Annotated in this window: 40 protein-coding genes, 1 tRNA gene and 2 pseudogenes (2 of these 43 cut by a window edge); 17 read left to right on the top strand and 26 right to left on the bottom strand. The window is 57.1% G+C overall.

The features are described from left to right. Window positions 1-13, bottom strand: partial view of a sugar transferase gene (locus GFD18_RS05085; protein ID WP_163228258.1) — the 5' portion only. Its footprint begins 1,472 nt before the window's first position; 13 of the gene's 1,485 nt are visible here — the first part of the coding sequence; its start codon is at window positions 11-13; its stop codon lies beyond the left edge, outside the window. Between the two features lie 508 nt (window positions 14-521). Here GFD18_RS05085 and GFD18_RS11430 point away from each other — a divergent pair. The 6 genes and pseudogenes from GFD18_RS11430 to GFD18_RS05060 all read left to right on the top strand — a co-directional run. Beyond that, window positions 522-1,616 (top strand): annotated as a pseudogene (locus GFD18_RS11430) (ABC-F family ATP-binding cassette domain-containing protein); the annotation flags it as partial. Between the two features lie 45 nt (window positions 1,617-1,661). After that, window positions 1,662-2,672, top strand: a pseudogene (locus GFD18_RS11425) (ATP-binding cassette domain-containing protein); the annotation flags it as partial. A gap of 444 nt (window positions 2,673-3,116) precedes the next feature. Further along, complete coding sequence (gene ffh, locus GFD18_RS05075) at window positions 3,117-4,757, top strand: signal recognition particle protein (RefSeq protein WP_163198446.1); 1,641 nt, start codon at window positions 3,117-3,119, stop codon at window positions 4,755-4,757. A 206-nt stretch (window positions 4,758-4,963) separates the two neighbouring features. Further along, on the top strand, window positions 4,964-6,178 hold the full coding sequence (locus tag GFD18_RS05070; protein WP_163198448.1) for an endonuclease/exonuclease/phosphatase family protein: 1,215 nt from the start codon (window positions 4,964-4,966) through the stop codon (window positions 6,176-6,178). Window positions 6,179-6,211: 33 nt separating this feature from the next. After that, a complete protein-coding gene (locus GFD18_RS05065) occupies window positions 6,212-7,129 on the top strand; it encodes a hypothetical protein (protein WP_163198450.1) in 918 nt (305 codons plus the stop codon). A 160-nt stretch (window positions 7,130-7,289) separates the two neighbouring features. After that, window positions 7,290-8,315, top strand: coding sequence for a glycosyltransferase family 2 protein (locus GFD18_RS05060; protein WP_163198452.1), 1,026 nt, complete (start codon window positions 7,290-7,292; stop codon window positions 8,313-8,315). Between the two features lie 97 nt (window positions 8,316-8,412). Here GFD18_RS05060 and GFD18_RS05055 read toward each other — a convergent pair whose 3' ends face one another. The 10 genes from GFD18_RS05055 to rfbA all read right to left on the bottom strand — a co-directional run bounded on the left by GFD18_RS05055 (window position 8,413) and on the right by rfbA (window position 22,464). Next, the gene (locus GFD18_RS05055) at window positions 8,413-9,465 is read right to left on the bottom strand and encodes a C40 family peptidase (protein ID WP_163198454.1); all 1,053 of its coding nucleotides are present in this window, start codon (window positions 9,463-9,465) and stop codon (window positions 8,413-8,415) included. Between the two features lie 28 nt (window positions 9,466-9,493). Then, window positions 9,494-9,967 (bottom strand): hypothetical protein, encoded by a 474-nt coding sequence (locus tag GFD18_RS05050; RefSeq protein WP_163198456.1) that lies wholly within the window; start codon window positions 9,965-9,967, stop codon window positions 9,494-9,496. Next, complete coding sequence (locus GFD18_RS05045; RefSeq protein WP_163228257.1) at window positions 9,964-11,301, bottom strand: hypothetical protein; 1,338 nt, start codon at window positions 11,299-11,301, stop codon at window positions 9,964-9,966. Before GFD18_RS05045 ends, GFD18_RS05050 begins: the two co-directional genes overlap by 4 nt. A 366-nt stretch (window positions 11,302-11,667) precedes the next feature. Then, window positions 11,668-13,338: a DUF6020 family protein gene (locus GFD18_RS05040; RefSeq protein WP_163198460.1), complete on the bottom strand. Its 1,671-nt coding sequence runs from the start codon at window positions 13,336-13,338 to the stop codon at window positions 11,668-11,670. A gap of 41 nt (window positions 13,339-13,379) precedes the next feature. Further along, a complete protein-coding gene (locus tag GFD18_RS05035; RefSeq protein WP_163198462.1) occupies window positions 13,380-14,522 on the bottom strand; it encodes a polysaccharide pyruvyl transferase family protein in 1,143 nt (380 codons plus the stop codon). Next, complete coding sequence (locus GFD18_RS05030; protein ID WP_163198464.1) at window positions 14,519-15,793, bottom strand: ABC transporter ATP-binding protein; 1,275 nt, start codon at window positions 15,791-15,793, stop codon at window positions 14,519-14,521. The genes GFD18_RS05035 and GFD18_RS05030 overlap by 4 nt, the downstream gene beginning before the upstream one ends. Next, window positions 15,794-16,618, bottom strand: coding sequence for an ABC transporter permease (locus GFD18_RS05025; RefSeq protein WP_163198951.1), 825 nt, complete (start codon window positions 16,616-16,618; stop codon window positions 15,794-15,796). Between the two features lie 63 nt (window positions 16,619-16,681). Further along, window positions 16,682-18,649: a rhamnan synthesis F family protein gene (locus GFD18_RS05020; RefSeq protein WP_163198466.1), complete on the bottom strand. Its 1,968-nt coding sequence runs from the start codon at window positions 18,647-18,649 to the stop codon at window positions 16,682-16,684. Then, window positions 18,646-21,480: a glycosyltransferase gene (locus GFD18_RS05015; protein WP_163198468.1), complete on the bottom strand. Its 2,835-nt coding sequence runs from the start codon at window positions 21,478-21,480 to the stop codon at window positions 18,646-18,648. Before GFD18_RS05015 ends, GFD18_RS05020 begins: the two co-directional genes overlap by 4 nt. Before the next feature lie 75 nt (window positions 21,481-21,555). Next, window positions 21,556-22,464 carry a glucose-1-phosphate thymidylyltransferase RfbA gene (gene rfbA, locus GFD18_RS05010; RefSeq protein WP_163198470.1) on the bottom strand — a complete coding sequence of 303 codons (909 nt, stop codon included), beginning with the start codon at window positions 22,462-22,464 and terminating at the stop codon, window positions 21,556-21,558. A 68-nt stretch (window positions 22,465-22,532) separates the two neighbouring features. Here rfbA and GFD18_RS05005 point away from each other — a divergent pair, with 68 nt between their 5' ends. Continuing rightward, entirely contained in the window at window positions 22,533-23,585 is a 1,053-nt protein-coding gene (locus tag GFD18_RS05005) for a glycosyltransferase family 2 protein (RefSeq protein ID WP_318644321.1), read from the top strand. Window positions 23,586-23,645: 60 nt separating this feature from the next. On the opposite strand, the gene GFD18_RS05000 is transcribed toward GFD18_RS05005, so the two are convergent. Both GFD18_RS05000 and GFD18_RS04995 read right to left on the bottom strand, forming a co-directional pair. Further along, on the bottom strand, window positions 23,646-24,815 hold the full coding sequence (locus GFD18_RS05000; RefSeq protein ID WP_163198474.1) for a glycosyltransferase family 4 protein: 1,170 nt from the start codon (window positions 24,813-24,815) through the stop codon (window positions 23,646-23,648). Continuing rightward, window positions 24,812-25,723: an NAD-dependent epimerase/dehydratase family protein gene (locus GFD18_RS04995; RefSeq protein ID WP_318644322.1), complete on the bottom strand. Its 912-nt coding sequence runs from the start codon at window positions 25,721-25,723 to the stop codon at window positions 24,812-24,814. The genes GFD18_RS05000 and GFD18_RS04995 overlap by 4 nt, the downstream gene beginning before the upstream one ends. Window positions 25,724-26,009: 286 nt before the next feature. Between GFD18_RS04995 and GFD18_RS04990 the strand changes: the two genes are divergently transcribed. The 3 genes from GFD18_RS04990 (at window position 26,010) to GFD18_RS11385 (ending at window position 30,670) form a co-directional block, all read left to right on the top strand. Continuing rightward, window positions 26,010-27,446, top strand: coding sequence for an oligosaccharide flippase family protein (locus tag GFD18_RS04990; protein ID WP_163198478.1), 1,437 nt, complete (start codon window positions 26,010-26,012; stop codon window positions 27,444-27,446). Window positions 27,447-27,927: 481 nt separating this feature from the next. Continuing rightward, window positions 27,928-30,222: a S8 family serine peptidase gene (locus GFD18_RS04985; RefSeq protein ID WP_163198480.1), complete on the top strand. Its 2,295-nt coding sequence runs from the start codon at window positions 27,928-27,930 to the stop codon at window positions 30,220-30,222. Between the two features lie 73 nt (window positions 30,223-30,295). Further along, on the top strand, window positions 30,296-30,670 hold the full coding sequence (locus tag GFD18_RS11385) for a hypothetical protein (RefSeq protein WP_404801607.1): 375 nt from the start codon (window positions 30,296-30,298) through the stop codon (window positions 30,668-30,670). A gap of 94 nt (window positions 30,671-30,764) precedes the next feature. Here the strand turns inward: GFD18_RS11385 and GFD18_RS04980 are convergent, their stop codons facing one another. The 3 genes from GFD18_RS04980 to GFD18_RS04970 form a co-directional block, all read right to left on the bottom strand. Further along, window positions 30,765-32,219, bottom strand: coding sequence for a sugar nucleotide-binding protein (locus tag GFD18_RS04980; RefSeq protein WP_163198482.1), 1,455 nt, complete (start codon window positions 32,217-32,219; stop codon window positions 30,765-30,767). Window positions 32,220-32,363: 144 nt separating this feature from the next. Beyond that, window positions 32,364-33,383 carry a dTDP-glucose 4,6-dehydratase gene (gene rfbB / locus GFD18_RS04975; RefSeq protein ID WP_163198484.1) on the bottom strand — a complete coding sequence of 340 codons (1,020 nt, stop codon included), beginning with the start codon at window positions 33,381-33,383 and terminating at the stop codon, window positions 32,364-32,366. A gap of 88 nt (window positions 33,384-33,471) precedes the next feature. After that, window positions 33,472-34,770 (bottom strand): DUF2142 domain-containing protein, encoded by a 1,299-nt coding sequence (locus GFD18_RS04970; RefSeq protein WP_163198486.1) that lies wholly within the window; start codon window positions 34,768-34,770, stop codon window positions 33,472-33,474. 252 nt (window positions 34,771-35,022) lie between these two features. Here GFD18_RS04970 and GFD18_RS04965 point away from each other — a divergent pair, with 252 nt between their 5' ends. After that, window positions 35,023-35,976, top strand: coding sequence for a glycosyltransferase family 2 protein (locus GFD18_RS04965; protein ID WP_163198488.1), 954 nt, complete (start codon window positions 35,023-35,025; stop codon window positions 35,974-35,976). Between the two features lie 60 nt (window positions 35,977-36,036). On the opposite strand, the gene GFD18_RS04960 is transcribed toward GFD18_RS04965, so the two are convergent. The 4 genes from GFD18_RS04960 to GFD18_RS04945 form a co-directional block, all read right to left on the bottom strand. Next, window positions 36,037-36,717, bottom strand: a complete 681-nt coding sequence (locus tag GFD18_RS04960) for an excalibur calcium-binding domain-containing protein (RefSeq protein WP_225432899.1) — start codon at window positions 36,715-36,717, stop codon at window positions 36,037-36,039. A 143-nt stretch (window positions 36,718-36,860) separates the two neighbouring features. Beyond that, entirely contained in the window at window positions 36,861-39,662 is a 2,802-nt protein-coding gene (locus GFD18_RS04955; protein ID WP_163198490.1) for a YfhO family protein, read from the bottom strand. A 329-nt stretch (window positions 39,663-39,991) separates the two neighbouring features. After that, complete coding sequence (locus GFD18_RS04950) at window positions 39,992-41,845, bottom strand: glycoside hydrolase family 25 protein (protein ID WP_225432897.1); 1,854 nt, start codon at window positions 41,843-41,845, stop codon at window positions 39,992-39,994. A gap of 758 nt (window positions 41,846-42,603) precedes the next feature. Beyond that, complete coding sequence (locus GFD18_RS04945; protein WP_163198492.1) at window positions 42,604-43,848, bottom strand: nucleotide sugar dehydrogenase; 1,245 nt, start codon at window positions 43,846-43,848, stop codon at window positions 42,604-42,606. A 525-nt stretch (window positions 43,849-44,373) separates the two neighbouring features. Between GFD18_RS04945 and GFD18_RS04940 the strand changes: the two genes are divergently transcribed. Both GFD18_RS04940 and GFD18_RS04935 read left to right on the top strand, forming a co-directional pair. Continuing rightward, window positions 44,374-45,507, top strand: a complete 1,134-nt coding sequence (locus tag GFD18_RS04940) for a PfkB family carbohydrate kinase (protein ID WP_163198495.1) — start codon at window positions 44,374-44,376, stop codon at window positions 45,505-45,507. 339 nt (window positions 45,508-45,846) lie between these two features. Then, a tRNA-Ser gene (locus GFD18_RS04935) sits at window positions 45,847-45,934 on the top strand. A 247-nt stretch (window positions 45,935-46,181) separates the two neighbouring features. Here GFD18_RS04935 and GFD18_RS04930 read toward each other — a convergent pair. Continuing rightward, on the bottom strand, window positions 46,182-47,060 hold the full coding sequence (locus GFD18_RS04930) for a LysR family transcriptional regulator (protein ID WP_204313963.1): 879 nt from the start codon (window positions 47,058-47,060) through the stop codon (window positions 46,182-46,184). Window positions 47,061-47,227: 167 nt separating this feature from the next. On the opposite strand from GFD18_RS04930, the gene GFD18_RS04925 reads away from it, so the two are divergent. The 3 genes from GFD18_RS04925 to GFD18_RS04915 all read left to right on the top strand — a co-directional run bounded on the left by GFD18_RS04925 (window position 47,228) and on the right by GFD18_RS04915 (window position 49,270). Next, the gene (locus tag GFD18_RS04925) at window positions 47,228-48,019 is read left to right on the top strand and encodes an AzlC family ABC transporter permease (RefSeq protein ID WP_163198498.1); all 792 of its coding nucleotides are present in this window, start codon (window positions 47,228-47,230) and stop codon (window positions 48,017-48,019) included. Beyond that, window positions 48,019-48,354 carry a branched-chain amino acid transporter permease gene (locus tag GFD18_RS04920; RefSeq protein ID WP_163198501.1) on the top strand — a complete coding sequence of 112 codons (336 nt, stop codon included), beginning with the start codon at window positions 48,019-48,021 and terminating at the stop codon, window positions 48,352-48,354. The genes GFD18_RS04925 and GFD18_RS04920 overlap by 1 nt, the downstream gene beginning before the upstream one ends. Before the next feature lie 91 nt (window positions 48,355-48,445). After that, window positions 48,446-49,270 (top strand): PhzF family phenazine biosynthesis protein, encoded by an 825-nt coding sequence (locus GFD18_RS04915; protein WP_204313964.1) that lies wholly within the window; start codon window positions 48,446-48,448, stop codon window positions 49,268-49,270. 67 nt (window positions 49,271-49,337) lie between these two features. Here GFD18_RS04915 and GFD18_RS04910 read toward each other — a convergent pair whose 3' ends face one another. Beyond that, a complete protein-coding gene (locus GFD18_RS04910; RefSeq protein WP_163198504.1) occupies window positions 49,338-50,987 on the bottom strand; it encodes an RNA-binding domain-containing protein in 1,650 nt (549 codons plus the stop codon). A 492-nt stretch (window positions 50,988-51,479) separates the two neighbouring features. On the opposite strand from GFD18_RS04910, the gene GFD18_RS04905 reads away from it, so the two are divergent. Continuing rightward, window positions 51,480-52,526 (top strand): hypothetical protein, encoded by a 1,047-nt coding sequence (locus GFD18_RS04905; RefSeq protein ID WP_163198506.1) that lies wholly within the window; start codon window positions 51,480-51,482, stop codon window positions 52,524-52,526. 189 nt (window positions 52,527-52,715) lie between these two features. On the opposite strand, the gene GFD18_RS04900 is transcribed toward GFD18_RS04905, so the two are convergent. From GFD18_RS04900 to GFD18_RS04885, 4 genes are all read right to left on the bottom strand, one after another. Beyond that, window positions 52,716-53,270, bottom strand: coding sequence for a DJ-1/PfpI/YhbO family deglycase/protease (locus tag GFD18_RS04900; RefSeq protein WP_163198509.1), 555 nt, complete (start codon window positions 53,268-53,270; stop codon window positions 52,716-52,718). 85 nt (window positions 53,271-53,355) lie between these two features. Beyond that, window positions 53,356-55,476: a DUF4012 domain-containing protein gene (locus GFD18_RS04895; protein ID WP_225432896.1), complete on the bottom strand. Its 2,121-nt coding sequence runs from the start codon at window positions 55,474-55,476 to the stop codon at window positions 53,356-53,358. Window positions 55,477-55,676: 200 nt separating this feature from the next. Then, complete coding sequence (locus GFD18_RS04890) at window positions 55,677-56,609, bottom strand: cation diffusion facilitator family transporter (protein ID WP_163198514.1); 933 nt, start codon at window positions 56,607-56,609, stop codon at window positions 55,677-55,679. Between the two features lie 136 nt (window positions 56,610-56,745). Then, window positions 56,746-57,671, bottom strand: partial view of an ATP-binding cassette domain-containing protein gene (locus GFD18_RS04885; RefSeq protein ID WP_163198516.1) — the 3' portion only. The gene runs 214 nt beyond the window's last position; 926 of the gene's 1,140 nt are visible here — the last part of the coding sequence; its start codon lies off the right edge, out of view; its stop codon occupies window positions 56,746-56,748.

The raw sequence follows: 57,671 nt of genomic DNA, 5'->3' as shown, positions 1-57,671 counted from the left end.
CGCCGGTCGCCATGACATCGTTATCATTGCCGGCTTCGATATCGGTGACGGTCGTGGAATCCTTTTGACTCCACCAATGATGATTCCTCTTCAAACGCCACCCTTCCTCAACGTCGGTTCGCCCTAGGGTTCTTCTCAATCGGGGGTATGTAACATCCGTTAACTATACGGTACGACACCTACAAATAAACGTTTTATATGACTACAGGAGAAACACCGACAACCCCTCCACATTTTTCCGCATTGTTACCAAGGTATGCACCCTATACCCCGATTGGCCATGAGCCTTCGGACGCGGGCCATGAGCCTTGCGGGAGTGGACTATGGGTCTTCGGAAGCGGCCATAAGTCTCCGAACGCGGGCCATGAGCCCTCGGGGGCGAGTCCCGAGTCTTCGGACGCAAACCGAAAAGTGGATCAAAACGTTCACGAGGAGCGGGTTTTCGCCTTCCTCGCGTATGTATTAGACCCACAAATCCGTCAATGGAGGGTTTGACGTCGCTTGGCGGTAGATTGGCGCTTATGCCGATTTATGACCTGGGACTTGAACACGTTTCGCTCGCTTTCGCCACGAAGACCATTTTCACCGATGTGACGCAGGGCGTCTTCGAAGGCGACCGCATTGGCATCGTCGGCAGGAACGGCGATGGAAAATCCACGCTGCTGCACCTGTTCAACGGCACGATGGAGCCGGATTCGGGCCGCGTGACCATTCGCGGCGGACTGACGTTCGGCATGCTCGACCAGCGCGACCCGCTTGACGACGACGCCACCGTGCGCGAGGCCGCACTTGAGGGCCGCGAGGACTACGAGTGGGCCGCGGAGACGAAATCGCGCGAGATCGTGGAGGCGCTGCTGGGCGGCATCGACCTGAACGCACGCGTCGGATCACTCTCCGGCGGCCAGCGCCGCCGCGCCGACCTCGCCCGTCTGCTGCTGAAGGATTGGGACATCCTCGCGCTTGACGAGCCGACGAACCATCTGGACGTGGTCACGATCCATTGGCTGGCCGAACATCTGAAGAACCGCTGGGCCAAGGGGCAGGGCGCCCTGCTGCTGGTGACGCACGACCGTTGGTTCCTCGACGAGGTGTGCGAGTCGATGTGGGAGGTGCACGACGGTGTGATCGACCCGTTCGAGGGCGGCTATTCGGCGTACATGCTGCAACGTGTGGAACGCGACCGTCAGGCGGATGTGCGCGAGACGAAGCGCCGCAACCTGGCCCGCAAGGAGCTGGCGTGGCTGACCCGTGGCGCGCGTGCGCGTTCGACGAAGCAGAAGTTCCACGTGAAGGCCGCGCGCGAGCTGATTGCCGACGTGCCCCCGGTGCGCAATACGCTCGAATTGAAGCAGATGGCGACGTCGCGTCTGGGCAAGCAGGTGGTCGACCTCGTCGACGTCACCCAGATCTTCGCCAAGCCCACGTCGAACGCCGACGCAGCCCAAACCGATGGCGCCGAGACGACCGAGGACTTCGTGACCGCCATGTATGCGGAGCCGCAGCCGCATGGTTCGGTCGAGGTGGCAGTCGACACGCTCGCCGATTCGCGTCTGGTGGACGCCGGCATCCCCGAGGCCATCGCCGCCGCGGAGAAGGCGCGCACCGAGGCCGAGGCCCTGGCGCGCAAGCAGGGCGTGGCCGAGGTGAAGGTGAAGCCGGAGGTCACGTCGGCCGCGCAGCGCGTGACCGTTTCGGGCCGTAAGATCCTCGACGATGTGACGTGGCTTATCGGCCCGGGCGACCGCATCGGCATCGTCGGCGCGAACGGCGCCGGCAAGTCCACGCTGCTCAAGCTCATCGACGGCTCGATCACCCCGACCGTAGGCCATGTGAACATCGGCAAGACCGTGAAGTTCGCGGTGCTTTCGCAAAGGCTTGACGAGTTGGAGAAGCTGGGCAAGTACAAGATCAAGGAAGTGCTGAGCCGCTACAAGCCGAGCTACATCGTGGACGGCAAGGAGGTGACGCCCGGTCAGCTGATGGAGCGCCTTGGCTTCTCCTCCGCCCAGCTGATGACGCCGATCCGAGACCTTTCCGGCGGTCAGAAGCGCCGTATGCAGCTGCTGCTGATCCTGCTGGACGAGCCGAACGTGCTCATCATGGACGAGCCCGGCAACGACCTCGACACCGATATGCTCGCCGTGATGGAGGACCTGCTCGACACCTGGCCGGGCACGCTGATCGTGGTCTCCCACGACCGGTACCTGCTCGAGCGTGTGACCGACCAGCAGTTCGCGCTGCTCAACGGCAAGGTGCGGCATCTGCCCGGCGGCGTGCAGGACTATCTCGATATGGTCGAACGCATGCAGAAGGAGGGCGTGGAGGCCGTCTTCGGCACGGATGGCACCTCAGGCAAGAGCGGCAACGGCAAGGGAGGCAACGGCACGGCTTCAGACGGCAACGGCGCGGACGCTGCCGTCGACGATTCGGCCGACGCCAAGCCGAAGCTGTCGGGCAAGGAATACCATCAGGTCACGCGGCGCATCTCGGCCATCGAACGCAAGCTTGCCAAGCTCGAAGAGCAGAAGGGCAAGCTCGAGGAGCAGATGGCGGCCCACGACCCCACGGACTTCGAGGGCCTGAACAAGCTCAACGAGCAGATGCAGGCCATCTCCTCGGAAAGCGACGACCTCGAAACCGAGTGGATGGAGCTCAGCGAACAGGTCGAGTAGTTGAATACTGGTTGGGTCTGGGAGCCACACGTCCCAGCCCAACCAGTATTCAACTCCCCTCAGTCCGCCTCCGGCGGCCAGCTCCCCTCAACCTTGAGGGGAGCCAAACACTTACTCAGCCGCACCTTCCACGAGTTCACCATATCCGCCACAGCCCCTCTCGCAGAGAGGGCCATAGGCAATGAACGTCATCCATCGTTTCGGCTCCCCTCAGGATTGAGGGGAGCTGTCGGCACAGCCGACTGAGGGGAGTCGACCGTCTATTCAGCCGTACTCCCCCACGGATTCACCACGTCTACGCCGGTTCCTTCGAAGTCCTTCACATTCCTTGTGGCCACGGCGGCCCCGCGAGACCGCGCTATCGCCGCGATCATCGCAGCCTGCAATCTGGTCGTCCCCTCCCTATACCGCTTTTCCCGCCGCATCGGTAGACTTGGGGTCATTATGGCTGCTTTTACTTCTTTGACTGACCGACTTTCGGGCGCGTTCAAGAACCTGCGCTCGAAGGGCAAGCTTTCCGAAGCGGATATCGACGGCACGATCCGCGAAATCCGCCGTGCACTGCTCGACGCCGATGTGGCGCTCGACGTGGTGCGTTCCTTCACCGCCAAGGTGCGCGAGCGCGCGCTGGGCGCCGAGGTCTCCCAGGCGCTGAACCCGGCGCAGCAGGTGGTGTCCATCGTCAACGACGAGCTGACGAACATCCTCGGCGCCGGCGTCGATCGTCCGCTGAACTTCGCGAAGAACCCGCCGACGATCATCATGCTCGCCGGTCTGCAGGGTGCCGGTAAGACCACGCTGGCCGGCAAGCTCGGCTACTGGCTCAAGGACGCCGGCCACACGCCGCTGCTCGTGGCCGCCGATCTTCAGCGCCCGAACGCCGTCACCCAGCTGCAGGTGGTGGGCGAGCGCGCCGGCGTCCCCGTGTACGCCCCCGAACCGGGCGTGCAGGCCGACGGCGACGATGTGGCCTCCCCCGACCAGACTACCGGCGACCCGGTGAAGGTGGCCCGCGATTCCATCACGCTGGCCAAGGAGAAGCTGTACGACACGGTGATCATCGATACCGCCGGCCGCCTTGGCGTGGACGACGTGCTGATGAAGCAGGCGCGCGACATCCGCGACGCCGTGCAGCCGAACGAGATCCTGTTCGTCATTGACGCGATGATCGGTCAGGACGCGGTGAAGACCGCGAAGGCGTTCGACGAGGGCGTGGACTTCACCGGCGTGGTGCTCTCCAAGCTTGATGGCGACGCCCGAGGCGGTGCCGCACTGTCCGTGGCGAGCGTGACCGGCAAGCCGATCCTGTTCGCCTCGAACGGCGAGGGCCTCAAGGACTTCGAGGTGTTCCACCCCGACCGCATGGCCTCCCGCATCCTCGACATGGGCGACATCCTCACCCTCATCGAGCAGGCGCAGAAGGAGTTCGACGAGGAGGAGGCCCGCAAGGCCGCCACGAAGATCTCCGACGGCAGCTTCGGTCTGGACGACTTCCTCGACCAGCTGCAGCAGGTGCGCAAGCTCGGTCCGATGAAGAACCTGCTCGGCATGATCCCGGGCATGGCGGCGCATCGCAAGGAACTCGAGATGTTCGACGAGAAGGAGGTCGACCGCACCGAGGCCATCATCCAGTCGATGACCCCCGAGGAGCGTCGCAACCCGAAGATCATCGACGGCTCGCGTCGCGCCCGCATCGCCTACGGTTCCGGCAACACCGTCTCCGCGGTGAACGGCCTGCTGCAGCGATTCGAGCAGGCCGCGAAAATGATGAAGCGCATGAGCAACGGCTCGCGCGGCATCCCCGGCATGGGCGGCCCCGGCGGCACGAAGAGCAACCGCAAGGGCAAGAAGGGCAAGAAGAAGGGCGGCAAGTCCGGCAACCCGATGAAGCGCGAGGCCGAGGAGAGGGCATTGCGCGAACGCCTTTCCGGCAAGCCCTCGGGCTCCAAGGGCAGCGGCTCGGCGTTCCAGAAGAAGCCGCAGAACCCCGCGCTTCCCGCCGGCCTGCAGATGGGTGAGAACGGCATGCCCGAACTTCCCCCGAACCTCGGCGGCGGCCTCGGCGGACTCTTCGGCGGCCGCTGACCCCCCCCCGCATACGTCGCCGAATTCATCGGCAATTCGATGTGAATTCCGGCGGATTCGGCGACATCACCTCGGCTCCCCTCCCAATGGAGGGGAGCTGTCTGCTTTAGCACGCCATCATGCCCAAGTCACAGCAATCATCATCCCGTCGCCGCCAGCCGTCCGCATCATCCACGTCAAGATCATCCACGTCAAGGAGCCATATCGTGATTCTTTGGATTCTGCTCGCCGTCATCGCGCTATGGATGACGTTGAAATACCTGCCGGCCAGCGCGGACCGGCATCGTCCGCTGCCCGAGGTCATCGCGCTAATCCCGCTGCTCATCGTGCCGATCGTGCTGCTGCTGGCGCTCGCCGCCGTACTGCGCCTGTGGCCGCAGTGCGTGATGGCCATCGTTTTGTTGGTCGTGCAGCTGCTGTGGCAGGCGGCGTACATCATGCCGATGCCGGCCGCGGTGACGACGATGCTCGGCATCCCCCGACAGTCGGTCGCAACGACGACAGCAACAACGACCGTAACGACGAGCACAACGTCGGCGTCGGCAACGACCGTCGATGACGGCGCCGACGCCGCATCGACTACGTCGCCGTCCATGCCGTCCGGCTCGCAATCATCGACGCCGTCACAAGCCTCGCGAACCATTCGCGTGATGACGCTCAACACCCGTTACGGCCGTGCGGATACCGGCACCATCATGCATCTGGTGAAGCAGGAGCGTATCGATCTGCTTGCCGTTCAGGAGGTGAACGACGATCTCATCCATCGTCTTGAAGTCTCGCATATCGACGACGAGCTGCCGTATCGGGTGCTGGGCAAGTCGCGGCCCGACGACAATGCCGGCTCGAACGCATTGTTCATGCGTTTCGAGCCGATGGATTTCTCCGATGAGTCGGTGAACATCAGCGCCGCAGCGGCCCCCGTGGCCAGAGTGCGGCTCGGCAGCCAGATCGTGGAGTTCGCATCCGTGCATCCGAAGTCGCCGCCGCGCAGCGGACAGGACTGGAGCGACGGCGTGCGCGCCCTCGGCCGGTTCGCCATCCGCGCGGACAAGTGCAACGCCGCCGGCGCAGCCTCCGGAACGACGAACAACGTCAAGCTGCCGACCGACGCGAACGGTATCCCGAAGCAGTATTCCACGGCGGCGCATTGCGCGGCCGTGGTGCTCGGCGACCTTAATTCGAGCGTCTATCATCCCAGTTTCCGCGATGCGCTGCGTCAGGGCTCCGGCCTTGCCGATTCGTCGTTGGAGCTGCATCGCGGCTGGAACAACACGTTCCCGGCCAGCTGGCCCACGTTCCCGGCGCTTATTGAAATCGACCACGTGCTGCATACGAGCGGCATAGTCGCGAAGTCGGCGCATTCGGCGAAAATCCCCCGCACCGACCATCGCGCGCTCATCGTCGAACTCGAAATCGAGTAATATACTCCCGGCTGCGTGCCACAATGGAGGATTATGAACATCATTGAGGAGTTTACGCACGGTAAGCACCGTGATCAATCGCTCAACGAGGATGGCTATTTCATAGGCGGCGGCTTTGTGGCCGTGGTCGACGGCGTGACCAGCAAGGCGTCGGAACGCATCTGGATGCCCACACCGGGCGTGGTGGCGAAGGATACGCTGCTGGCCGCGTTGGAGCAGATCGTGCAGTCGCAGCCGTCGCCGTACGCGTGGCCGAACGCACAGCTCACGTCAAACGCCCCCGCAGCCATGCGCGCGATGCAGCAGCGGCTCGACTCCGCACTGCACGACCGTTATGAGGCGTCGCCGCTCTCCCCCGACTTCTTCCGTCAGCATCCCACGGAACGCCTTCAGGCGAACATGGTCGTCTACAGCGAGGCGCAGCATGAGATCTGGCTGTTCGGCGACTGTCTGGCGATGGTCAACGGCAAGCGCATCCCCACGATGAAGAAGGTGGACCTGCTGCTGGCCGAACTGCGCAGTTTCGTGTTCCAGGCGCAGGACGCCGCCAAGGCCAGCGGCGTCGGCGTGGGAGTGGCCGACGCGGTGCCGCTGTCGGCGGTCACGTCCACCGCGGTGTTCGCAGACCCCGGCCGTGACGCCATCATGCCGTTCCTGAAGATGCAGGCGAACTTCGCCAACCAGCGCGGCGAATACGGGTATTTCGTGTTCGACGGCTTCACCGACCCGGAATACCCGGTCCATGCGGTGCCCGTGCATCCCGGCGACGAGGTGGTGCTCGCCAGCGACGGCTACCCGATCCTGTGCCCCACGCTCGACGATTCCGAAACCGAACTGCTGCGCCTGCGTCAGAAGGATCCGCTGCTCATCCGCGAATTCAAGGACACCAAGAGCTTCTCCCCCACGATGGAGTCATTCGACGACCGCACGTATGTGCGATTCGTGGTGTGATTACGTCACGAAGGGTTTATATGGGGCATATGAAGGGTGCATAAAGGCGGGAATTTAATTCCCTATATGCCCCTTGTCATTGTGCCCATCGTGCGGAATCGCCTAGAGGCTGCCCACACGCAACCCTAAGCGATTCCGCGCGACCAGTAGACTGGTGGTCATGTCGAATGAACTCGTGAGCATCATCGTGCCGGTGTACAACGCGGAGAAGTATCTGCGATACTGCCTGGATTCCATCGTCGGACAGTCGTATAGGAATCTGGAGATCATTCTGGTGGATGACGGCGCAAAGGACTCGTCGGGCGCGATCTGCGATGAGTACGCGGCTCGCGATGGGCGCGTGCGTGTGATCCACCAGGAGAACGGCGGTATCGCGAAGGCGCAGAACGCCGGCCTTGACGCCGCTACCGGCGCGTATATCGCGTTCGCCGACAACGACGACATTCTCGACCGCCGCAACATCGATCTGCTGCTGCACGCGCTGGAGTCCACGGGCGCGGCGATGAGCAAGGCCCGTTGGCAGCAAATCGGCGTCTCGCAGATCACCGACACCGTGGCGCAAGCCGCAGTCGGCGCCGAACCGCCGGAGACGACGACCGTGTTCCGCAATCCGCTGCGCGCCTACCAGACCGTGTTCTGCAAGTCGCTGCGCCTGATCGGCAGCGCGCTCGGCCGCCATACCGAGGCCCGATATTTCAACGAAGCCAATTGGTGCCGCCTCTACCGCCGCGAACTGTGGGACGGCATCAGGTTCCCCGAGGGCATGTACGCGCAGGATGTGATGGTGGCCGGCAAACTCTACTCTCGTATGGCCAAGGTGGTGGACGTGGATGCCGTGCTCTACTACTGGCTGCAGTCGTCGGAGTCCGTCACCCATGTCGAACGCAGCTTTGGCTTCTACCACGACAACGTGGCCGCCGGTATCGCCAACTTCCGTCATGCGCTGTCCGAAGACGTAACACCGGCCCGCAGCTACTACACGCTGGTCGGTTCCGCGGCCGAGGAACGCACCGCACCAGACTTTGCAGACCCTGAGAGCCAGCGTCAGTACGAGATTGATTGTGCGGAAATGCGAGAACTTCTCGGCCGTCTCTCCCCCATCCAACGTCTGCGCTGCGCCATGCTCCAGAAGATCCGCCTCTTCGAAAAGCATATCTACGACCGCAAGGTGAAGGGGATGAAGTAGGGGCCCGAGTCAACGTCGTATTCGACGATTACAAAAAGTGGCGGGGTGCAGGCAACTGTCTGCACCCCGCCACTCTCATTCCAGATCGAACTACCTATCAGACGAACGGACGGGCAATAGCCGTAGGCCTACGCCCACCGTCGAAGATGTTGGCGACACGGACTCTCGGGACATAGGCTTCAATTACCTGATTGTTCCCAAGATAAATAGCGACATGCCCAGTGTAGAAAATGAGGTCTCCACGCTTACGAGCTTCAAGAGACACATGCTGGAATCGCTTATCCGCAGCCATGTTATTAGCGTCATGGCTGTGGTACGGATCATACCAATGGTTGTATGGATTGTAGCCGTCAAGGTTCATACCGGTCGCATACAGCGACTGCATAACCAGGCCGGCGCAATCAACGCCCTGCCCCGGTGCCAGGGCATAGTTCCAGATATATGGAGTACCCATGTATTCGTAAGCACGACGAATCATTACCTCAACCGCCTCGTTGCGATTCGCATCGACACGAAGTCGGGAAGGCGTAGCATAGTTCCACGGTGCAGGTCGGTTGAACTTCACCGAACGCCTACTGACTTGGAAATACTGCGGAGGATTCTGCCAGCCGTACTTATCGGTTGCACCAGTGGAATCAAACCAATAACGACGTCCATTAATCATATGAGTACTCGTAAGTCGACGGCCATCGGGCGCATAGTACTTATACGTCTGACTGCTCAAACGTGCCCACCCAGTATGGCGATACCCAGTCTTAGGCTCGAGATAATACCAGGCACTACCAATCTTCACTTCTTTACCGCCGTTGTATTTCTTGCCGTCACCACCATAAAATACATAACGACCGTTGGAAAGCTTTCGCCAGCCCGAGTACCGAACGCCGGTATCTGTCGTGAAATAGTATGAATCTCCTCCGATGGTCTGTTCACCCTTCAGCGGCACACCCTGGTCAAGGTAGAACCAGTCGCCACCAATCTTCTGCCAGCCAGTAGCGGCAGCGGTAGCGCCGCTGCCAACGGTGACGCCAGCAGCTGATACTGAAACCGTACCGATAAGACCCATCGGAATGAGTAGAGCGAGGGAGACAACGAATACGACAATCGCCGAAGTCCGTCGTTTTGTTTGCTTATATAGCCACTGTAAACGCATACGAATTCCTTATAAAATATCCAAGCTCTTATTTGTCGTTCAGGGTTTCAAGTGTGACTTGCAGACCAGTATTGTTGTTATAGATCCAAGTGACGTTCATGCCGTTCCACCGTTCGGTCTTCAGCCCGTCGTCCATCTTGGCGTCGAGGATTTTCTGCTTCAGGTCGTCAGGCATACCGTACTTGGTCAACATGCAGTCCAACGTCTTTTTCGAGGAGTCCTTGCCGGAGAGCAACGTCATGGATTTGCCGCCATCCTCCGTGACCATGATCTCTTTGTCGTAGGCTGTTTCGCTGAATTCCACGTCCGGATTGCATTCGGAGTCAACCTTCGAGACCAAGGCCGGAGCCGCGGCCTCAGCACGCTTCTCTTGTACGTAAGGAACGCCCTTCCAAACGACGAAGCCGATGATAAGCGCAAGAACAATCACAGACGCAAGACCCCAATACAGCCTGTGGCGTTTTGACCGATTGTCCTTATGCTTGACTCGCTGGCCCGTCATAGCGAACTCCAAGCGATATGTTCCTGCTGCCACTTGGTTCTGAGTCCAAGGAGACGGTATTCGTTATACGAAGTGTATATGTGTTCTCGGGTGTACGGATTATTCAACCTATACACATCATTGAGACCATCAGCGGCATAGCGGAAAGCAATGCCTTCTCCACGCCAACCCTTTTTTTGCAATGAGTTGTACTCATACTTGTTTGCCGTGTACAGGTGAAGATGATAGTGTCCGAAATATAGACGATAAACAGGGGTTCCCGTTTTCGAAGCCTTGAAGGAAACCCCCTCGCTTCTCCATCCCCTACGCTGAAGCGTATTATATTCATTCCGGTTCACGGTATATAGATGACGGTCTGCACCGCGATGATAGAGACGATATACCGGTACGGCATCAGCATTGTTCAGTTCGGTGTACTTTACTGTCAGCTTTGCAGCGTTACCCGAGCCTCGCGCAGTCAGCACAACGGCAACCGTAATAGTGCTTTTCGTTCCATTGTTGAAGAACACCCAGTTGCTTTCAGAGTTGGCACCACCTTGGCAGCGGCCGGCAGCACACAATGTCGTTGACTTGTTACCTAGGAAGTAGTCACCATGCGAAGCGCTATTTAGCCACGAAGAGAAATCCCCTGCAGAAGCAAACTTAACACCATTCTTTTGGTCGCCGAGGTAACCAGCATATGCATAATCGGATTGAGCTTCGTTGTTACCGAACTGACCGTGCGCTGCAATAATGAAAGAAGGACGGGTTCCGCTCACAGTACCAGCATTACGAATGGAAAACTTACCTGTATGGTTTGGACGAACTGTGAACTTGTATGTCGTGGCTGCCTGAGGCGAAGTATCAGAGGACGTTGTGATAATGCCACCTGCGGCATCCGCCGAGTATGCGCCCTGATATCCGGATTTGACGGAAACAACGCCGTTATCCTTCAATCCTGCGACTTTACATCCAGTCGCGTTACCGCACGCGGATGCGAGTCGACTAGTCAGTTCATTCACATATTTGGTATACGCACTATTAAATCCCGTGATATCAGCCCACGAGTTCTGAGCCTTCATTTCACTGGTATTCGTAGAAGATTCATTAGTGGGATTCTCTTCATCGTTTTCCGTTGATTCTGCAGCCGAATCAGATGAATTATCTTTAGATGATTCCACCGTCTGATTATCCACAAAAGAGGAACCATTCGTCCTGGAACTGTTATCAGAACGAGATGATTCTTCATTATCGGAAGCAGAACTCTCCATCGAAGGACTAACCGTGGAAGTTGTCTCTTCCTGCACTTCCCCCGCCCATGCAGCAGGCTGTTCCGCCAGAGTCACAGGAGTCATAAACATCATGGCAGCTAGGCCTATCGCCAACCGAGAAACAGTGCGTTTACACACCATCTGTCAATAGCCTTTCGTCTAATTCTCTAATTCATCCTCAAAGGTGAGGATACCCCCGCCCTCCAGACAATCTCTACAAGGGTAAGGAGCACAAACAAAAGAGGAAAAAGAGATGCGGCATTTACTCAGGAATGTGTCGAGGAAACCGTGAAAGCAAACACCGCATCCATATCACAGTGTAGCCGGAATTCGTGCCTGTTTTCAGATACCTTCCTACGCTCTCTTATTCTTTATTTAGCACCTATCTTCCATATAAGCGCTAGTGAGCATCACAAACACCGGTGCAATATAAATCATCCCAATGATATATCACATATAAAACCCTGTTGACCCCGCGTAAAGAGACAACAAAGACAGCCAGTATGGACCAAACACAATCCATAGGCGAGTTTCCTTAGCGTGGACACGCACTTTTCGAGAGCACAGAAGAGCCAATAGGCCCATCGGCAACATCCATGACCAGAATGACTGATATGTCAGTATGTTCAATACCGGTATGTGATTCATTCCCTCGTACAGTTGCTTAACCGCAGTGTTTGGATAAGCATCCGTCGGAATGATGTCCCCCAGCAAATTCTCATTGACCGATGTCGATAGTTGTACATCCATCTGGTTGCCGGTCATTGCGTATGGCGGATTAGCCATATAGGTGGGATTCTCCACCGCAGGTCTGTCGGTGGAGAAGAAACTGGCTTCCAGAGCAACAAACGCATTGATATATGAGGAAGGATGCGTGATTCCCTGCTGGAGCCAAGCCTTGACATAATCTCCAGTACATGCGGCATTACGAATCGTGAAACCGCTAACCGGATCAGTTATGAAGGGGCGATACTGGCTCGCCATATCTTGATAACGAACCTGCGAAAAGCAATTAATCGCTTCGATTTGATCTGATGTCGCTTCGTTCGGATTGTCTTTCGCGTATCGAGCTGTCATTTGAAGCGGTATCACAAAGAACTGACTCGAATCAGTAGTTACGATTTTTAAAGCAGGGAAAAGTGCCATCGGGATAATTATTGAAGTAACTGCCATATATGCAGCCAAGAATGCGACGGCCAGAATCCTCTTTCGCAATCCCGACTTGACGAATATCAGAATCCCGACGGATAACAGACAGATGATTCCTCCGGTTTTCGTCGTCAGGCCAGAGAGCACAGTAAGCGCGAAGAAACCCACGAGGAAGAAAGGACGCTTCAATGAGCTCAAACTCGACTTCCAGGATTCCACATACATCAATACCCAAGGCAGGAAGAAAACAGCGTGGAATACATCCTTGACTACCGTGCAGAAGAGAATCGGGAATAGAGGGAACACTGCATAGAACAGCAGCATAGTCGAGCACATCGGCGCTCCGACAGAAAATCGCTGCCGCATATAGGAAAGACTGATTGCGAAAGTAAGGCTCATCGTCACACATTGCAGCAGGCAAAGCAGGAACAACCCTTGCGATGCGCTCCCTAATACAGTGCCCAGCTTGGCGAACAATCCGAATGCATAAGTGTCAAACCAAGGATGATGATCCCAAATCATGCCGACCGGTATACCGGCATGAGACCATGCCGGGCGGCCAAAAAACTGGGCTATCTGCTGTCCGGTGTCGTAATACAGGATTCCCGGATGCAGAGCCACCAAATATGGCAGCCAGCAAAATAGAATGACAATCCACGAAAGCGCAATGCTCCATCCAGTGAGTTGAAACCATGGAAGAGCTTGCACGGCAGCGCGTATTCTGGAGGGGAACATCTGCTCCGATGCTGGAATCTCGTCATCGTCAGCAACATGTGCCTTACATAGGTAATGATGTTGCACACCATATTGAAGCAAGACAAAACCGCATACCGCTATTACCGAAAAAGCAAACAGCTCTATCCACAAAACGCCTGAACGTATGGATATCGCCCCCGTGGCTCCTGCATTGCCGATAGCGATGCAGGAGCCACAGATAATACCTAAAATGATTTGCGCTTTAGACAGCTTCATCCCGTGCATTCCCTACCTCATGAAGTCAGATATGCCGCATCCTATCTGCCAAGAAAATCGTCAAGCGCTTTAAACTGCAATTCGGCATCCCGTTGCTGTTTGCTCACATCGATCGGTTGGAGACCGATAATCTCATCAGCGTCATGAGGCCAGTTTTTCGGCATATCGTTCAGCAAATCGACACGTCGAATACCATTCCGAGCAATATCATTCAGCATATTGTCGGTCTTGACGTTATAGATGAGCGGCAACACCTTGGAACCAGCTATCAAGCCAAGAATGGTCGCATGGAACCGAGTGGCAACGACAATCTCCGAAGAAGCGATGGCGTTCACCATAGGGTCCTGATCATACTGATAGATGATATTCTCGCTGTTCACTCCCCTTGCCCGCAGCATTTCCTGAATCCGTCCGATGGCAGCCCCATCGTTTTCCGGAGTGCAGAATGCGCCGAAAACAATCGAGTACCCCTTTGCATGCAGTTTTTCAGCGATATCTGCAATCCACTGCTCGTACTCATCAGCCTTTGAGCGAAGCGACTCAGGCCTCCCTGGCAATGACAAATCACAAACCGAGAAAAACGCCTGCTTGCGCTTCTTCAATTTCGGCATCGGGAATGCAAACAACACATCGCTGGCGGTTCGGATATTGGCAACATCCGGGAACTGAGACTTCGACCACTTGTCACGGAAACAAACGTCATCGCAATACTGCGTGAAAATATGTCGATAAGCTTCTCGATAATCCTCGGCCCAATACGGGCCGAAATTCGCCCCAATAACGAAAGTATGATCGGGCGTCTTATACAGATGCCGCGTTTCAAAGAGGATTTGCTTCTGCAGCTGTTCATCTCGCTGCTGCTGATACATCGATCCGCCAATCATCACCAGATTTCGGGTACGGTGTACGTCTTCCAGCAGCAAACGCACTTCAGGAGACACAGTCACTCCACCAATACGAGACATCAGTCCCAGCAGCGGTCGCCGAGGTATGGCGGTCCCAAGCGGAATGAGACGGACATTGCCGTATCGGCTCTCGAAGAACCGATACGGCTCGTCGGCGACTACAGTAAAGCGGACGTCAGGATACCGCCGAAACAGCGTATCCATGAACAGATCATCCCCCAGATTATGGGCAAGATACCCTTTGACCGTCACTTCCTGCGAAGGCGCCGATAACGTCATGATTCCTCCACGGTGATGGACATCGCATCATCGTTCAGCAATGCGTATTCCGTATTTTCGGACTCACGAATGGAGAATACGCATGAGTTGGCATCGTTGGTGAAAGCAACCATCTTCGTGGACTTGGGATGGATATCGTCCTTCACACGTACAGCAGCGACCAGACGGAAGTCACCATTGCTGAACAAATCCAACGGTAGCGAGCAATGCAGAACCTGCTTGCCTTCCGATGCCTTACGGAACACCTTGGTGTCGTATGTGGTACCGCCACGTCGGATATCGATAAGCGAAAGGGCCACGTAATGGTCACGCTTCTCTTTATATTCGTACTCGACGGTAAATCGGAACGGCTTGCTGATGTCGGCGCACAGCGGCGAACCCTCCGGTTCGATTTTCATCGACGGGACCTGCTCGTTAAGACCGAGATCAAAGTCATCCTTGACACGCTGCTTGTCCTGGGCTTTGAGGTTCTCCAGAGTGTAACGATCGGCGACGTCGTCCTTGTTGCCGCTTTCGACTATTTCGCCGTCCTTGATGAGAATTGCCTTGTTGCAGTATTTCTTGACCGCGTCCATGCTGTGGGTCACGAGGATGACCGTCTTCTTCGGATCCTTCTTGATCTGCGCGAAGTAGTTGTCGCACTTGCGCTGGAAGGATTCGTCGCCGACGGCGAGCACCTCGTCGAGCACAAGGATGTCGCCCTGCGCCTTGATGGCCACGGAGAACGCCAGACGGACCTGCATGCCGGAAGAGTAGTTCTTCAGCTTCTGGTCCATGAACTCACCCAGTTCGGCGAATTCGACGATGTCGTCATACATATCGTCGATTTCGGCATGGGAGAAGCCCAGCAGAGCACCGTTGAGATACACGTTCTCACGGCCAGTGAGTTCGGGGTTGAAGCCCACACCGAGCTCGATGAACGGAACGAGCTTGCCGTTCACGGTGATGGAACCGCCGTCGGGCATGTAAATCTGGGAAATCAGCTTCAGCAGAGTGGACTTGCCGCTGCCGTTTCGACCGACGATGCCGAAGAAGTCGCCTTCATGCACCTCGAAGGAGATATCGCGCAGCACATGCTGAATCTTGAAGCCCTTGATGCCCTTGGTCCAGTTAATGAGGGCCTGTTTCAAACCGGACGCCTGTTCGGTCGGCAGCTTGAAGAACTTGGCCACATGGTCGACCTTGAGCACGACCTTCTTGTTGTCGTTCTCGGTCGCGAGCTCGGCGGCAGTTTTGGTAACAGCGGTATCGTTTGCAGTTGCAGCACTCATTTACAGCACCTCCGCGAACTTCTGGCTGTATTTACGGAACAGATGGATGCCCAGCACAAGCAGCACCACGGTGATCGCGATCGGAATCAGCTGGACCCACAGATGATTGACATCGGTCCATACCGTTTGCGTCGTATCCGGCGCTATCAGGTTATGGCGAATATCCTGAATGATCTGCGCCGGGGGACTCAGCAACAGCATCTTGGTGACGATGGCGCCATCAACCGGCCCCAGGCGCTGGATAATCATGCTCAGCGGGTAGATGATCGGCGTCGCGTAGAAGAAGATCTGCAGCAGCACTTCCCAGATATGCTGAATGTCACGGAAGTACACGTTCAACGCGGAAAGCAGCAGCGCGGAGCCCAGTGCCAGCGCATAGAACTCGATGAAGTTGAATGGCAACAGCAGCACACGCCATGTGAAATGCACCAGACCGCTGAAGATGCAGAACACGATGACCACGCCCATGTTGATGGCGAGGCTGATCAATGAACCGACGGTGGCGGCCACCACGATGATGTAGTTCGGGAAATGCACCTTACGTAACACATCGCCACGGTTCACGATGGAGACCAGTCCCATGGTGGTGGCCTCGGCGTAGAAGTTCCACAGGCTGATGCCCAGCAGCAGCACCAGCGGGAACGTGGGCGTGCCATCCGTGAACTTCAGGAAGCGGACGAACACCACATACATGACGACGAACAGCATCAGCGGCTTAAGCACCGACCATGCAATACCCAGGAACGAGCCCTGGTAGCGAAGCTGGAAGTCGGTCTTCACCAGTTCTCGGAGGATCACCAACGATGTGTGGTAACGCTCCTGCATTCTCTTGATTAGTTTCACAAGCACCTCATTTCCAAGACAGCGATTCTACGCAGCCCGACATACCTACTTATGGGAGCGCAGTTTACGAACGATGGCCACAGGACCCCAGGCAAGGTTGTAGGCGGCATCGCGCAGCGGCTTCGGCAGCGGAAGAATCACCTTATGTGCAATGCCACGCAGACGGTTATGGACTCGGGTGCGCAAGGCCCTGTCATGGAACACCTGCAAAGCGCTCAGTCTTGCATCCGAGGACCGACTGTTCTCGATGAGGCTATCTCCCCAACGATACGGTCCCAGCGTACCCATGAAGATCTTAGACGCATGCAGCAAGGAATCCAGTTCGATGGCCGCGTACTTGTCGGTAAGAATCCATGCAGGATAGTACCCCTGCGACTGCGCCACATAACCCGTCGCGCGTTCGATGGCGTGGGAAATCGAACCGTCCACACCCATCTTGCCTTCGGGCAGAAAGTCCTCGTAGTCCCAGCCGTATTCGAACAGCGGCTTCAGCGCCTCCACGCGGAACCAATAGCAGGAACCAATGGCCGACATCGTGCGCTTGGCTTCAGTCATCGGCACATCGAGACCGAGCATATCGTGCATGAGCTTCTGTGTGCCGGCGAAGTTGGCACCCCAGTCATGGGGAATGGTGTGCGCGAAGTAGATGGCATGCCACGGCGGGGTGGGTGCCGCAAGGCCGAGCCGCGGATTCTGCACGAACAGCGTCAGCACGTTTTCCACGTAGTCCTTGCTGCCGAGCGTGTTTTCCATCAGCTTGTATGCAAAGCCCTGGGATTCGGTGCCGTCGTGGCCGCTCTCGCCTACCTGCGATGATTTCTTGTCGTGGGCGAAGCCGACGACCTCGTATTTGCCGCTCAGCACCACGCCGCTTGCGGCGACGAACAATGCAGAAACGTCACGCCCACGGTTCTTCACGGGAATGAATTCGATGGGATGGGTGAATCCGTGTTCATCCGCGTAGGCGCGAATCTGCGGAATCTTGTCCTTCGTGCTGGTGATGTACAGATCCGTGGATTCCGGCAGGGACCGCAGGTAATGGAAGGTGTCGTCCAGCAGGTCCATGAAGTAGATGTGCTGGATGAACACCGACGACGGCACTTCGCCGTCACGGGGATTCAACGCCTTGGTCGGCAGCACGTAATCCAAGTGCATGGCCTGCCGGATGTCATCAAGGTTGAAGGAACGCAGCAGCGTATCCCAAATCAGGTTGACGTCATAATCCGTATGCTCGCGGATGTAATCGTAGAGTTCGCTGCCGGGCTGACCGGCGGTTTTGTCGAAGTAAGCGCCATAGTCCACGAAGAACGAACGACGCTTGAAAATGGGGCATCGGTCGTTTTCGATGATCTGCTTGGGCATGAACAGCAGCGGGTATGGCGAAAGACCGGCATACTTTTCCGCATCGATGTAAGTGGCCCAGGTAAATCCACGTTGTTCGAAATACGGGGTGAACCGCATCTCGTGCTTACGGGTGACTTCCGCGTAATCGGTCATCACCGGCATGGACTCCCAGTACTGGTGGAACGCATCGGACGATACGAGACGCTTGCCGTACACATGCCAGTATGCCTGGATATGGGCGGGAATGGTCTCCTCGCCGAACTTTGCCCTCGGATGCGCCGTAATGCCCCAGAAGTCGACGTTCTTGGAGTCCATTGCATCGAACAGCTCGGAGAACGGATACAGCGGACCCATCACCGTGTCGTTGAAGCAAATAATCTCGTCATATGATTCCAGCTTGTCCCAGCCGAGGGACAGCATGGCCTGCTGATATGCGGCGGCATCGAGACCCTTGTTTTCGCGAACGGTGATCTGATCGGTGAACTGGCTGAACATCGTACGCGATTCATCATCCAGTTTGCCGTTGGCCACGACGACGAGATCCGTCAGATACGGCTGAAGTGCCTTCAGTAACACTTCGATATATCCGTCGGCATGACCGGCATGATCGTAGAAGCAGAAGATACCGAGTCGCTTCTTCATTCCGGCTGCAGTATTCTGATTGCTCATAGCGTGAAATCACTCTTTTCTCGGCTGAGATTACGGTTGTAGTTTGGATCGGCTTCAACATATTGCGCCCAGCGATGCTTGAACAGCGCATCGGCATGCAGCAGTTCGATGATGTCACGATTGCTGCGATCCGGCGTTCCGACGCTGATGGATTCGTGATGCGTCAGCTCGACGGTGGGCATGTAGACGTTGCGGTAGCCCCTCGCCCACAGCTTGAGGCACAGATCGACATCGTTGAACGTCACGCGGAATTCGTCGGCGAAACCGCCGACTTCCTCGAACTTCTTTTTCTCGATGACCATGCAGGCGCCGGTGACGGCGGTGACGTCGCGAATCAGACGCAGCATCACCTGCTGGGTGACGTTGAGCTGGTTCGAGTTCTTCTCTACATGGTTGAACAGGTTGGCGGCGGCACCATTCTTGCTGCCGACTCCCACGCCGATGCCGGCATGCTGGATGACGGCATTGCCGGGGTACAGCAGAAGCGGGCCAACTGCGCCAATCTCCGGTCGCTGGGCAAGACCGCCAAGGGTCTGCATCCAGTCCGGAGAGATGACCTCGGTATCGTTGTTCAGCTGAATGAGCAGCTCGCCCTTGGCCTTGGATGCTCCGAAGTTGCAGGAGCGGGAGTAGCTGAAACGCTTCTCCACGAAGGACAGCTGATGGAAGTTGCCATGCTTGGCGCTGACCCGCTTGTACCAGTCGAGCACCTGCGGGTCGTCGGAGCCGGTGTCGACGAGAATGATTTCGAAGTTCTTGTAGGTCGACCTTGCGTAGATGGACTCGATGCAGCGCTTGACGACGGCGAACTGGTTCTTGCTGGGAATCACAATGGAAATCAGAGGATTGCCCTGCAACGGGTATCGCACGTTCAGCCAGCCGTTGGCATTCTGGTTGACCACGGCGTTGCTGATTCCACGCTGCACAAGGTCGGTCTCCACAGCCTTCTTCTGCGCGCGCAGTGCGTAGGGCTTGGCGCCCATGCTCTGTGCAGTGGATGCGGAGTAGGCACGCCAACTGTACAGCACCTTGGCGATGTGGCAGATGGTGGTCGGGTGAATCGAACGGGTCACGCGCAGGAACAGCTCCCAATCCTGGGCACCGTTGTATTCCGGGTCTTCCAGACCGGCTTCCTTCAGCACGGACGTGCGAATCACCGTGAAATGGGTGATGTAGTTGACGCTGCGCAGCAGCTCACTGTTCCAGTCAGGCTTGAAGAATGGTTCGAAATGCTGTTCCGAATGCTCGTTGACCTTGTCTTCATCCGTGTAGATGAAGTTCACGTTCGGCATGGTATTGACGGTCTGCACCACTTCATGCAACGCATTGGGCCACAGCAAATCGTCATGGTCGAACAGGGCGATGAACTCACCATTCGCCGCTTCGACGCCGGCATTGGTGGCCTTGGCGATGCCGCCGTTCTGTGGCATACGAATGAATTTGATGCGGGAGTCCTTGGCCGCATATTCCTTGGCGATGGCCTGCACCTGAGGTTGCGGAGATGCATCATCGACAATGACAAGCTCCCAATTGGGATACGCCTGCCCAATCACACTGTCAATCGCCTCGCGCAGATACCGCCCCTGCGTGTTATATGCCGGCATAATGACCGAAATCAGCGGTTGATTGTCGAACACCGTCTTCTTCATCGCGGCGATGGCATCTGCATTCGGATAATGCGCCGCGACATATCCGACATATTTTTGCGCCTCGAGCGCGGCGTTCTGAGGGAAGACCGGAGCCGTGTTCTTGGAACGACGTACGACGTTCTTCACCTTGGTAAGCGTGGCACGCATACCATGCTGCTTGATGGTACGGGCGATGATGAGCGGAGCCGCGATGAGACGACCAACGCGGAACGATTTGGAATTACGCAGGTCCACGGCTTCGCGGCTGACCTGGGCAAGCCGCTCGTTCAGATCGGCGGCGTCCTCAAGCAGACGATTGACCATGCCGTCCTTGACCTCGTTATCCTCTTCAAGGTCGTGGATTTCCTCATGGAGTTCGGCAATATCGCCGTTGGCCGCGCCGAGAGCATCCTGCAGCACCTGACGAGAAGTCAACGTCTCAACGATTTCACTATCATCCGTGTAATCGACCTGCTCGGGATAAAAACGCCGGTACTTTTCGATGATGTACGTATACGTCTTCAGGAAACGCAGAGCATTGGCTTTGTTCTGGGCGGTAAGTTCACCGGAACCATAGGAAGTGTCTCGAGATTCCTCATGCTTCCGGTACGGAAGATACGTGTCGTGGTTCTTCGCGAATTTCGCGCCATCCAGTGCAAGACCGAGGAAGAAGTCCCAGTCCTCACGCCCCAGGCCATTCAGCTGTTCATCGAAACGATGCTTGCCAATGGCGGAACGACGAATCAAGGACCCCATATGCACGAAGTTCCGGCCGATAAGGAATTTCAGACTGAACTCCGGCATCTTGAACACGGACTTATCGTCACCGAATGTATGCAAGTCGGTATATACCACATCCAGATGATCCCGCTCGGCCTGCTCGACCAACGTCGCCAGATAATCGTCGTGCCACACATCGTCAGCGTCAAGGAAGCACAGATACTCGCCCTGGGACAGTTCCAGACCACGATTGCGAGTGGCGACGATGCCGGCGTTCTCCTGCTTCACATACGTGAAATCGGAATGCTTTTCGCAATAGGATGTGATGACTTCGTCGCTGTTATCCGTGGAACCATCGTTGATGATGATCAACTTAGTATTGGGATACGTCTGATTCAGCACGCTGTCGATGCTCTCCGCGATATAGTCACCGTAGTTGTAGTCGGTGATGATGACGGAGACGAGGGGGTGTTCCTGGGTCATATAAAAAATGGTAGCAGTCTGCCCATCAGCTGACGCACAGACTGCTACTCTCCTTTCGCTACAACGGCTGAAATATCAGTCTTCGTATTCGTTCTTCTTGACGACGATGCGGCCTTCGGCCACGTCCTTGAGATGCTGGCCGTAGGGGCTCTTGCCGTACTTGGTGGCGGACTCCATGAGGGTCTCCTCGGTGATCCATCCGTTCTGGTAGGCGATCTCCTCCACGACGGCGATGGGCAGGCCCTGTGCGCGCTGCACGGTGCGCACGAATTCGCCGGCCTCGTACAGCGAGTCCATGGTGCCAGTGTCGAGCCAAGCGTAGCCGCGGCCGAGCGTGCGGACGTTCAGCGTGCCGTCTTCGAGATACATCTTGTTGAGGTCGGTAATCTCCAGTTCGCCTCGGGCGGAGGGCTTGACCTGCTTGGCGAATTCGGTGACGCGCTCATCGTAGAAGTACAGGCCGGTGACGGCGTAGTTGGAGGCCGGGTGGGCCGGCTTCTCCTCGATGGAGACGGCCTTGCGGTTCTCGTCGAATTCGACGACACCGTAGCGTTCGGGATCGTCCACGTAGTAGCCGAACACGGTGGAGCCGCCGCCGTTTTCGGCGGTGCGCACGGCTCCGCGCAGCGTGCGGCCGAGGCCGTTGCCGTAGAAGATGTTGTCGCCGAGCACGAGGGCGCACGGCTCGCCGTCGATGAACTCCTCACCGAGGATGAACGCCTGGGCGAGGCCGTCGGGGGACGGCTGCACCTTGTAGCTGAGGTTCACGCCGTAGTGGGAGCCGTCGCCGAGCAGTCGCTCGAAGTTCGGCAGGTCCTTGGGGGTGGAGATGATGAGGATGTCGCGGATGCCGGCCATCATCAGCACCGACAGCGGGTAATAGACCATCGGCTTGTCATAGACGGGAAGCAGCTGCTTCGAGGTGACCGTGGTCAGGGGGTACAGCCTCGTACCCGAACCGCCTGCAAGAATAATGCCTTTCATACGTATCCTCTTTCGCTTGCCGTATGCAGTATCTACTACGATATCCTTAGTTACCGAACTTTATACTAATGACAGCCTATTTAGGGAGCGGCTTCACGATGCGTCTCTTCATACAAATTCCATGCTTGAACGAGGAAAAGACCCTGCCCCTCGTGTTGGAGAACATGCCGAAGGAGATCCCCGGCATCGATGACATCCAGCTGATGATCATCGACGACGGTTGCTCCGACAAGACCGTCGAAGTGGCGCGCAGCCTCGGCGTGCAGCATGTGGTGCATCATGCGAAGCCGATGGGTCTGGCCCGCGCGTTCCGCGACGGCGTGGACTACGCATTGAAGCACGGCGCCGACATCGTGGTGAACACGGACGGCGACAACCAGTATCCGAGCGCCGCCATCGCCGAACTGGTGCAGCCGATCGTGCGCCATGAGGCGGATATCGTGGTCGGCGATCGTCAGACCGCGAAGATCAAGGAGTTCAGCTGGTTCAAGAAGCGTATGCAGCACTTCGGCTCCTGGGTGGTGAACAAGGCCGCCGGCACGAATATCCCCGACGCCGCCAGCGGCTTCCGTGCCTATTCGAAGTCGGCACTCATCAAGCTGAACATCGTCACCGAGTTCAGCTACTGCATGGAGACCATCATCCAGGCCGGCAACAAGCGCATCGCCATTACGTCGTATGCCATCACCACGAACCCGAAGACGCGCGAATCCCGCCTGTTCTCGAACATCTTCGAGCATATGGCTAAGTCGGGCGGCGCCATCATCCGCAGCTTCCTGATGTTCAAGTCGAACGTCATCTTCAAGTGGTCGGGCATCGTGTTCGCCGTCGCCGGTCTGATTCCAATCATCAGATTCCTTGTACTGGCCGCCATGGGACTGACCGAAGGCCACCTGCAGTCGCTGATGCTCGGCGTGGCGCTGCTCATGCTCGGCGCCCTGTGCTTCGCGCTGCAGATCATCTCCGAAGTGCAGCGCATCCAGCGTCGTCTCGTTGAGGACGAGCTGGAACGCACCAAGGAGATCCAGTACTCCCTGCCCTATCAGAAGATCTGGGCCCAGCAGGACGAGTTCGGCGGCTACACCGGTGAAGCGACTGGCCTGCCGGGTGAGAACGACTGATTGATTCCGCTGGATGAAAAAGCTCCGAATCATTACGATTCGGAGCTTTTTCGCATCAACTTACAGTATTCGTTCAATCAGCTGATGGTATTCCTCGCCGATACTTGCGAAATCGAATCGTTTCGCGAACCTGACCGAATTCTCGGAGAACTTCTTACGCAAATCGTCATCGGACAGAATCTTCTGAATCGACTCGCGGATAGCGGAGACATTCTTCGGTTCGGTCAGATAGCCGTTCTCGCCATCGTCCACGGCTTCGGCGATACCTGCGATATCGGACGCCACGATCGGCGCCCCGGAGGCCATGGCTTCCAGAATGGCCACAGGCAAGCCATCCTTGTCGCCGTTCGCGGCAATCACCGAGGGCGCTGCGAACACGTCGCACGAGGCGTAGATGGACTTCAGCTCATCCTTGTTCTTAGGGCCGAGGAACTCGCAATCGAGGTTCAGTTCCTTCGCCTTGGCCTGCAGCATGTCCATTTCCGGACCGTTGCCAACCACCAGCAGCTTGGCATCGATGTCTTTCATGGCCTCGAACAGGTATCGGGCACCCTTCTTCTCCACCAGACGAGCCACGAACAGCACGACGGGCTTGCCATACTTATCTCGCAAGGTGTTGTCGCGGTGCTCAGGACCGAAGAACGTGAGGTCCACGCCCATCGGAATCACACGGATATCATCCGTGTTCTTGTATTTCGACTGCAGCACCTTCTTCAGATCGTCGGAGACCACGGTGACCGCGCCGGCGTCGTTGATGATATTCTGCTTGATCTTGTTGATGGGGAACCCGTTGAGCGAGGTGACGTCGCCGCCGAGGCCGGAGATGATGTACGGCTTCTTCTTGCGCAGGAACGACTGGGTGACGCCCTGCGGCACGAACCAGTTCACGAGTACGGCGTCGCAGTCCTTCATCGCACGTCGAGTGGCGAAGTACTGAGAGATAAAGAAGAACGGCACAAGCAGGCCACGGGTCTTCTTCTCTTTGATGCGCGGAACGATGGCGCCGGGGTAAGCCAGCGTCTGCAGGCTCTTGATGGGGAAATACCGGAAGCGCCTGACGGTGATGCCCTCCATGTTCTCGACGGACTTGGCCTTGGGAGCGGCCGGCACGAGCGCGGTCACGTCATAGTACTTCTTGAGCTGCATGCACAGGTCGTAGATGAACTTCGGTTCGGTGTCGTTCATCCAGCGGGGGAAGGTGGATGCCGTTACCAGCAGCTTCTTTTTCATTGACGATGTTCCTTAAAGTATTCGTACGTTGTCATAATGCCCGCGTCCAATGATACGAAATCGTCGATGGACGCGATGTCCTTGTATTTCTCGATGTCGAGCACCGAATACGGCACGTCGACCTTGCGTCCGGGCTTGTGTTCAAGCCGGATGTCTTCAGGCAGGGTGTCGGCGATTGCCTTGACCACGTCGGCGACCGACGTGCCGATGCCGCGTCCGACGTTGTATATGGAGTTCGCCTCGCCGTTGTCGATGACGTCGAGAATGGCCTGCGCGGCGTCGTCGATAAAGATGAAGTCACGCACCACAGAGCCGTCACCAAAGATGTTGATGGTCTCATGGTTCAATGCCTGATAGACGAGCTTGGTAATAAGGCCGAGCGCACCGTGCGGGTTCTGTCCCGGACCATACGGGTTGGAGAGGCGGATGACCTGGTATTCGAGATCGGAGCTGCGGGAGGCGTAGCGAAGCGCCTGCTCGATCATCACCTTCTGCAGACCGTAGGTGTTGATGGGGTCGGGAAGATCAGTCTCCTTGTTCGGCCGTGAGGACGCACCGTATACGGTGCCGCCGCTCGACATGAACACCACCCTGCCGACATGCTGGGTCACACAGGCATTGAACAGTTCAACCGAGGGAATCACGTTACCGTGAATCTCGTCAAGCGTGTCCTTTTCGGTGCCCGGAACCGAGGTACTGACCAAGTGGATGACCAAATCAGCGCCGGCGACCAGTGCGGCGAAATCGTATCCGGACTCGAATGAACCCTGCACATAGCGAATACCGGTTTGCCGAGCAGTACCATCCTGAGGTACCACTCGGTCAAATACGGTGATGTCATGCTTTCCGGATTCCGCAAGACGGCTCACCAGGCTTCTGCCAAGAAAACCCATTCCGCCCAATACCACTATCCGCACCGCATGACCTCCTGACAGGCACTTCCCTTGACGGTCTTTACAACCTTTTGAACATGAGTTTGATATTCGGTATAACCACCAAATATGTTCTTCAAACTAATGCATTAATCCATGTTACCGAGGTGGGTGTATCGAAGGATATAGTACAGAAATTAGCAGGTTCAAACATCCTTAAACCCTTCTTAAACCTGACATCATGCACTTCCACATACCGTAAAATCTTCTGCTAGACTGATGTCGCTCACACACAACTATGGTCTGAGGATGTTTGTTTGCTATGCGCAAAGGTCTTGTACTGAATCTAATCAGCAATATCGTGTTCTTCGTTGCTGGATACGTGATTCATTATTTCCTTGGCAATACAATGCCCGCCGCAAGCTACGGCATCGTCGGCACGATTATGACTGTGCTGGACTTCGAATACATGTTCCTATCTAACGGCGCCAGGCAGTCGCTGTCGAAGGAAATTTCGATGCGGCGCTTTAACATCGGCGACGTAATCCGCAAGAGCATCATGTTCCAACTGCTGCTGGTGCTGGTGTTCTTCGCCATCAACTTCTTCGGCGCCCCGCTGTTCGGTACAGTGCTCAACGATTCCTCGCTGGATTTCTACTTCCGTATCGCTGCATTCCTCGTGCCGGCCAATGGCATGTATGTTCTTCTTCTGGGCATCAACGAAGGCATCCAACGATTCAGCACTAGCGCCCTCATCAGCACCATCTATCCCATCGCAAAACTGTCGGTAATTCCACTGATTATCTTCGTGTTCAAGAACGACCCTGTTGCCGGCGTGGAAATCGGATACCTGCTGGCCCTGCTGTTCTGCATTATTCTTGGATGTCTGTCCCTGATTCGGCATCGCAGCGAACTGCATTCCACCGGCGGCGAGAAAATCCGTTTCGGTACGGTCGCTCATAACACGCTGAGTTTCTCAGTGTTCTTCATCGTGGTTTCGCTGGTACTCAGCATGGACACCCTTGTGGTAAAGTCCGTGGTCGAGCCCGCCTCAATGACCGGTTACTATACAGGTGCCGTGAATTTCGGCAAGCTTTCGTACTATTTGATGACCGCGTTCTTCACCATCATCCTGCCTGTGGTGGCCAAAGCAATCGGCGAACATGATACCGATACCGCCATCAGCCGGGTCAAGGAATTCCTGCTGCTCATCGCCGTATTCATACTGCCGATCCCGGTAGTCATCTCCGCCAGCAGCGAGAACCTGCTTGTCTCCTTCTATCATGCAGACTTTGCCGTAGCTGCACCCGCGTTGAGTTGCCTATCCATGTCCAGCTTTTTCATGGGCATGACCGTATTGCTCAACATGGTGCACACGAACTTCGCTTCCAACCGCTTCTCCGATGTGTTGTCCATTGTGTCACTCGTCGTGGTGATTCCGCTGTTCATCGTCGCGGGTAAATTCGGCGGAATCACGTGGATCGCCGCCGCAAGCATGTGCTCTACGCTGTTGACAATGATTGCCTCGTACTGTGCGGTCATTCGCAAGACAGGCAGCCTCATCACAGGCAAAGTAAGTATTGCGGTAATCGGCGCTATCACATTGTGGGCGATTGTCCGTATCCTGTTCTCCACCGTCCTGCACACCACCAATCTGTTCGCGCTCGCCGGACTGTATGCAGCGGCGTATGCCGTATACATCGGGGTTATGGCAACAGCAAAGGTTGTGAGCATACCGAAGGAACTACTAAAGCAGTAAAACCTTAAGCACCGATTGTGACCATATGAAATCTCTTGCCCCCTCAAAAAAATGGAACATTGCCTCCCGGCATGCAACACTAACACTCACAAAGTCATTCTCCATAGCTTCTCGCGGCTTATATTCATCGGCTAAACCTCTGGCGTAGTATGCTTTCCAATTACTTTATGCCTTATTCTCATCATTCTTGTCAATAAGAGATATCGACCCAATTTCGCCAACAGTTCAGGAATAGCTTCAAGATACTGCTTACAGAAGAAGAGACCATTCTCAATAAAGTGAGGGTTCTTTTCATTCTTTTTGTTTTAAAGAAAAATCCAAATGGGTTGATAAATAGTCAGAACTGTATTCATCAATAAGACACACATGAATATCCTACCGTCGTCATTTGTACTTTCGTCACGAAATATAGGGAGTAAGCTGATATCTAGCGCCCTCGAAGAGGAGGGTTCTGCTGTCATAGGAGAAAAGAGGGAAGAGCATGGATATCGGCAAACGAATCATAGGCGCGGCAACGGCCGCAGTCATGATATTCAGCGGTTTCGCGGTGGCGACGACGTCCGCTTCCGCAGCATCATCCCCGTTGGTGTCTCCGGAATGGAGCGAGGACGCGATACGCAACTACGCCATCAATCTGGCGGACGAGCACGCCGGCTCGTCGACGATGACGCGGGCGAAGAACCTGGTGGCCACAGTCGCACAGCAGGAGAGTTCCGGCGCAACCGTGCTGGCATCCTATCCTCAGTTCGGTTCGTTCTTCGTGCAGGCCGCCAGCAAGTCATTTGCCAAGGATTACGCGGCTGCGGCCGCCAGAAACGGCATCGCGCTGCATTCGGTCGGTGACACGCGCCAGTCCTCGGTGCGTTCCGACGAAAACGTGCTGCAAAGCGGCGTATCCACGTATGGCGAGGATGCTTTCGAAGGCACCAAGAAATTGGAGATAATTCGTAAAATCAAAACATATGAGGAAGGCCTTTGGGGCATCAAAATCATCGGCGGCGATAAAGCTAAAAAAGTAATCAAAGATGACGTCAGACTAAGTCCGGTAACGGTCGGAGTTATGGATTCCGGCATCGATGAGAATCAGGAAGATCTCATTGGCCAAATTGATGTCGAATCTTCTACATCGTGCATCACCAATGGCATTCCAGACAGTGATCCTGATAAGAGAAACCAAGTAAAATACGACATAATGGGTGACAATCGTAATAACTTCTATCATGGCACCCATGTTGCCGGTACTATAGCAGGAAAAACATACAACTCAACTTGGTGGGGTTTTACCTATGAAAATAGCGTGAATCCTCAGGCTAAACTAGCAAACATCAGGGATACATACCACAACTACATCTACCCGGAATACGCAGTTTGCGGATTATATTGGGCTGTTGTCCATCACATCCCCATCGTAAACGCTAGCACTAGCGTAGATCCTTGGATTTACTGGGTGCCCAATGCTCCAACGCAGGCTGCAGGATACGAAGTGGTCCGTCGCGTTGTGGAATATGCACAAAGCAACGACATTTTACTCATTGCTAGCGCAATGAACAACGGAGATGATCTCGATAATATCTCTGTAGATTCCTATAGTCCCAATGACACCGGATTCCCTATTCCAAATCGTCCAGTCAAAGGTGGCAAATCTCTTTTTTCGTCGTTACCTGGTGTAATCGCTGTCTCTAATGTTCAGCGAAATGTTGACGGTACATTATCACGCAACGAGGGGTCTAACTATGGGGCCAACACGATAGCTATTGCTGCTCCGGGAACAGATATTGCCTCTGCCTATCCTGTAGAAATTGGTATTAATTCCGACGGAGGATGGGGGTGGTCCACCGGCACGTCGATGGCGGCGCCGCATGTGGCAGGCGTGGCATCGCTCATCAAGGGCATTCACCCCGAGTACACGGCCGCGCAGATCAAGGCCCAGCTGTTCAAGCAGGCCAACTACAAGCAGCTTTCGGCACCGACCGACGGCAAGGAGTATCGCGGAGCCGGCATGGTCGACGCGTATGCGGCCGTGACGAAGAACCAGCCGAAGGCCACGATTTCGTCCGTACAGTATTCGACAGATGGCGGCTCGACATGGTCGAATTTGCATGGGGCCACGATTGGCGGCAAGGTGAAGATTCGTGCCGTCATGGGCGGTGCCGTCACGTCCGGCGCATTCTCCGGTGCCGTCACGGCCTCGAAGAATGGTGCGGGAACGTTGACGCTTACCAAGGACGTGGACTATTCCAATATCTCGAAGACCGCGAACAAGACCCTGACCATCACCGCCTACGGTCGGAACAGCAGCAAGGACGCCGATGACGATACGACGATGAAAATCCCGTATACGGTGAAGGTAGATTCTTCGGCAATGTCATCTGGTCCTGAGATTTATCGTTTGTATCATTCGGGCGCGAACGTGCATCACTACACGGCCAGCGCCGGCGAGATGAGGACGCTGGTCCAGCGCGGCTGGAAGTACGAGGGCGTGCTCGGCAGGGCCGCGGCGGCCGGGACGGGCTCCCCGGTGTACCGCCTGTACCACAACGGCATCAAGCAGCACCACTTCACGATGTCGGCGTACGAGCGCGACGCGAACGTGCGGCAGGGGTGGAGGTACGAGGGCGTCGCCTGGCACAGCGGCGGCAGGTCGGGCCGTCCGATCTACCGCCTGTACAACGACCGCAACAAGGAGCACTTCTACACGTCGAGCCTGCACGAGTACAACGTGCGCGGCACCCAGGACTGGCGGAAGGAAGGCATCGTCTGGTACAGCACCGAATAGCATTAACTACAAGTGCGTTGAATCTATTTGACTACCCACTACGGCAAACAAAGCAACAGACCGCCCAGTCACCGTGTTCGTGGGCAAACATATTCATGAGCATGTTTCGTTCCAAAGTGTAGAGGCTGGCACTCCTGGGGCCGTCCCAATCTATCGTGAACTTGATAGACGCACCGGTAACCATAACTGGACTGCAAGCGCCGCGGAACACAACCATCTTGTTCGCAAAATGGGATGGAAGAACGAAGGCATCGCTTGGTATGCATTCCCGCCAAACGCCAATCATGGAGTAACGGTATACCGTCTATACAATCCGACCCGTTTTACAATGCGTAACAGCAAAGGCAACGGCGGTAATGAACACCTCTACACCCTCAGTAAAGTCGAATACAACAAGCTCAGTCATATTGGATGGAGAGGCGAGAACATAGCCTGGAGAGGAATCTGACTTAGCCGGGTTCGGTTCTTCTCCGCTGAAACTAGTGTGCCATCCGGCGAATAGCTCGCCGGATGGCACACTTGCATAAGAAAAGAATTATCTTCTACTCCCCCAGTTCCTTGACCACGTATGCCTTGAGGGATTCCTCCCAGTCGGCGGGCTTGTAGCCGGCGGCCTCGATCTTGGCGAGGTTCAGGGCGGAGTGCACCGGACGGGGGCTGACCGGGTTCTTCGCGTTCTTGAAGTACTCGGCGGTGGAGATCGGCTTGACCTTGTCGCCGTTGCCGTTGGTCTGGTCGAACACGGCGGCGGCGATCTCGGCCCAGCTCTTCACAGCGCCGGAGCCGGTGAGGTTGTAGGTGCCGTATTCGGCGTTGCCGTCGAGCAGCGCGAAGATGGCCTCGGCCATGTCCTTGGTGAACGTGAGTCGGCCCAGCTGGTCGTCGACGACGGTCACCTGGTTCAGGGCGTCGTCGGCATCGGCCACGCGGTTGGAAAGCATCATCATGGTCTTCACGAAGTTGTGGCCTTCGCCGATCACCCAGCTGGAACGCAGGATGTAGTGCTTCGGCGCGTTGGCCACGGCGATGTCGCCGGCGGCCTTGGTCTGGCCGTACACGCCGAGCGGAGCGAACGCCTCGGTCTCGTCGTGCTCTTCGGCGGTGCCGTCGAACACGTAGTCGGAGCTGATGTGCACGAGCGTGAGGTTGTGCTCCTTGGCCACCTTGGCGAGCAGGGCCGGGCCCTGGGCGTTGGCCTTCCATGCGACCGGACGGCCTTCGGCGGTCTCGGCCTTGTCGACGGCCGTGTAGGCCCCGGCGTTAATGATGGTGCCGTAGAGGCTCCAGTCGTAGGCCTCGTATGCGGCCGGGTCGGAGAAGTCGAACTCGTCGATGTCGGTGTATTCGAAGCCCTGCAGGTTGTGGACCTCGGCGTATGCACGGATGGCGTGGCCGAGCTGGCCGTTGCAGCCGGTCACGAGCGTGCGCTTCGGGGCCATCGGCTTGGCGTCCTTGAGCATCGGATGGTGCAGGTCGGCTTCGCTTCGCTCGGACTCCTCCAGCGGAATCGGCCACTGGATGTTGAGCTCCGGGTCGGCGAGGTTCACGAACGTGTAGGTCTTCTTCTGCTCGAGGCTCCAGTGCGCGTTCACCAGATACGTGTACGCGGTGCCGTCCTCAAGCGCCTGGAAGCTGTTGCCCACGCCACGCGGCACGTAAATCGCGCGGCTCGGGTCGAGACGCGTGGTGAACACCTGTCCGAACGTCTCGCCCGGGCGAAGGTCCACCCACGCACCGAAGATCTCACCGGTGGCGATGGAGATGTACTTGTCCCACGGTTCGGCGTGGATGCCGCGGGTCACGCCCTTCTTCGCGTTGAAGGAGATGTTGTTCTGCACCGGTCCGAAGTCCGGCAGGCCAAGCGCGGTCATCTTCGCACGCTGCCAGTTCTCCTTGAACCATCCGCGGTTGTCACCGTGCACCGGCAGGTCGAACACCAGCAGACCGGGGATGTTGGTCTCGGTGACCTTCAGTTCCTTCTCGAATTCAAATGCCATGATTGCTCCTCGTTCGTCGTTATGCATCGTTATAAGTCATGTGATGCGCACATGACTTGCCGTACATCTGCGTACGCCCCCTCAGTCTGCTGAAAGCAGACAGCTCCCCCACCATTCGTGGGGGAGCCGGAAGGGATTAGTCGATCACTGGCCCTGGGCCTTGTACTTGGCTTCGGTGGCGGCCTTGGCCGGCTCCCACCAGGCGCGGTTCTCGGTGTACCAGGCGATGGTCTTCTCGAGACCCTTCTGGAAGTCGGTGTGCGTGGGCTTCCAGCCGAGCTCGGTCTGCAGCTTAGTGGAGTCGATGGCGTAGCGGCGGTCGTGGCCCGGACGGTCCTTCACCCAGTCGAAGTCATCACGGTCCTTGCCCATGACCTCGAGGATGTCCTGCAGCACGGTGATGTTGTTGCGCTCGCCGTTCGCGCCGATGAGGTACGTCTCGCCGATGCGGCCCTTGGTGAGGATGGTCCACACTGCGGAGGAATGGTCCTCGGTGTGAATCCAGTCGCGCACGTTCTTGCCGTCGCCGTACAGCTTCGGACGCAGGCCATCGAGGATGTTGGTAATCTGGCGCGGGATGAACTTCTCCACATGCTGGTAGGGGCCGTAGTTGTTGGAGCAGTTGGAGATGGTCATGCGCACGCCGAACGTACGGTGCCACGCGCGCACCAGCAGGTCGGAGCTGGCCTTGGTGGACGAGTACGGGCTGGACGGATGGTAGGGGGTCTCCTCGGTGAACTTGGCCGGGTCGTCGAGCGCGAGGTCGCCGTAGACCTCGTCAGTGCTCACGTGGTGGTAGCGCACGTCATACTTGCGGGCGGCCTCGAGCAGACGGAACGTGCCCTCGACGTTGGTCTTGAGGAACGGCTCCGGATTGGCGATGGAGTTGTCGTTGTGCGATTCGGCCGCGTAGTGCACGATGGCGTCGTGGCCGGGGACGAGCTTGTCGAGCAGCTCGGCGTCGCAGATGTTGCCGTGCACGAAGTCGACACGATCGCCGAGGATGCCCTTGATGTTCTCAAGGTTGCCGGCGTAGGTGAGCGCATCGAGCACGGTGATGTGCACGTCGGGATGGTTGTTGTAGACGTAGTGGACGAAGTTGGAACCGATGAAGCCGCAGCCACCGGTCACGATGATGTTCTTCGGAGAGAATGCTTCAGTCATAGGTTCTATGGTATCTGTGCCTCGGTACGAAAGTGTATATAATCGTTGGCCGGCCCCTTGTTATAGAGCTGGCCAACAATCGTTACGCTCACCGTACAGGCCAGCTCATAAGATGAGCAATCAACAGACCCACGTACGTCCATATGATGCAACACCAAATAAACAACCAAGCTTTTTTCTTGTTATCAACTTTGAGCCCAAAAGCAGGAAGAAGCAACCCTAACAAAGGAAGCATCGGGATGAAATATCGGTTCTGCAATCCTCCTGCATAGCCTCCGGGCACCGGATTCCCCCACGAAGCAATCATTCCGACAACAGTTACAGCGTAAAAAGCAACTACGGTTCCTAGCGTAATACCTTTTTGAAGAAAACCACATGCCGGAATTTCAACAGTGAAAATCAAAAACACCGCAATAAATACAGGCAACATAACCGTCCACGGCAATTGGGTATTACCCGATCCAGTTGCGAATTGAATGTTTCTTGCCGTATTTAATGGATCTTTCACCATATCCATTGGGTTAACGAAAGTAACCAGCAAGGACTGGATAGTCTTCCCCGGATTTGAAACGATCTCAGCCAATGCAACATGGTATTGCTTCACAGTGATAACCGCACTGGGAGGAATCGCACTTATCTGCTTTGACCAGAAAAGGTACGAAAGAGGTGAAGCGACAAACGGTATCAAAACACGCCAATCAAACTTCGGTCCAACGAAAAACAATGGTATAAGCAAAAGAATCAAGACATTGCTTGTCACTTTTGCCTGTCCGAGGCAAAACCCGACAAGTGTGAGCAGTAGTATTCGTCCCCACGTATTAACTTTCTTCTGCCAGCAATATAAAACGGCTCCAATATAGAGGAATGCGGTTGCGTTAGATACGGCATCCGAAGTCGGAAATGTCATACTAATTAACGTGGTCGGAAGAATCGCTACAGCAAAAATAACGTTTCCCCAATCCCCTGCTAAGTAAATCGCAACAGCAATCATCAACGAACATAACAACAATGTCAGGACGGAAGCCAGACGATAGTGTCCCCCTGATAATAGACTAGGCCAATAAGTGTACGGCGAATTAATCGCCGTATTATTAAAGGCCACAAAAGACCTATCCCCTTTTATCAATCCATAATTACCGGAGCCTGAAGGGTCTGACTGCGCAATCCAATGCCCCTGAAGGATGCTAATTACTCGATTCCAGTGATCAGCCTCATCTGGGCGAGAAGGATTGATATCGAAGAAGACAAGCAGAATGCCTGTCACCCAAGTAATCAGCAGATATCCAACAACGATTTTTTGGGAATATAAAGTGCGGACGAATCTACTCCATGCGGATAGTGACTTTCCCGAACACCGATAATCAGTAATTCCAATTGTGGAATCCATGTTCCTCTTTTCCCTGTTTCTCGCTCCCTGCGATGCAAAAGACATGTCTGCCTGCAACAGGCTACTTGCAAACCATAACCCCTATTCTGCAATTTCGATAACAGACAATTGAAATCGTAGCTAATTCCCCCAACTGAATCACGCACTATTCCTTAAAGATATAGGTTCATTGGCTAGACATTATTTAGAGGTGCCGGCAAAGTAGGAGAGCAGAAAAACTTTGTCGGTCAGTATCGGACTATAGTGGCATACATGCCTATCAACCATTCGAATTCTTCGATAGCCGTGCTCTTACCCTGCTACAACGAGGAAGTAACCATCGGTAAAGTGGTCCGGGATTTTCGTAAGGCATTACCGAGTTCGGTCATATATGTCTATGACAATAATTCCACCGATCGGACTGCAGAAATAGCTGAGTCCGAAGGAGCCATCGTCCGCAAGGAGCCTCGGCAGGGCAAGGGCAACGTCATCCGAGCTATGTTTGAGGATATCGACGCTGATGTATACGTGATGGCGGATGGTGACGACACCTACCCCGCCGACGACGCGCCTGACATGGTCGCCAAAATTCTTGATGGCTATGACATGGTCATTGGTGATCGTCTCAGCTCTACATATTTCCAGGAGAACAAGCGACCATTCCATAATTTCGGCAATCGTCTTGTACGAGGCTCAATCAACCATCTGTTTGACGCACAGGTCACCGATATCATGACCGGATATCGAGCGTTCTCATTTACCTTCGTAAAGACCTATCCGGTACTGTCTCGCGGTTTTGAAGTGGAAACCGAAATGACCATCCACTCACTGAACAACAACCTCCGTCTATTTGAGATGCCAATCCAATACCGAGACCGACCTGAAGGATCCGTCAGCAAACTCGACACCGTTGGCGATGGCATCAAGGTCATGAGCACGATTTTCCGTATGATCCGCGAGTACAAGCCGCTGCCATTTTTCGGAGGCTTGGGCTTGCTCATCGGCATTATCGGTCTCATCTTGTGCGGCGGCGTAACCTACGAATTCGCCAAAACCGGTCTGGTCCTGCACTTCCCCACCCTCATTGGCGCAGTCATGTTGGTAATTACCGGACTGCTGCTTATCATCGCCGGAATCATTCTTGATGTCATGGCGAAGAATGATCGAAAGACGTTTATCATCGATGCCAATAAATTCGCATATATAGAAAGGTGCAACTCTAACTAAGAGTAGATAAAACGAATGGGACTATGCGGTTATTCGCATAGTCCCATTCATCAATATACTTTAATATTTCGGCCTAGTCTCGCAGGCAATGCCATCATGGTCTGAATCCAAGTCTGTGCTATAGCCTGGCTCTCCACGATGCAGCGGACGCCCGATAGCGTTCCAGACTTCCTTGCAATTCTTGTAATGCGTGCTCGGCTTCGCAGGAGTACTCGGCACAGGACTTGCTCCACCGACACCGTACCAGGCAATGCCTTCATCGCGCCAGCCAGCACGAACCAACGTCCGAACCTCGTTACGACTCATCGTATAGTTATGAGTACCGTGCTTCGCACGCGGATTGAACTGACGATACAGCGGATAGCTTCGGTTGCTATCAGACGAATACCAGCCGATGCCTTCGTAACGCCAGCCAACACGACGCAGTTTGTCTCGCTCTGCACGATTCAACGTATAGTGATGATCGCCCGTATTCGGATTATACATACGATATACAGGGGCATTCGACCTAGCAGGAGCACGCCAGCCGATGCCTTCGTAACGCCAGCCAACACGACGCAGATTATCGCGTTCCCGGCTGTTCGAAGTGTAAAAATGCTCACCGGAATGCGGATTGTACATACGATACATATCACGCGAGCCACCGGCATCCGCCTCGGCTACCGAAGTCGTCGTGACAGCAATGGTAAACATTGCAGCAAACGCGATTAGCGCCGCTACAGCCTTCTTGATTCCTCTCATAATCATGCGAAAAATGTTACTCAATAGCCTGAACTTTTTATAACACCGTCAAAATTCAGAGAAGACTTCCGCGCTATGAAGGCTTTTCATCAACCATACGGTGTCTGACGCAAGGTTAGTGGCCTTGCGTCAGACACCGAAAACTATTCCTCGGAAGTGGCTAGTTCATGGTTTCGACGCCAAGCGATATACCGCTCAACACCTGCCAAGACAACAAGCATCGCCGCTGAGACAGCGGAAACCATCGATATCTTGTGCATGGTCAGGGATTCATACCGCAGTTCGACCCGATGCGTACCCGCTGGTATACGCACGGCCCGGAAAAGATAGTTGCCCTTCAATACATTGACTTTCTGACCGTCAACGTAGGCATTCCAGCTGCCGTCATTGTACTCATTAATCAGAACATAACGAGCCTCGTTCACATGAACATTGAAGGACATACTTCCATCAGTGTTCACCGATGTATTGGAAATCTTCTCGTCAGAAGTCAACGAGTTCTGCGAACTTGCAACGACTTTTTCGCTCTTCTCTTTGGAGAAGTAAACAGTTGAGGAATCATAGCTCTTCCCCATAGCATTCAAGACATCGGCTTCGGAATCCAAGAGCTTGACGGTGTCCGTCAGCTGCACTTCATTGGAGTATTCAGGAAGCTCACGGGTAATCAAGCCATCCTTGCCCATGCGCACATCGCCGTAAAGACACGTCATATCCAAATCGCCTGGCTGCTTCGCACCCGATGAATCGTACAAATTACCTTGGTATTCATTGCGATCGCTGGCGTATACCGCCACACCGGTATCATCACCAGCGGTATCAAACGAGACAGACAATTCATAGGTCTTACCCTTTGAATCCTGAATTGCATCAAACGAGAAATCAGCCATCTCATTATCAATGACCTTCGAGAGTGAAACAGAAGATCGAGCGACTATATGACCGGGCTCATCCTTCACCGTAATCGTCGCCGTTCCTGTTTTCCTGTCCGGTCGGTAGAGGCCGAGTCGGACCCGAATCTGACTGAGATTATTATCGGTCGCGACGAACGTCTGTCGAATGACATTGTCGCCATTAAGCGGACCGATCGGCTTGATAATCGTCTGCGGCACAATACGGTCACCCATATCCATGCTTGCGTCCGACGCACCGAGCACATACTTTATGCCCATGTACTTAGCCAAATTAACATTGTCGATTGCCTGGAAACCGGTACGCGTACCGGTTACGAAGGCATTGCTGTCCAATGCGGTGTAATAGCTATGTACGTCCTGATTCGTGTACAGGAAGCTATGACCGCCGATATCGCGAAGACCATAGTACATGTTCGTTTGTGGGAAAAGGGTCCAAGTGCCGAAGGACATAATCTTTTCCTGGTTTTGCGTATTACGCTGCAGATATTTCACCGTATCAGTAGGCTCCGGAATGGCCGGCGCACTTTTCTCAATCAATGGCCAATACTGCGAAGAGAAGTAGCCCATATCGGCCACGACACCGCCCATGATGGATACCGCACAGACGCAAGATACCATCTGTTTGGCAATGAGAGTCTGAATAATCACTGCCACGGCGAAAATCGCCACGACGACACAGGCAATCAGATAATGAGTCTTCGCGGCATCAGTCGCATCAGAAAGCAATGGGCGTACACGGAACGCCATGAATACGAACAAGGCAATACCGGCGGCAGCAGCAACCCAGATCTTGATACGCTCACGCATGGACTCAAACCGAGTATTGAGAATGACATCCATGTTGATTCCCGCCAACACAGCCAGCGAGAAGTCCAGCAATACCAGAACGCGATATTTCAGCGAAGTATGGACAAACGGCAAAAGATTATACACGGGGTCCAGCCAGTGGGTAAAAACAAACACCATGGTGATAAGACCGGTAATGATGAAGAATCCCACTCGCTTCTTTCGGATGTTTATCACCGACAACGGCAACGTGACGATGGCAAGGATACCTGCGTATATGGTTCCCTCATTAGGATGCACATTCGAAGCAATCGTCATATACGGGAAGAACATGGTTTTCAGCTGCGAGAGAGGCAATACGGCTGTAGCACTAGAGCCTCTTGACTCTGCATAGCCATTTGAACCAACCGAAGTAAGGAGCTGACCGGTGCATGGCAGGGAAAGCAATGCACCGAAAACCACCGCCAAGCCAAAACCACCGAAGTAAATCAGCATATTCTTCGGAGATTTACGATACGAAACTATGCCATAGTACAGTGCAAAGGCACCTGCCATATACATGAAGTAGGCAACATACGTAGGCATACCAGCCAGCAGCATGAGCCCAAGCACGACAGCAAATATGATGAAGTAATATGCTTTTAGACTTTTTAGAGCTTTGTCCAGCAGCAGGACGATGAATGGGGCATACATCGTCACTTCCGAATGCTGCCATCCGTTCCACATAATCATGACAGAGCAGCAGGCATAGGAGATGCCAGAAATCAACGCGCCCTTCCACGTATATCCGAATTGCCGAATAAGCATGAACATGGCGATAAACGCAACAACCAACTTCACCATGGAAATCAGAATTTGTGCGATATCAAACGGCAGCAGATAGAAATATGCCAATGGAGACAAATACGTATTTAACGATTGCTGAGTACCGATGCCAATCTGACTGAGCCATTCCGTGTAATGCAGAGGATGGAACGTACTAAAGGCAATCGGCAAGAAATTATCCGCAGGATCAGAAAGCTGAGGTCCGCTTGTAGCAGTACCGGCGGAAGCGAAAGGCAGGAAGGAATAATTGACATTGGTGAACGAGAATTTCCAACCACCGAAAAGAATTGCCTGATAGGAAACAATCAATAACGATACAAGACTGATTCCTGCAATTGTCCAAGCGATAATTGCATTGTGCTTATTTTGCTTCGGCTCTGCCTTCTCATCGGCCAGAGTAACTTCCTGTCCGGTATTGCTCACAGACATGCCTCCTGGAATCCCTAAATGACCAGTCACTAATGGTAGCTGTCATCACGTACTATCAAATATTTTAAGAAAAACAGCACACACAAGCTATCTATATGTCTGGGCTACCTTGCCCCATTCTCCAAGTGTTTTCTGCTCATTCTTTAAAATCCACACAACTTCTCTGGTTCGTCGATGTTCGATTTCGATAATGCGGAATTCGATTAATTCAAGAAAATCTGGCATATTGGGGCTATTGGAACAATGACCATTCCAATAGCCCCAACAGATACGCAACACTATTCGTGCTTCTTATGGACGAAGAAAAATACACAGATTTGGCATTATGCCCCGTACCATGCAATGCCTTCCTTCTGCCAACCCTGAGCGCCACGAACCTTATATTCGTATGAGCTCGACGTATAGAAGTGTTCTTTGTTGCGACCATTATACAGACGGTACAGGGGGGTGCCTTTGGATGTACTACTGTACCATGCCACGCCTTCATAGCGCCATCCTTGCTTCACATTGGCGTCACGCTCGTAAGCGGACATAGTGAAATGATGCTGCTTAATCCCGGAATGATACATACGATAGACAGGTTTTCCTGCTTGAGCGGAGACCACCATGCCAAGCACTCCCTCATACTTCCATCCCTGCAGGTAGAGCGTTCTCATTTCATTCGCATCAGTCGTGTAATGATGTACATTCGCGCCGGAATTGTACAAGCGGTAAATAGCATTCGGGACTATAGCCGGAAGATCGACTGCCTTGTAATTACCAAACGCGCTCATATCCACGTCGCCGCTGATGCCGTTGATGCGGCCACCGGCGCTGTACTGCCAGCCGCGGTAGTTCATGGAGAATCTGAACGTGTTGCGAGCACCATAGCTGGCGACCCACTGGGTCTTCGCATGAATGCTGGAGCTGTTCAGTTCGTTGTTGAGATACGACACGTACGAGTACACGGCGAGGTTGGCGTAGCCTCCGGCCTTCATGGTCGCGTACCACGAGTTGACAAGGCCCTCGTATACCTTCGGGCTGGTCGGATGCTGGTATCCGGTCCAGGTCCAGTCTTCAAGGTCATAGTAGACGGGGTAGGAAAGATCCTTCGGCGAGACGCCGGCCTTCTTCAGCTGGTTGAGGATGTTCGTGGCCTCGTGTGACGCGAACGTGTTGTCGTACGCGTACGAATACAGGTAGATGCCGAACGGAATCTTCAGGCGCTTGCATTCGCTGATGTTGCGCAAGGCCTTGGCATCCAATGCTGCGGTGCCGTAGCCGATGCGGATGATGGCGCCCTCCACGCCGGCGGCCTTGGCCTTCGCCCAGTCGATGTTGCCGTTGTGTTCGGAGACGTCGATCACGCCCTTGGCCTGCTGCACGAACAGATTGTTCTTGTAGTCGAAGAACGCGGGCGTGCCGTTGTACGTACCCCAATGGGCGCCATACTCGTTGTCCGGCAGCTTCGCCGTGCGCACGGCCGGAGTGGTTTCGTCATTGTATGACGAAGTGGAGGTCTGGCCTTCAGTGGACTGGTCCTCGGCAGACTGGTTCTCACCGGACTGGTCCTCGGCAGACTGACCGTTGGACTCGGGCTGCGTGCCGTTCTGCGAATCACCGGCATCAGACTGCGATTCATCGGTGCCGGCATTACCGGCGTTGCCAGTATTGCCGTCGGCCGATGAGTTATCGCCACTGGTATCGGAACCGGAGGTATCGGACGGCCGCTCCACCGTCCTGCCGGCCTCCTCCATCTGATCCTTGACCTCGTCCATCGGCACGGGGATGAACGACTTGCCGTCGGTCTTCGCCAGCGGGTCGGCCGGCTGGTCCTTGGTGCCGACCAGCTTCGGATCGGTGACCGTCTCACCGGTCTCGATGTTCTTCAGCTCACCGTCGGATGTGGTGGCATACTTCGGAGCGGTCATCACGTCGTCATCGGAAATCTCGGCGCTCACCTTGTCCGGCAGCTCCACGCTCGGATTCTCCGGCACGGCATCCTGCTCGGCGACCGTCGACCCCTCCCCCTGAGACTGCAGCTGCGTCTCATCGGCAGCGGCCGCCACCGCATAATCACTGATTCGGTCACTTTGGCCGGCCGCATTCAACACCTCGGCATTCGCCATCACCGGCAACGACAGACCCGCCACCGCAACCACGGCCACGGCAGTCGTCAGCCACCCACGATTCCTCATCTTCTATTCCCATCGCTGAGTATGTACAAAACTATGCAAAATACGCAAACAAATCCAGCATGGCACAATGCCCCCGTTACGCGCAATAATCCTAAGGCATCATCATCAACCAGACACAATCAACGGATATCGAATCACTGGATTGCCACGCAAAAACGCGATAATGCAGTCCAATCCATGACAAAGCGCCTCAAATTGATGGATTCCGATGCGTAATCGCGAAAATGCAGCGTAATCCATCGAAAAACGAGCACGCAACAATCAAGAACGTTGATATTGCAATGATTCTTGGAAGACGATATTGTCTGGCCGATGGATTCGACGACGAATTGGGAAAAATGCAATCCAATCCATGAAAAAACAGTGAATTTCGATGGACAGCGACGCAAAAATTAAAAAACGCATCACGGTCCATCGCGTACGGCGTACGGTGTACGGCGTGCGTCGCATGACATACGGCATTCACCACGCATAGCTGAACGCACAGCAAAGGAGCCGGCGCCAAACGGCAGCCGGCTCCCAATAAACGCAACCCGTTGAACGCAATATGCGGCATGCATATATGCGGCGCGTATTATCACCACGCGACGCAAATCGCTCGAGCCGCGCAAATCACGCGGACCACTCGAACCGCATGAGCTACACGGGCCACTCAGCCCACCCAAACCGCACGGCCGCTTGAACCACGCAAGCGGCGTGGACCAAGCGTACCGCCAAGCGCAACCAATCGCTACCAGTCGCGATTAAATCAGCCGCAATTAGTCGCGCTTGAAGAGGTCGCGGGTGTAAACCTTGTCCTCGACGTCGGCGAGGTCGGCGTTCCAGCGGTTGGCGACGATGACGTCAGCGCGCTGCTTGAAGGACTCGAGGTCGTGGGTGACCTCGCTGCCGAAGAAGTCGGGGTCGTTGAGCGTGGGCTCGTAGACGACGACCTCGATGCCGCGGGACTTGATGCGCTTCATCACGCCCTGGATGGCGGACTGGCGGAAGTTGTCGGAACCGGACTTCATGGTCAGGCGGTACACGCCGACGACAGGCTTCTTCACGCCCTTGACGCGCTCCTCGATCTCGGTGGCGATGAAGTCCTTGCGCGTACGGTTGGCGTCGACAATCGCGCCGATGAGGTTCTGCGGCACGTCGGAGTAGTTGGCGAGCAGCTGCTTGGTGTCCTTCGGCAGGCAGTAGCCGCCGTAGCCGAAGCTCGGGTTGTTGTAGTCGTTGCGGATGCGCGGGTCGAGGCACACGCCGTCGATGATCTCGCGGGTGGACAGACCGCGGCTTTCGGCGTAGGTGTCGAGCTCGTTGAAGTAGGCGACGCGCAGCGCCAGATACGTGTTGGCGAACAGCTTGATGGCCTCGGCCTCGGTGGTGCCGACCACGAGCTCCGGAATGCCCTTCGAGCCGTCGGGGTTCGTACGCTCGGACTCGCCTTCGGCGGCGCCCTGCGCAAGCAGGCTCACGAACTTCTTCGCGGCCTCGACGGCCTCCGGGTCGTCCTGCGGGGCACCGGCGACGATGCGCGACGGATGCAGGTTGTCGTAGAGGGCGTGGCCTTCGCGCAGGAACTCCGGGGAGAAGAGGATGCGCTTGTCGCCGAGCTTGTCGCGCAGCTGCTGCGTATAGCCCACCGGAATCGTGGACTTGATGATGATCCACGCCGTCGGATCGACCTCGCGGATGGCGGCGATGGCGGCCTCGACGCTGGACGTGTCGAAGTAGTTCTTCTGCGGATCGTAGTTCGTCGGCGTGGCGACGACGGCGAACTCGGCGCCCGTGTACGCCTGCTTGGCGTCGAGCGTGGCGGTGAAGTTCAGCGGACGCTCGCCCGAGGTGTTGCCGTCCAGGAATTCCGTGATCTCCTTGTCGACGATCGGGCTCTTGCCATTATTGAGCAGCTCGACCTTCTCGGGGACGATATCGAGCGCGTGCACCTCATTGTGCTGCGACAGCAGCAGTGCCACGGACAGGCCGACATAGCCGGTTCCGGCAACGGCAATCTTCATTGCAAAACCTTTCTTGAACACATTCCGGCCCTCGCGGCTGGACGAAGGACGTCCGGCGAAGGCCCACTTTTGCCATGATAGTAGTGCAAGGCACAAGAGGCGAGCGCAAACCGTCCTTTGTCCGCATACGGCATTTGTTGATGAAATGCCTTGCGAGGCCGCCTTCGGATTTTCCCTCTTTCTTCGGAAAGAAACGCAACGAACCGGCGCGGCGAACCGTCACAATCGTCCGTGATGTCGATTGATTTCAGCACCCCCGAAGGTAGAATCAAAACAGGCGAAGGAAATCAACAGATACGTCATGGAGTTTGTTTTCTCTCCCCGATTCCGTCGATTCCCGGCGATGAACGCTTGGAATCATCGGTTTTTTCGCGACCGCGCAACGATGCGGCGGACGGCACGCGGAAACCGATGCGCATGGAATCGTCGAGTCTGAACGACCTTGTGATGCCAATGAACCGACGACGGGAAAGGAAACCATAATCCATCACACCGCCCGAGCCTGAATGATCCGAAGGAGGAATCATGTCCCATCCGAACGCAGCCGATGCCGGCTCAGTGATCTCGCTGAGCGAGATCTTCGTCAACATCAACATGGGGGTGAACGCCATCCCCCATCCGGGCGGGTACGCGTATGCAGGCCGGCACAACATCGAGGTCGGCGGCGGATTCCCGCTGCTCAAGGCCGCGAGCCGTATGGGCGTGCGGGCGGAGCATGCGGGAATCGTGGGCAACGGCACATGGGGGTCCATAATCCGCGACGCAATGGCCTTCGAGGGAATCACGCATACCGGACTGGACCGATTGGACGAGGATTCCGGATTCCGCGTGCTGCTCAGCGACGGCGGCAGCCGCAAGACGCTTATCGCCACGTTCGGAGCCGAGGCGCACGGCAACGCCGATGCATTCGACATGATTCATCCGAAATCGCATGACGTGGTGCATATCAGCGGCAATACGCTGACGAACCGCACGGCGAGCGCCGTGTATGCGTTCCTGCGTCGCGAGGACGAGCATTGGAGCGACTATTCGCTCGGACGCTCTTCCGAGGGCTTCGACGCCGCCGAGGACGTAGACGGAGGCTTGGCGGCGACAGGCGGCAGCGGTTCCCGGCGGTATCAGATGGTGTTCAATCCCACGGGCGCGCTGATGCAGCATGTGAACGAGGCGCTGCTGGAGACACTGGTGCTCGACAGGCCCATCTGGTCCTGCAACAAGCAGGAGGCGCGCATCATCGCGCATCGTCTGGGTGCGGCGATCACCGAGCCGGAGCCGATCACGGTGAACGGCAATACGGATGCGGCGATGCCGGAATTGTGCAGGCTGCTGGGCGAGATTCTCAAGGCGCCGCTGATCATCCGCACCGGAGCGACCGGCGCATGGGTATGGGAGCCGAATGCCGACGGAGGAACCGACGCCGAACCGGTGCACGTTCCGGGTCATGTGGTGAAGGCGGTGCATATGCAGTCGGCGGGCAGCTGCCATACGGGTGCGCTGTGCGCGATGCTGGCGCGCGGGGCTTCGCTGGTGGAGGCGGTGCGCATCGCCAACGCGGCATCGGCACTGGCAGTGGAGCGTGCCGGCGAGAATCTCGGCGGCGACCCCGAATGCCCGAACTATGACGAGGCGCAGGAGCTCGCGAATCGGGAACTGCGGTAGCTGAACTGTCGCATGCGGTAGCTGAACCGTCCGGCATCCGTCGCATATGCGGTAACCGTTGCGCCGCTTTTTGCCGTTCTTCGTTCACTCTTTGGGTCTATGCCTAAAGAGTGAACGAAGAACGCACAATATCGCGCATACATGTCCGCAAGGTTTGCGGCTTCCCCTGAATCCTCGTTCATTCGGACAGAACGCGGTTTACTCTTTGCAAGTCCGCAAAAAGAGCGAACCGCACCTCCTCCGCGACACGCCGACAACACGCCGCGTTGGCATTTCGCGAATCGCATGCTATTCTATTCGAGTTGCCTGAATTCATCGGTTACGGTGATTCTGCGCAGTGGAGGATTCGCCTAGTGGTCTATGGCGCACGCTTGGAAAGCGTGTTGGGTGCAAGCCCTCACGAGTTCGAATCTCGTATCCTCCGCCATCAGGGTTTTCAGAGTGATCTGAAAACCCTTTTTCATATCGGCAGGCCGCACATCGGCGGAATTCCAACGGCTTGTCCGGTCCTGCCCAGCCAGTTTGCCGCGGATGCCTTGCCGCCACGCCCCGGTTCGACCCGCCGCACAAGGCATGATGGGCGGTACCTTGAGCGGTAGGGCTTTCAGACGTACCGCTCTATTCAGCGCCGCAGCCCTGTTCAGCTCCGCCCGCCCCGCTCAGCGTCGCCGCCCTCAATGCAGCATGTCGATGTTGCTTCGCAGGTGCGCGATGAATCGTCTGGCCGCCAGCGGGAGCCTGTCGCGGTCGGCGTAGGCGATGGCGATGGTGCGTTCCACGGGCGGGTCGGTGGGGCGCAGGGCGAGCCGGTAGTTGGTGCTGGTGCGGTGGAGGATGAGTTCGGCGAGGATGCTGAAGCCCAATCCGGCCTCGACCATGGTCATGATCGAGTAGTCGTCGTGGATGCGCAACCGCACGTTCGGCTTGAGGCCTACCGACGCGAACGCCTCCAACGGCTCGGAATAATGTCCCTCCTCCAGCAGGATCATGGGCTCCCTGGCGAGCGCGGCCAGCGGCACCCGATCGAGCGCGGCGAGCGGATGGCCCTGCGGCAGAACGGCGAGCATGGCGCCCCGTTTGATGGTGATGGTCCGCACGTCGCGCGCGGCGGCGGGGTTGATGAATCCGAAGTCGATGGTGCCGTTGTGGATCCATTCCTGGATGGTGGTGTAGTCGCCCTGATGCAGGACGAACCGCACGTTCGGGTGGTGTTGCTGGAATCCGCTGATGAGCCCGGGCAGCCAGTGTGCGGAGATGCTGGCGATGGTGCCCATGCGGATCACGCCGGTGTCGAGGCCGAGGATCTCGTCGGTCCGTTCGCGGATGCGAAGGCCGTCCTCCACGTAGCGTTCGATGAGCGGGTAGAGCTGGCGCCCCTCCTCGGTGAGCGTGCATCCGCCGCGCTGCCGGTTGAGCAGGGTGACGTTGAGTTCCTTCTCCAGCGAGGCGATCATCTGGCTGACGGCCGACTGGCTGCATCGCAGCTCGTCGGCGGCCGCGGAGAAGCTGCCGTATTCGACGATGTGCCGCAGGGCGAGATACCGATTATCCATGACCCTCATCATAGATGGGTGCATAAGCATTGCTTATGCACCCATTAGCGGATTTGATTGTACTTATCACATATGCTCGTCATACGATGACCGCCATCGGACACGTCCAACGCAGTTGGATTGTTCGACGCACACGGGAACATCAATGAAGGAAAGGATCACCCGATATGGCGTTGTTGCGTACGGCGTTCCGCGCCGCGTTGCCGCCCACGCTGCCGATCGCCGCCGGCTTCCTGTTTTTCGGCGGATCCTACGGACTGCTCATGCATGCCAAGGGATTCCCGATCGTGTACCCGCTGGCCATGGGCTACGTCATCTTCGCCGGGTCGATGGAATTCGTCACCGTGAATCTGCTGCTGTCCCCGTTCGCCCCGTGGGCCGCGTTCCTGTTGGCGATCATGGTCAACGCGCGCCATCTGTTCTACGGCCTGTCGATGCTGGATACATTCCGCGGCTTGGGCTGGAAAAAGCCGTACCTGATCTTCACGATGATCGACGAGACGTTCGCCATCGATTCCAGCGTTCATATTCCGACATCGGTCGATCGGGGATGGTTCATGGTGTTTGTCTCGGCCCTCTGTCGCTCCTACTGGTTCGGTGGGATAGCACTGGGCTGGCTTGCCGGCGGCGTGCTGCCGTTCGATACCAAGGGCATTGAGTTCGTGCTCGCCGCCTTATTCCTGTCGATTCTCCTTGGACAGTGGGATGACGATCGGAGCCGGAAGGAAGACGACGGCAGCCGTCCGCGCTCGGCGATCGCGGATCTCGCGGATTCGGTGCGGCCTCATGTGCCCGCGCTGGTCGGTTTGCTGATGCCCGCGATCTGTCTGGCGCTGTTCGGCCCGGACCGGTTCATGATTCCGGCCATGGCGCTGATGCTGGTGGCGTTCCTGGTGCTGCGCGCACGATTGGAGGACCCGGATGGCGGGCGGAACACCCGGAATGAGGAGGAACGATGATGACCATGACCACGTGGCAGGCCGTTGTGACCATCGCGGCGGTCTCGTTGGGCACCATACTCACCCGCTTCCTGCCGTTCACGCTGTTTCCCGATTCACGCCGACCGCCCGGAACCGTGACCTACCTCGGCAGGGTTCTGCCACATGCGATGACCGGTCTGCTGGTGGTGTACGCGCTCAAAGACGTGTCGCCGTTCTCCGGATCCCATGGAGCGCCCGAGGCGATCGCGGTCCTCGTCATCGTGCTGCTGCATCGGTGGCGCCACAGCATGCTGGTGTCCGTCGCCGGAGGAACCATCATGTACATGATGCTCGTCCAGCTGGTTTTTGTGTGATGGGTTTGCGGCCTTCCGCCTCGTTTTTTGGGAGGGAGATTCATGGCGACGGACATCCGACGGTAGACAACGAAAGCAATGGGAGATAGGTATGACTATGCGGCAGTATGTGGTGGATGCGTTCACGGACAGGGTGTTCAAGGGCAATCCGGCGGCGGTGTGTCTGCCGGAATCGTGGCCTTCGGATGAGCTGATGGCGAGCATCGCGATGGAGGACCGGTTCTCCGAGACCGCGTTTGCGATGCGCGAGCCGGAAGGATGGCGTCTGCGCTGGTTCACGCCGGGCGGCGAGATCGACCTGTGCGGGCATGCGACGCTCGCCACGGCGTACGCGATCCTGCGGTTCGTGGAACCGGACGCCGACGTGGTGCGGTTCCGCACGATGAGCGGCGTGCTGACCGTGATCCGGCGGCGGAGCGACGGGCGTGATGGCGACGACCAGGCCGGCGACGTGTTCACCATGGATTTCCCCGCCTTCGACCTGAAGCCCACCCCGGTCACCGACGCGATGGAGCAGGCGTTGGGCGCCCGTCCGGTTGAGGCGTGGCTCGGCCGCGACCTGCTGTGCGTGATGCCCGACGAGCGCACGGTGCGTGGGCTCGATCCCGATCAGGGACTGGTCAAGGACCTGCCCGGCCTGCTGGCCAACGTCACGGCCGCGGGCGATGCAGGCAGCGGCTTCGACTGCGTGTCCCGCTCGTTCGCGCCGAAATGCGGGGTTGACGAGGATCCGGTCTGCGGTTCCGGCCACTGCCATATCCTGCCGTACTGGAGCAAACGCCTCGGCAAATCCACGCTCACCGCGTATCAGGCCTCGGCGCGCGGCGGCGTCATCCACGCCACGGTCGGCGGCGGCCGCGTCAGTCTCGGCGGCGGCGCGGCGCTGTTCTCCATCGGCACCATCCTGCCCGACTGATGGCCGATATGACACTCGCCGCGTTGGCGGCGATGACGAGCTACCGCATTGACGCCAACCAGCACCGCTACACGCCTGTGTAACGCACCCACCGGCCACGGCCGACGGCTTTCAGACTTCCGGCCTTAACGAGCTTGGACAATTGGTAGTACGCCTGATTGGCGTCGATATGCAGCAGCTCCATGACATCCGCACGCGTGACGCCACTCTGCTCCGCGACCAACTTCAAGATAAGCTCCGGCCACCGCACACGGTCGATGTCTGTCTGACGCACGTATTCAATGGTCTTGCCCGTGCGCCTGTACACCTTGGATCCCAAGGTGTAGGTACGACGGGAACCGTTGCCGGAACCTTCGATCAAGCCCGACTCCGTGAGCTGACCGAGCATGGCACGCAGACGCTGTTCGCTCATATCGAGCTCCTTGCGCATGGTCTCGAAAGTGCAACGCCTCTCGTTCTTGAGCATGTTGAGAATCAGCAGACCATTGACGGGCATCGTCTTACCCGTACGCTCCTGCTCTTCGGCCAGCATCCGCACAAATTCGGCATCGGGCGCGCTACGCTGCAGATACACGGACACGTTGCGCTCATTCGATGCCGTGTAATCGGGCAGCGGACGGCCGTAATGCAGCGATCCTTCATAGATACGGTCGATACCACGTCCCGTACGCTCGGCCAGACCCGTACGCTTAAGCGCGTCCATCAGACAGGGGTTACGCCTGTGAGGCTCGGCGGTAAGCAGGTTGTGGATGTTGATACCCTCCACGAATCCGCCGGGATTGGCGATGGTCAGCCCGGCATCATCCAATTGCACGCGCACACGCCCGAGTAGGGTGTAGTCACGATGACCAAACGCATTCACCAACGTCTCACGGAACGCCCTATGGTCAAACTCCGGCACCATCGTGGAGAACAGTCCGACGGATAGTTCGACGCTCGGGTTCCAAGGGGAGAACATACCGTTGATCTGCTCAATGGTCTTCAACAGTGGCCCGCTGTAGTCCTGATTGACCTTGATGTCCGTACCGGACATGACCTGGAAGGAAGCCCGGCGAGTCGGAACGAAACGTTTCAGCGATTCTTCCTTGCCCAACAGCAACAGTCCGGTCAGCGTCGGCATGGCTTTGCCATCGACGGTCGCCGTCAATTGCAGAGACTTCTCCAGCTCCTCGTCGGTAAGCTCCAGTAGATTGCGGTCACTGGACCGGTAAGTACCGATGATTCGACGCAAGCGTTCACGTTCGAGAGGATCGAAGTCGTCACGTGTCGCATCCGGCACCGGTTGCGCCGAGAAATCCAAACGTCCCAGATCGGACAAGCGCGTGGCAATCTCATACGGATACATCGGTACGCTTTCCGGCGTACCGTCCACCTTCATGCGGCGACGCAGCACCTTGCCCGATTTGGTGGAGACCACACTATGCGATTTCGGCACATCGATCTGCATCACCGGCACTTCTGGGGTCCCGACAATCTGGGTACGAGCGGAGACCGGCGGAACCGTGCGATTGGCAATCATCGCCGCCAGCCCAATCGCATCCTGATGCGCCTTATCAAGTCCGGTCGGAGTGCCGTCATCCTCAACACCCAGATACACCGTGCCGCCATCCGAGTTCGCCAACGCCACAACCGCATCAAGCAGGTCATCATCAGGCAGGCGCTTCAGATCGCTCTTGAACTCCAACGACAACGTCTCTTTGCCGTATTCATGCACCATAGCGAACTCCGATCCACCGTATCGTTCTCGATACGCTGAATTCAGTGTTGGATAACTGAATTCAGCGTATTCAGCGGAAAATTCAGCGAAGGCACGCTGCAGCGAAGCTCTCGATGCAGCAGGCTTTTGCCGCATCCCGCGTCAGACAGCGCCGCGAAGACCCGCCACGACACGCCGCGGACGTGGTAGCGGAGGTGGTACGGCGAACGCGCGAATCCTGCAAACCCCAAGCGGCAGTAAGGCGGAGCCGGCCTGAAGGTTGGGGTCTCGTATCCTCCGCCACTAAGGTTCCAGCTTCGGCTGGAACCTTTTTTCGTATTTCAGCGCGCCCCCATCACAGTTGTGGTATCGTCTGGATTTATGCGATGAATTTCTCCGCGAATAATCGTTCGTTTTTACGGTCACCAGGTACCAAGGGATTAGTGTATCCACGCTGATTTCACGGCATCTGGGCAGTAATAACCGATAACGAACGAATGGAGTATCGCATTCATGCCGATGAATGATATCCGAACGACCGATATCAATCTCTCTTCCCTCTCCGAACTGCTGCGGGCCAGTTCCCGTACCATCGACGTGGCCGACACGGGTGTGGGCCTCGTCATCACCGACAATCGCACCGCATATCTCAAAACCACCGTGGGAATGAACGGCATCGTCCGCTCCCGCTGGGAATATCCCCAGCCCGACAAGCGCGGACGTATTCGCGGACTCCGCGACTACGATGCCGCAACCGTGGCGACGTTCGCGGACCGCTGCGTAACGCTGCCGGCATTCGCATTGACTGGTGACACCGCTCATCAGGCCATGCAGCTCCGGCTGTATCTCAACCGTCAGGCGAACCGCTTCGCACCGCACCAGGTACACACCGCGCTGCGGCTGCCGCAGCTCGCCGCCTCTTCCGACACCCGTTACGACGTATGGCGTTCATACCGCCGGCTGATGCAGAACATCATCGACGACGGCAACACCGATGCCGTGTTCGGCGGTGCCGTTGGCCGAGATCTGCAGCTGCTCATCGACGCCATCGCCTCCCCCGCCGGGCTAGCGCTCATCGCCGCGTTCATCGTCGACGAGGTGGAGCGCACGAAGCCCGACGGCAACAAAACCGAACAGGACCGCCAGCTGCGTTACGTCGTCGAAGACCTCGATTACAGCGGCGCCGACGAGGCCGGACAACTCGCCGAGTTGCTCGACACCGCAGTGGAGCTTATCGCCGAAGTGCGGGCTCGCCCCGACTTCGCCCGCATCCGCGCCATGCGTGACCTGCTGACGGGCATCGTCAACCGACTGCCCGGCAACGCGCTGGCAGTCGCCGGATTCACGCGCGGTATGGCGGGCCATGTGCTCATCCTCATCAGCTGGTGGCTCGGCTCCGACCTGGCGCGACTGGCCGACTCGGCGCTGCGTTTGGAGATGCTCACCGAAGCGCAGCTGACGGCCGCGGGCACGTCGGCCGGCGTTGGGCTCAAGCCAATCGGCGGTTCGTCGGTCTGCACGCGGGCCGTACGCAACGGCCGCCCCGGTTGGAAGAGGTAGGGCTGCGGTTCCTGTTCGATGCACGATACGCAACGAATAGGAACCGTAACAGCCGCTCGGTTCTTGTTCGTTGTAGACACAGCAACCAACGGGAACCGTACATGTGACTCGGTTCCCATACGTTCTGATTACAGCAACGAACAGGAACGGAAGATCCCGTTCGATTCCTGCTCGTTGCAAAGACCTGCGCTACTCCCCCAGCGTCTGCTTGATGGCGCCGATGAACGCGTCCAGGTCGTCGGGCTTGCGCGAGGTGATCAGTCGCCAGCCGTTGGCGTCGTCCACATGCACTTCCTCGTCGACGTGCCTGCCGCCGGCGTTCTCGATGTCGGCCGCGATGTAACGGCAGCTGGTCAGCGTCTTGCCGGTCAGCAGCTCGGCGTTCACCAGCAGCCACGGACCATGGCAGATCGCGGCGATCGGCTTGCCGGCGGCGGCGAACGCCTTGGCCAACGCGATCGCGGCCGGGTTCACGCGCAGACGGTCCACGTTGGTGGTGCCGCCGGGCACGACGAGCAGGTCGTAGTCATCGGCGGAAACCGCATCATACGTGGTGTCCGGCGCCACGGTCTCGCCCTCGAAACGGTCGTGCTGCACGGTCTCCACCGGGTCGGCGGCCAGCGCGGCCAACGTCACGGACGCGCCGGCCTCGCGCAGTTCGCGCAGCGGCCTCGTCATCTCCGTCTCCTCGATACCCCAGTTCTGCGTGATGATCAGCACTTTTGCGTCGGCAATGGCAGACATAATCGCCCCTTCGTCATATGGATGAACAACCAATGCCCAGTCTAAACTGCCCTATCGGAACGATTACGTACTGAACGTTCCGGCGTCAGCCCAATGCAATCGATTTGATATCAATCGGACAGGTCAGACGGCTCTTGAGATCATTGATGGAGCCCAACGGATCGTCGGCCGCCGTATTCGAAGTCGAATTCGACGCAGTACCGGAACCGGAAGCACCCGACGAAGCTGATGACGAGCTCTTGCCGGAAGAGGTCTCTGAACCTGCCGAAGCCGACGAAGACGAGGACGCCGAGCCCCCCTGCTGCGATTCGGAACCCGACGACTGAGACTGGTTCGAAGCCGCACAGGTGTTCTCCACCTTGCCGCCGGAACCGGTCGAAATGCCGTCGTCGTTGATGACCGGCGTGGTCACGACGTTCAACGCCTTCTTGGACTCACGCGGCACGCGCACGGTGTACGAGACCGTGTTCTCCTCGCCGGCCTCCAACGTGTTGAAACGCAGGCCGATCATCTGACGGTTGTCGATGGTCATGTTGCCCTGCATATCGGCGTCGTCCACGGCGACCGAGGTGATTTCGCCGCCATAGGGAGCCGTCAGATACATCTTGAGCTCCATGCCACCAGGGATCTTGCTGCCGGTGACGAACTTGGGCAACGATTTCACCTGTGCATCGGTGAGCGTGTTCTTCATGGTGAACGTCACCGTGTACTCGTCGCCCATGGTGCTGTCGTCGATCTCATCGGAGCCGGTGGCAACGGGCGAGGACTTGAGCTTATCGCTCAGCCGGTCGCTGTTCGATGCGAGATTGTTGAGGTCGCAGGTCTTCTTCACCGTGGTGGTGGTCTTCAGATACCAACTGAGCTTACTGGCCTGGTATTCGTTGAGCCACACGCCGCTTTCAGGAGTGGTCTTGTCTTCGGAGAGCTTGCCGGATGCGGCCTCGTTGATGATGCCGGTCTGCACGAGCGCCTTCTGCTCGGCGTTGTCCTTCATCCATAGTTTGAAATGCCCGTTGGAGCTGGTGTCGCGCACGGCCTTGAGCATGCCCGAAGCCGTGGATGTGTTGATGTTCGAGAACACATGCGACATGATCTGCTTCGACGCATCGTTCACGTACTTGTTCTGCTCCTCGAACTTCGGATGCTCGAGATACAGATCCTTGAGGAAGAACTTCACGGTGGACGTGCCATCGAGCGTCTTGCCGCCGGACAGCTTCACCGAACCGGTGGCGCCAAGCATCGACTGCAGGAACACCGGATCGATGGCGATCACGCCGGCCACGTTCTTATTGGCGTTGCCCTTCTGCTTCTTCCACAGATTCATGTTCGTAACGGCGACGCGCGTGTAGTCGGGATTCTGCGTGGTCATCTGCGCGTAGGCATAGATCTGCGTGCCGAACATACGGGCTTCCTGTTTGTTCGCCTCGTCGAACGCCTCCACGTTGTGGTCATAGTCGATGGTCGAATTGAAGTCGCCGATCGTGACCTTGCCGTTGTCGGCGGTCACCTCGGCCACGGTGCCGACCATGCCGCCGGCCGAACGAATCTCGGCGGGATTGTAGACGAGAACCAGATAGGTGCGGGCCTGGCCTTCGCCGAGCAGTTCGGGCATGGTATCGGCCATATCCTGATACTCGTTGAGGATCTTGTCGACGGACTGCAACGCCGTGGTCTCCATCGACACCGCCTGTGCCACCTTGCCGATCTTCGGCGTGGGCACGGACTGCAGGTTCTTGACCTCGGAGGCGATGTCCTTATGCGCCTTGGCGAAGATCTTCGGCATATCCATCAGCGCCGTGGCGTCGACGGTCTTGTTGTCGCCGTCCATCGAGAATCCGGAGAGACGGTCGGAAAGATTCATGAGGTCGGAGAAGGGGCCGTTGACGAGGGTGCCCATCGAATCGAGCATGGTCCGAGCCGCCGTGATGTCATTGCCATACGATGTGTGGTCGCGGACGAACGTCCACTTGGGGGTATCAAGTTCGTCACGCAGGTTACGGGTGGAATCGACAAGCTCCTTCGACGAGTCGCTGATGCTGGATTTCCCTCCGCACCCCAGCGCGGCGTTGGCGAGGTTTTCGGCGGCGGTCATCATGCGGTTGGCCTCGTGGTACATCTTGAGCGCCGAGACGCCGTAGACGCCGGCGACGGCGAGGATGAACCCGAGGAACACCATGACGACGCTGAGCGCCACGCGCTTGGGCATCGACTTCTTCCGCAGACTCCGGTGGCCTTTGGGAGTGCTATGACGGGGAGTTGTCGACATAAATGGACCTCACGTACTCGTTTGACCTCGTGGCTTGGCGTGCGGTCTCACCGCACATACAGGGTCATATGGTACAACCGCAAGCTTAAAACGATTCTAAGAGCCCTTGGAACCGCCACATTTCTTTACGTATGGAACGCCTACTTATGGAACACCCCGTCTCGTATGTTCTTGTATCCCTCGGGCTCGATCTGGAACGTGGAGTGTTCCACGGAGACGGGGAAATGGTCGCGCACGCAGGTCTGCAGCGCGGTGAGGATGCCCTCGTAGTCGCGGATGGTGTCGGCGTCTACCACCACGTGGGCGCTCAGCGTCGGCATGCCGGTGGCCACGGTGTTGGCGTGCAGGTCGTGCACCTCCACCACATGACTGACGTTCTCCAGATGCTCGCGCACCTCGGTGAGGTCGAGGCCTTCCGGCGTCTCCTCCAGCAGCACGCGCATGCTGGAATGCAGGAGCTTGCCGGCGCGCGGAATCATCAGCACGGCGATGACGAGTCCGGCCACGGAGTCGAAGTTGTTCCAGCCGGTCGTCATGACGAGCACTGCGGAGATGACGACGGCCACCGAGCCGAGCGCGTCGTTGGCCACTTCGAGGAACGCGGCCTTCATGTTCAGGTTGGCCGCGCGGTCGGTCATGAGGATGGCCAGCGAACCGAGGTTCGCGGCCAGACCGAGGATGCCGAAGAACAGCAGCAGCGCCGGATCCTGCACCTCCTCGCCGCCGTTGAACAGTCGGCTTATCGCCTCGACCAGCGCATACAGGCCGACGAACAGCAGGGCGATGGCGCCGCCGGCGGCGGTGATGACCTCGAGCCGCGCCCATCCCCAGGTGCGTTCGGCGTTGGGCTTGCGGCGGATGAGGATGGCGGTGACGGTCGATGCCGTGAGCACCGAGATATCGGTGAGCATGTGGCCGGCGTCGACGAGCAGCGCCAGACTGCCGGTGAGCACGGCGCCGATGACCTCGGCGACGAACACCGTGCCGGTCAGGCCGAGTGTGGCGATGAGTCGCCGCGAATGACGCGGGTCGTTCACGTCGCCCGCCGTATGCGCATGGTTATGTTCGGTCATGCTCCACCTCCACCTGACATACTACGATGCCGCCCGAACCAGCGGAGGCCGGACGGCATCGTTTGCAATCCAAATCAGGCTGCGCAATCGGACCATGCGATCAGCTGGCAATGTCGGCCGGCGCAGGCGCCACCCTCTACAGCGCGAACATATGGTCGGCCGATTCGGCGAGCGCCTTGTCGCCGGTGACGATGATGACGCAGTGGTCGTCGCGCTTCGGCAGCCGGCGCAGCAGCTTCATGATCTCGTGGCCGGCCTGTTCGCCCAGCTGTCCTGTCGGTTCGTCGATGATGATCACGTTGGCCTCGCAGATCAACGCGCGGGCGATGGCCGCCTTGCGGCGTTCCACTTCGAGCAGGTCGCGCACGGGCTTGTCGTTCTTCTCTTCGGGGAAGCCGACGGTCTCCAGCATTTCGGCGGCGAGAATCGGCTTGGCCTTGAGGAAGTTGCGGCCCGACGCCTCCATGGTGAGCACGAGGTTCTGCACGGCGCTCAGGTCTGGCCGAAGCGCGTACCGCTGCGGGATGAGTCCCATGAAGTGGCCGCGGTATTCGGCGGGCGTCAGTTCGTTGAGCTCCTGGCTTTTGAACATCACCTTGCCCGAGGTCGGGGCCATCAGTCCGGAAAGCAGGCCGCCGATGGCCACATGCTCGGCGTCCGACTGCGCCCAGATGGCGTAGAGTCGACGGGCGTGGAATTCCATGTTGGCGTCGTGGATCACGTCGCCGCCCTTGGAATCGGGGGCGTAGGAGGCGTGTTTGAGCGCCAGCACCGGGTAGCTGCGGAATGCGAAGTCGCCGCCGGTGCCGAGCTCGTTGTCGATGTGCGAGGCCGCATGCTCGGCCTCGACAGCCTCGGCTTCATCGGAACCGTCGCCGTCACGCTCGGCCGCAATGTCATCCGTGTCGGCGGTGTCCGTGGTTTCCGTGCCGCCCGTCGTCGCGGCTTTCTCGGCAGCCTTGGCGACGCCGGCGGCGGCCGATTCGGCGGCGATGGACTCGACGTCCGCGTCGTCGCCGGCGGCCTTGTCATCCGCATCGGAGGCGTCGACGTCGGGAACGT

The sequence above is a fragment of the Bifidobacterium saimiriisciurei genome (genome assembly GCF_010667655.1).
Lineage (GTDB): Bacteria > Actinomycetota > Actinomycetes > Actinomycetales > Bifidobacteriaceae > Galliscardovia > Galliscardovia saimiriisciurei.
The sequence above is the reverse complement of the archived record's forward strand: the minus strand, read 5'-3'. Positions and strand labels throughout refer to the sequence as shown.

Coding starts and splice junctions, on each gene's coding strand:
- ffh (WP_163198446.1), top strand. CDS start 3,117: ATGGCTGCTTTTACTTCTTTGACTGACCGACTTTCGGGCGCGTTCAAG.
- GFD18_RS05065 (WP_163198450.1), top strand. CDS start 6,212: ATGAACATCATTGAGGAGTTTACGCACGGTAAGCACCGTGATCAATCG.
- GFD18_RS05060 (WP_163198452.1), top strand. CDS start 7,290: ATGTCGAATGAACTCGTGAGCATCATCGTGCCGGTGTACAACGCGGAG.
- GFD18_RS05055 (WP_163198454.1), bottom strand. CDS start 9,465: ATGCGTTTACAGTGGCTATATAAGCAAACAAAACGACGGACTTCGGCG.
- GFD18_RS05050 (WP_163198456.1), bottom strand. CDS start 9,967: ATGACGGGCCAGCGAGTCAAGCATAAGGACAATCGGTCAAAACGCCAC.
- GFD18_RS05045 (WP_163228257.1), bottom strand. CDS start 11,301: ATGACTCCTGTGACTCTGGCGGAACAGCCTGCTGCATGGGCGGGGGAA.
- GFD18_RS05040 (WP_163198460.1), bottom strand. CDS start 13,338: ATGAAGCTGTCTAAAGCGCAAATCATTTTAGGTATTATCTGTGGCTCC.
- GFD18_RS05035 (WP_163198462.1), bottom strand. CDS start 14,522: ATGACGTTATCGGCGCCTTCGCAGGAAGTGACGGTCAAAGGGTATCTT.
- GFD18_RS05030 (WP_163198464.1), bottom strand. CDS start 15,793: ATGAGTGCTGCAACTGCAAACGATACCGCTGTTACCAAAACTGCCGCC.
- GFD18_RS05025 (WP_163198951.1), bottom strand. CDS start 16,618: ATGCAGGAGCGTTACCACACATCGTTGGTGATCCTCCGAGAACTGGTG.
- GFD18_RS05020 (WP_163198466.1), bottom strand. CDS start 18,649: ATGAGCAATCAGAATACTGCAGCCGGAATGAAGAAGCGACTCGGTATC.
- GFD18_RS05015 (WP_163198468.1), bottom strand. CDS start 21,480: ATGACCCAGGAACACCCCCTCGTCTCCGTCATCATCACCGACTACAAC.
- rfbA (WP_163198470.1), bottom strand. CDS start 22,464: ATGAAAGGCATTATTCTTGCAGGCGGTTCGGGTACGAGGCTGTACCCC.
- GFD18_RS05005 (WP_318644321.1), top strand. CDS start 22,533: ATGACAGCCTATTTAGGGAGCGGCTTCACGATGCGTCTCTTCATACAA.
- GFD18_RS05000 (WP_163198474.1), bottom strand. CDS start 24,815: ATGAAAAAGAAGCTGCTGGTAACGGCATCCACCTTCCCCCGCTGGATG.
- GFD18_RS04990 (WP_163198478.1), top strand. CDS start 26,010: ATGCGCAAAGGTCTTGTACTGAATCTAATCAGCAATATCGTGTTCTTC.
- GFD18_RS04985 (WP_163198480.1), top strand. CDS start 27,928: ATGGATATCGGCAAACGAATCATAGGCGCGGCAACGGCCGCAGTCATG.
- GFD18_RS04980 (WP_163198482.1), bottom strand. CDS start 32,219: ATGGCATTTGAATTCGAGAAGGAACTGAAGGTCACCGAGACCAACATC.
- rfbB (WP_163198484.1), bottom strand. CDS start 33,383: ATGACTGAAGCATTCTCTCCGAAGAACATCATCGTGACCGGTGGCTGC.
- GFD18_RS04970 (WP_163198486.1), bottom strand. CDS start 34,770: ATGGATTCCACAATTGGAATTACTGATTATCGGTGTTCGGGAAAGTCA.
- GFD18_RS04965 (WP_163198488.1), top strand. CDS start 35,023: ATGCCTATCAACCATTCGAATTCTTCGATAGCCGTGCTCTTACCCTGC.
- GFD18_RS04960 (WP_225432899.1), bottom strand. CDS start 36,717: ATGAGAGGAATCAAGAAGGCTGTAGCGGCGCTAATCGCGTTTGCTGCA.
- GFD18_RS04950 (WP_225432897.1), bottom strand. CDS start 41,845: ATGAGGAATCGTGGGTGGCTGACGACTGCCGTGGCCGTGGTTGCGGTG.
- GFD18_RS04945 (WP_163198492.1), bottom strand. CDS start 43,848: ATGAAGATTGCCGTTGCCGGAACCGGCTATGTCGGCCTGTCCGTGGCA.
- GFD18_RS04940 (WP_163198495.1), top strand. CDS start 44,374: ATGTCCCATCCGAACGCAGCCGATGCCGGCTCAGTGATCTCGCTGAGC.
- GFD18_RS04930 (WP_204313963.1), bottom strand. CDS start 47,060: ATGGATAATCGGTATCTCGCCCTGCGGCACATCGTCGAATACGGCAGC.
- GFD18_RS04925 (WP_163198498.1), top strand. CDS start 47,228: ATGGCGTTGTTGCGTACGGCGTTCCGCGCCGCGTTGCCGCCCACGCTG.
- GFD18_RS04920 (WP_163198501.1), top strand. CDS start 48,019: ATGACCATGACCACGTGGCAGGCCGTTGTGACCATCGCGGCGGTCTCG.
- GFD18_RS04915 (WP_204313964.1), top strand. CDS start 48,446: ATGACTATGCGGCAGTATGTGGTGGATGCGTTCACGGACAGGGTGTTC.
- GFD18_RS04910 (WP_163198504.1), bottom strand. CDS start 50,987: ATGGTGCATGAATACGGCAAAGAGACGTTGTCGTTGGAGTTCAAGAGC.
- GFD18_RS04905 (WP_163198506.1), top strand. CDS start 51,480: ATGCCGATGAATGATATCCGAACGACCGATATCAATCTCTCTTCCCTC.
- GFD18_RS04900 (WP_163198509.1), bottom strand. CDS start 53,270: ATGTCTGCCATTGCCGACGCAAAAGTGCTGATCATCACGCAGAACTGG.
- GFD18_RS04895 (WP_225432896.1), bottom strand. CDS start 55,476: ATGCCCAAGCGCGTGGCGCTCAGCGTCGTCATGGTGTTCCTCGGGTTC.
- GFD18_RS04890 (WP_163198514.1), bottom strand. CDS start 56,609: ATGACCGAACATAACCATGCGCATACGGCGGGCGACGTGAACGACCCG.